Origin of the sequence: Stenotrophomonas maltophilia R551-3, assembly GCF_000020665.1 — a bacterium.
Lineage (GTDB): Bacteria > Pseudomonadota > Gammaproteobacteria > Xanthomonadales > Xanthomonadaceae > Stenotrophomonas > Stenotrophomonas maltophilia_L.
Genome location: NC_011071.1, coordinates 475,645 through 530,980 on the forward strand (window position 1 = coordinate 475,645; position 55,336 = coordinate 530,980).

Here is a 55,336-nt window from a genome sequence, read left to right on the forward strand (position 1 = left end):
GGAATTCCCGGATTCGGCCGCGCACACGGCGATGCAGCGGCTGTGGCACCCATTGTGGGGTGATCGCCGCCAGGAGCTAGTGGTGATTGGTGTGCACATGGACGAGCGCGCGGTGCGTGCGGAGCTGGATGCGTGCCTTCTCAACGACCAGGAGCTGCGTGCGGGGCCATTGTTGTGGCACCAGTTGCCGCAGGCGTTCCCTGTGTGGAAGCGTTGACGGTGCATTGATGATCCATGGGTTGCCGGCCAGCGGCCGGCACTACCCCTGGTTGATACGTCATGCGTGGATGGATGCATGGCGGAGTCGAGCATGGCTCGACTCTACAGACTGTCGCGCCATTGCCAGCTGTTGGCGGTGACCTGCAATACCTGCGTCGGCCGCAATGCCTGCAGCAGATGCAGGTCGTGGCTGACCATCATCAAGGCACCCGGCCATGCCGCCAGCAGTTCCTCCAGTGCCTGCAATGCGCTTAGGTCCAGTGCATTGCCGGGCTCGTCCAGCAGCAACAGCTGCGGCGCGGGATCGGCGTAGAGCACGCTTGCCAACGCCCCCTTCACCCGTTCGCCATCGCTGAGGCTGCTGGCGGGGCGCTGGATGCGCTGTGCGTCCAGACCCAGTAGTGCGAGCCGAGTGCGCAGTTCGCCCGGGTCCGCCCCCGGATTGGCGGCCTGTACGCTATCGAGGATGCTGTGCTCGCCGGACAATCCCAGCAGTTGCTGGTCAAGCAGCGCCAGTGGCGCGTGGCGTTGCACAGTGCCATCGCGCGCTCGCAGCTGGCCGGCCAGCACACGCAGCAGGGTGGATTTGCCACTGCCGTTGTCACCGACCACGGCGATGCGCTGGCCGCGACGGATCTCCAGCTGCAACGGGGCACTGCAGCCATGCGGCAGCACCAAGGCCTCGGCCTGCAGCAGGCGCGTGCTGCCACGTTCCCCCGCACCGGCAAACAGCGCCAGTTCCGGCGCGGTGTGAACCGCGGATATCGCTGCACGCAGCTGCTCTGCACTGGCCTGCAGGCGTTCTGACTGCACCTGCTGCGCGCGACCAAGGCTGGCTTCGGCACGCTGCTTCTGGCGGCCGAGCAGGATCGGTGCCTGGTTGGCCTGCTTTGCTTCGCGATTGCCACGTGCCTGACGTTGCTGCTGGCGTTCGTTCTGCTCGCGCGCGCTGCGTTGCTGCTGTCGGTGCTGGGCGCGCGCATGGTCGAGCTGGGCGGCGGCGGCTTCGCGTTCGGCGGCGCGCACTTCGGCATAGTGCTGCCACGCGCCGCCATAGCGATGCAGGCCACGCGCATCAAGTTCGACAATCTGCTGCATGCGGCCCAGCAGTTCGCGATCATGGCTGATTGCCAGCAGGCCGCCGCGCCATTGCTGCAACTGCTTGTACAGCTGCTGGCGATGACGCGCATCAAGGTGATTGCTGGGTTCGTCCAGGATCAACCAGTCGGCGCCGCTGGCCCACGCGCCGGACAGCGCCACCTGCATCGCCTGGCCGCCACTGAGGCGTGCGGCAGGCTGGGCGTGATCGAGATCGTCGGGCAGTCCTAGCGCCTGCCATTGCTGCTGCAGGCGTTCGCGCAGGTCCCAGCGCTCGCCTACGCAGGTGAAGTCGGCCTCATCGACGCTGCCGGCTTCGATGCGTGCCAGCGCGGACAGCGCTTCACCCACACCGGCCAACTCGCCCACGGTGCCGGCTGGTGGATAGCCCGGTGTGGGCAACAGGAACACGCGGTCACTGCCACGCACCTGGCCACTGTCGGGCGACAGCCGCCCGGCCAGCAGGCGTGCGAGCACGCTTTTGCCGGTGCCATTGGCACCGACCAGGCCGGTGGCGACCGGTTCGAAGGAAAACGACAGATCGGAAAACAGCACTCGGCCGTCGGCCAATCGATACGACACGCGATCGAGCGTGAGGGAATGCGGGGTCATGCGACCTCCATGGATGCCGGGTTCTCCCCTGCGCGCAGGGGCGGGAAGAGTCAGGCCGTCTAGTGGGAAGACGGCGGCATCAATGGCGCATTGGTCGCGAGCCTCTGGGAGGAATGAGGGGAGATTATACCGCCCGCAGGGCGTGCGAATTTTAGAGTCGAGCTTGCTCGACTGCTTTTGAGGAGCAGTCGAGCAAGCTCGACTCTACGTGGCACGGCCATCGAGCGCGGATCTACCGGCCTACGGCACGGTTTCCAGGCGTGCGCTGACAAAGTCGATGAACACCCGAAGCTTCGGAAGCACGTGGCGGCCCGAGGGCCACAGCAGGTGGAAGATGCCGCAGGAGTGCACGTGTTCGTCCAGCACGGTCAGCAGCCGGCCATCGGCCAGCGCATCGCGTACCGAGTGCACTGGCACGAAGGCCAGTCCAATATCGCGCAGTGCCAGCGCCACGCGTGCTTCGATGGTGTTGGCCACCATGTGCACGGGTAGTTCCTGCGGTGCTTCATTGCCGGGCCACTGGATCGGCCACAGCTCCAGCTTGCCGGTGCTGGGGAAGCGGTAGTGCAGCAGGGTGTGCTGCAGCAGATCGGCCGGCGCACGCGGAACGCCGCGGCGCTGCAGGTACGCCGGCGAGGCGACGATGCGGCGCGGGAACACGCCCAGGCGTCGGGCGTTCATGCGTGAGTCGCTGGGTTCGCCGACGCGTAGCACAGCGTCGAAGCCTTCCTCGATGACATCGACCAGCCGGTCGCTGAAATCCAGGTCCAGACGGATGTCCGGGTAGGCGGCCATGAACTCGGCCATCAGCGGCAGAGTGAGATCACCCACCAGCGGCAGGCCGATGCGCAGCGTGCCGCTCGGTGCGGCATGCGGCTGCGCCAGCTCGGTGCGCGCGGCATCGCGCTCGTCGAGGATGCGCCGGCAGCGTGCCAGGAACAGCTGGCCCTCGGCGGTGAGGGTGATGCTGCGCGTGCTGCGGTGGAACAGGCGCACGCCGAGTGCGTGCTCCAACCGTGCAACGCACTTGCCGGCGGCCGAGGCCGAGATGCCCTGCAGGCGCCCCGTCTCGACGAAGCTGCGGGTGTCGGCGGCATGCACGAAGGTCTGCAGGTTGGCGAGGTTGTCCAGGACTGACATGGGCGTGTGGGTAATGAAAGCGGCAGGGTAGGTGGCGGCGATCGCGGAGGCAGGCGCCGCCACCGCAACACTGTGGTGCGGGACGATGCGGCGACCGTTGCGGCCTTGCAGTTCCGGCCATCATGCCGATTGCGGACTGCACGGTCCATGATGCCCGGAGCGGCAACCGGCTTTTTGCACGGTGACATGCTGCCTAACGTGGCGGCCTCTCCCCACGGATCACCGCGATGAACGCCGCCCTTTCCCTTGACCCCGCGCCGGCCCTGCCGTCGGTACAGCGGTTGCTGCAGCAGGTCCACCCGCAACGCCTGGTCGGCGCGGTGGTGCTGGTGCGCGAGCACGGCGTGCTGCGTCATGCCAGCGCCACCGGCCTGGCCGATCGTGAATCGGGCGCCGCGATGCAGCGTGACCAGTTGTTCCGGCTGGCATCGGTCAGCAAGCCGCTGCTGACCACGGTGATCCTGCGTCTGGTGGCCGATAGCGTGCTGGACCTGGATGCGCCGGTACAGCGCTGGTTACCGGACTTCCGCCCGGCGCTGGCCGATGGCAGTACGCCGCCGATCAGCCTGCGCCAACTGCTCAGCCATAGCAGCGGGCTGGGTTACCGCTTCCTCGAAGCCGATGCGGATGGCCCGTACGCCCGGGCCGGCGTCAGCGATGGCATGGATGCGAATCCGCTGACATTGGCCGACAACGTGCATCGCGTCGCGCAGGCGCCGCTGCTGTTCGAGCCGGGGAGCCAATGGTTGTACTCGTTGGGCGTGGATGTGGCCGGTGCCGTGGCCGAAGCCGCGACCGGTGAAACGCTGCAGGCACTGTTCGAGCGCTTGCTGGCCGCACGCTTGGGCCTGCGCGACACCGCATTCGCGACCACCGATGCTGCACGGCTGGCCACGCCGTATGTGAGTGACACGCCGCAGCCGCATCGCCTGCAGGAAGGCGAAGTGGTCGCACCGTTCGAGGGTACGGTCGGCATCGAATACAGCCTCGCCCGTGCTACCGATGCCAGCCGTTTCCCTTCGGCCGGTGCTGGACTGATTGGCAGCGCCGACGAGGTGATGGCGGTGCTGGAAGCACTGCGCGACGTACAGGCCTCGAATCTGTTGCCGCCCGCGCTGGTGGCCGAGATGGCCACTCCGCAGGTGGGCGAGCAGGGGCCGCCGGAGCCGGCCGGCTGGGGCTTCGGGCTGGGCTTTGCGGTGCTGCGCGATGCCGCCGCCAGTGGCACGCCACAAAGCGAAGGCAGCTGGCGCTGGGGCGGTGCCTATGGCCACAGCTGGTTCGTTGATCCCGCGCGCGGGCTGAGCGTGGTGGCGCTGACCAACACCCTGTACGAAGGCATGGATGGCGCCTTCGTCGATGAACTGCGTGACGCCGTCTATGCTGATCTGGAGGCTGCGCGATGAGCGGTCATGCCATTGATGCGGCGAGTCCCGCCGGCGAAGCCACACGCCTGCCGTGGGCCGGCCTGCTGGCGCTTGCGGGTGGCGGCTTCATCACCCTGCTGACCGAGACCCTGCCGGCCGGTGTGCTGCGACCGATGGGCGAGAGCCTGGGTGTGAGTGATGCGGGGGTGGGCCAGCTGGTCAGCGTGTATGCACTGGGTTCGGTGATGGCCGCACTGCCGATGACCGCGCTGACCCAGCGCCTGCCGCGGCGCCCCTTGTTGCTGGCCGCCATTGCCGGCTTCGTGGTGGTCAACACGCTGACCGCCGTGAGCAGCAGCTATCCGCTGATCCTTGCCGCGCGCTTCCTTGCTGGCGTCTGTGGTGGCCTGCTGTGGTCGCTGGTGGCCGGCTACGCCGCACGCATGGTGGTGCCGTCACTGCAGGGCCGCGCGATTGCAGTGGCGATGGTCGGTTCACCGCTGGCGCTGTCGCTGGGCGTACCGGCGGGCACGCTGCTGGGCCAACAGATCGGCTGGCGCTGGGCGTTCGTGTTGATGAGCGTACTGGGTGTCGGGCTGCTGGCGTACGCGCGCTGGACACTGCCGGCGTTGCCCGCCGCCGGTGCCGGCCAGCGCACGTCATTGGGCACGGTGTGGCGCATGCCCGGTGTACGCAGCGCGTTGCTGGTGATGGTGCTGTACGTGCTGGCGCACAACGTGCTGTACACCTACATCGAACCGCTGGCGGTGGACGCCGGAGCCGGCCCATGGCTGGACCGCCTGCTGCTGGCCTTCGGTGTGGCTGCCATCGTCGGTATCGGCATTGCCGGTTGGGGCGTGGATCGCCACTTGCGTGCGCTGGTGTGGGCGGCGGTGATCGGCTTCCTGCTGCCGGTGCTGGCCCTGCTGCTGTGGCCGGGACAGGCAACGGCGCTGCTGCTGGCGACGATCCTGTGGGGCGTGGCGTTCGGCGCCGTGCCAACCCTGTTCCAGACCGCACTGGCACGTCGCGCGGGTGCTGCCGCGGATCTGGCGCAGTCGATGCTGGTGACCGGCTGGAACCTGGCGATTGCCGGCGGTGGCGTCGCCGGTGGCGTGCTGTTGCAGGCCAGCGGCCCGAGCCAGCTGGGCTGGCTGCCGTTGCTGTTGCTGGCGGTGAGCGCGGCGTGGCTGCTGGCACGGCCGAAGGCCTGGGCGTAGGCGCAGACCAGACGTTACCGAGGTGCCGGCCAGCGGCCGGCACTACCGTGGTCCACGTCATCCACGCATGGCGTGGATCCACCGAGCGCAGCGACCCGCGTTTGCTTTTGCTCTCTTCTGTTGATTCCGTGGTGGGACGCCACCGCAATGTGTCCGTGGCCGGGTGGGTGGGCTGCGCAGGGGCGTGAGCCGCATGGATGCGGCGACCGAGCTTACATGGACGTACTTGCAGCGCCCCCTGCGCAGCCCACCCACCCGGCCCACCCCGACGGTTCCGCCGAGTGCGACCCACCACGAGGGGCTCCGCCGTTGGCCGTCCTACTCGATCCCCTCACGCTCGATCGGCACGCTCCGCGGGTTCTGCATGTGCTCCCGCGCCGCGCCATAGCGCTGCTGCCGTTTCTGATGAAACACCACGAACTCATCGCGGGGCAGCGGCCGCGAGAACAGCCAACCCTGCGCGAACTCGACCTTCCGGGTATGCAGATACGCCAGCTGTGCCTCGGTCTCCACGCCCTCGGCGACCACCCACAGGCCCAGCTCCTTGGCCATGTCGATGATGTGCGGCGTGACCGGGCTGGTGGCGCTCTCGGTGCCGATCGCATCGATGAACGACTTGTCGATCTTCAGTGCATCCAGTGGCAGCTGCTCCAGGTACTGCAGGCTGGAAAAGCCCACGCCGAAGTCATCGATCGCCACGCTGTGGCCGGCCCGGCGAGCCTGCGCCAGCATCGTGCGTGCGCGGTCCAGGTCGAGGAAGCCGTGCTCGGTCGCTTCCATCCAGATCTGCTGCGGCAGGATGCCGCTGCCGGCCATGTGCTTGGCGATCAACTTCAATGCACGACCACTGCTGATGTCCTCGGCGGCGAGATTGATCGCGATGTGCGCGCTGCGGTCGGCCACCAGCAGCTCGCGCATGTCGCGCACCACGTTCTCGATCACCAGGTCGGTGATCGCGCCGATCATGCCGGTCTCTTCGGCCAGGGGAATGAACAGGTCGGGGCGGACCTGGGTGCCATCCTGACGCTGCCAGCGAATCAATGCTTCGGCGCCGACGCAGATGCCGGTATCCAGTTCGATGATCGGCTGGTAGTGCAGGTACAGCTCGCGGCGGCGGATCGCCGTGGCCAGTTCGCCGCGCAGCGACAGCCGGCGGCGCGACAGCCAGATCACCAGGCCGGCACCCACGGCAGCCATCAGCAACCCGAGCGGTACGTACAGCCATGCCTGCTGGCGGAAGGTGGCGGCCAGTGCCGTGCGTGGCGTGGTGGCGATCGCCAGCCATTCGCCATTGCGGGCGGTGGCGTAGAGGGTGTTGTGGTCCAGCCCTTCGCCCGGGTTGCGCAGCAGGGTCTCCAGCAGCGCCGGATCCATGCCGTCCTGCTTGGCCAGCAGGCGGCCGTCCGGGCTGGCCAGGGCCAGGCGCACGTTGGGGTCTGCGATGACATCGACGAAACGGCGCGGGTCGACCAGTACGTCGTAGGCGCCGTACAGGATCGACAGCACCTGGCGGCGGCCGCTGGCTTCGGGGCGCACGTCCACCGCGATGCCGGCCCCTTCGCTGGTCACATGGTCGGCCTTGGGCTGCTTCACATCGGCCAGGAACGGGCCCCACGACGTGCACCGCAGCGTGCCGCCTTCGAAATAGCCCATCTGGTCGATCGACGGCGTGGTCATCACCAGGGTCTGCATGCGCTGGATATGGTCCGGGCTGCACGGCACATGGGCGCCCGCCTCCGCCGACTTCAGCGCGGCCAGCGCGTCATGGTAGGACTGGTCGGAACGGCGCAGCGCGCGGCCGGCGATGTCGCGCAGGCGCTGCTGCTCGACACTGACCGCACGGTCCCAGGTGGCATAGGCCATCACCGCGATCGGCACCGCTGCGGCCAGCAGCGCCAGCGCGGTGCCACCAATGATGATGCGCAGGCGGCTCATGGCTGGAGCTCCGGCGGGGCAGGCAGGTCAGGGCGCATGGTCGGGGCCGGTCCTTGGGCAGGTGCGGCTATCTGAGCATGGCGCCGGGCCGGGCGGAATGGGACGAATCCGGTATTCGGTCACAATGTGATGAAAGCGACCGCGATTGACGTGATCGGGCCGTCCGGCGCTGGCGCTCCGGGCCGGGGAGGACTAACGTCGAACGCTTCGCCCGCCTCAGTGCACGCCCATGACCGAGCCCGCAACGCCCCCCGAGCACCTGCGCCGCAGCCTGTCCAACCGCCACCTGCAGCTGATCGCCATCGGCGGTGCCATCGGCACCGGCCTGTTCATGGGCTCGGGCAAGACCATCAGCCTGGCCGGTCCGTCCATCGTCTTCGTCTACCTGATCATCGGTGCGATGTTGTTCTTCGTGATGCGCGCGATGGGCGAGCTGCTGCTGTCCAACCTGCAGTACAAATCCTTCATCGACTTTTCCACCGACCTGCTTGGTCCCTGGGCCGGCTTCTTCTGTGGATGGACGTACTGGTTCTGCTGGATCGTCACCGCCATCGCCGATGTGATCGCCATCGCCGCCTATGCGCAGTTCTGGTTCCCGGGGCTGGATGCCTGGATACCGGCACTGGCCTGCGTGATGCTGTTGCTGGCGCTGAACCTGGTGACGGTGAAGCTGTTCGGTGAGATGGAATTCTGGTTCGCGCTGATCAAGATCGTGGCGATCTGTGCGCTGATCATCACCGGTGCGGGCCTGGTGGCGTGGGGCTTCACTTCGCCCAGCGGCCATACCGCCGCGCTGTCCAACCTGTGGAATGACGGCGGCATGTTCCCGATGGGCCTGGTCGGCTTCTTCGCCGGTTTCCAGATCGCGGTGTTCGCCTTCGTCGGCATCGAGCTGGTCGGCACCACCGCCGCCGAGACCGCCAACCCCGAGCGCAACCTGCCCAAGGCGATCAACTCGATCCCGGTGCGCATCATCATCTTCTACGTGCTGGCGCTGATCGCGATCATGGCCGTCACCCCGTGGCGCCAGGTGGTGCCGGACAAGAGCCCGTTCGTGCAACTGTTCGTGCTGGCCGGTATCCCCGCCGCGGCCAGCCTGATCAACTTCGTGGTGCTGACCTCGGCCACCTCCTCGGCCAACAGCGGCATCTTCTCCACCAGCCGCATGCTGTACGGCCTGGCCGAAGAGGGCCACGCGCCGCGCGGGTTGTCGAAGCTCTCGCGCGCCGCAGTGCCGGCACGCGGCCTGCTGTTCTCCTGCCTGTGCCTGCTCGGCGGCACGCTGCTGATCTACCTGATCCCCAACCTGGTGACCGCCTTCACCCTGGTCACCACGCTGGCGACGGTGCTCTTCATCTTCGTCTGGTCGCTGATCCTGGTGGCCTACATGGTCTACCGCCGCCGCTACCCGGAGCGCCACGCCGCCTCGATCTTCAAGATGCCCGGTGGCGTTGCCATGTGCTGGGCGTGCCTGGTGTTCTTCGCAGGCGTGCTGGTTCTCCTGAGCCTGCAGGCCGATACCCGCCAAGCCCTGATCGCCAGCCCGGCGTGGTTCGTGCTGCTGGGCGTGGGGTACTGGGTGCGACGCAGGACCGCGAAGTGATCCAACGTCTTCGTTCCATCGATTGATCCATCGTCTCCAGACGTGTCATCCACGCATGGCGTGGATCTGCTATCAGCCGCAGGGAACTATCGAAGGCGGGGTGGGTCCGCTGGCGGGAGTGTCCGCGGCATGGATGCCGCGGCCAAGCCCCCAGGGATGGGTTTACGGCGTCTCCCGCCAGTGGACCCACCCCGCCTCCCCGCAGGAGATCGGCCTTTGCCGTTGCGTGTGATCTGGCCTCTGCAGGTGCAGGGCGCAGCCCTGCCAAATCCCCCATTCACTTGGTGTTAGCGGGCGCGGCCGGATCATCCGGCCGCCATGTCCCGCCACCCCCTCCTGCTCGCGCTGTTGCTGCTGCCCAGCCTGTGGCCCGGGCTGGCCGCCGCGCGCACGGTCTACCGCTGCGTGCAGGGCAATACTGTCAGCCTGGCCACCGCTCCCGAACCCGGCTCGCGCTGCACGCCGAAGGAGATCGACGACAACGCCGTCCAGGCCCCGAATCTGTGGGGCAACATGGGCGTGTTCAGTGGCGTGCTGTACGAACGCGAGCAGGACGGCGCGCTGGTCTATTCCACCCGCAACCTGCCCGGATCGCGGGTATTCCTGAAGTTCACCGTGGCCACGCCACCGGGTGAGCCCGCGCACGAAGGCCTGGGCAAGGTCGGCAAGCCGCAGCTGGCGCAGCATGCCAAGCAGTTCAAGGCCGCGGCCAAGGCCACCGGCGTGGATGACGCATGGTTGCGCGCGATCGCCCACGCCGAAAGCAATTTCGACGCGCTGGCGGTCTCGACCAAGGGCGCACAGGGCGTGATGCAGCTGATGCCGGATACCGCGCAGGAGTACGGGGTGAGCGATCCGTTCTCGCCGCAGCAGTCCATCGATGGCGGCGCCCGCTACATGCGCGCGCTGCTGCGCCGCTACAACGGTGATCGGCCACTGGCCGCCGCCGCCTACAACGCCGGCATCGGAGCGGTCACCCGTTACAAGGGCGTGCCGCCCTATGCCGAGACCCTGGCCTACGTGGACAAGGTGATGGCCCTGTATGCGCGCTACCGCGAAGCGATGGGCATCCGTACCGAAGTGCCCGCGCGATAGGCTGGCGGTGCTGGATGTGTCGTGTAGAGCCGAGCGCATGCTCGGCTCATGGTGCCGGCAGCCGAGCATGGGCTCGGCTCTACAGGGGGCCTGCTCAGCGTGAGGTCGCGCTGCCGACCAGTTCGTAGCGTTCGATGCGGCCAACGCGGGTGACTTCTGCCTGCACGTCGGCGCGCTGCTTCAGCGCACGCCAGGCCGCATCGATCTTCACGTCACCGGGCAGCGACGGATAGGTACGCATGTCCTGCAGGGAGGCCAGTGTCTCGCCTCGCTCGACGGGGGAGCGCAGTTGCTCGATCAGCACGGCGGCCGCGCCATCGAGATTGCCCTCGTCCAGCAGCATTTCGCGATGGAACAGGCGGGCGTCGTCGCCCTCGGCGAGGATCGCCGCGCGAGCAGCGTCCATGGCCTTGGCATCGCCACGTTCGCGCGCGGCGGCAAACTGCAGCAACGCCTGTGCTGCCTTGCCGTAGCCGCCGAGGCCCTGCATGTCATTCACCGCTGCGGTGGCGTCCTGCAGGCGGCCCAGCGAACTGAGCACGAAGCCGACGTTGAACTGGTGCTCGGCGCCATCCGGGCCCAGCGCACCGATGCGCGCAGCCAGCTTGGCGGTGGCCAGCGCATCGTCGGTGCGCCCCAACCGACGCAGCGCGGTGAGCCGGCTGTTGAGCAGCCACGCGACCCATTCGGCTTCGGCCGCCGACGGGGATTCGCCTTCGGCCGCTGCGCGGGCCATGCCATCGGTCAGGGCCAGGACTTCCTCGTTGCGGTCGAGCATCAGCAGCGTATTGCTGAACTCGGCCATGCGCGCGTCCAGGGCGCGGTCGAGCAGGCCAGACACACGCAGCTCATCGAGATGCTTCTGTGCGGCCTGCACCGGATCGAAGCGTGCATCGCCGCGGTCGACATAGCGATCAAAGCGCTTGTCACTGCGCAGGCGGATGATTTCGGCCGGGCCATTGATGCGTGCCAGCGTGGTCGGGATGTCGTCGCCGCGGCCGTTGTCGGCCTGCAGCGTGGCCAACGCCAGCCACAGCCCGGTCGGCTCCACGCCACCGCCCTTCCAGCCGTTGTCGAACAGCGCCTGCAGCAGTTCCATGCGTCGTTGTGGCTGGTCGCGCAGGCGGTACTGCAGGTAGTTGATCGGCTGGCGCTCGATCGGCAGCGGGCCCTCGGCGTGCTTCAGCGCCTGCACCAGGTACCGGGTAGCCGGAGCCGGCTGGTTTTCGGAAAGTTCCAGCGACACCAGGGTCAGCAGGATCTGTGCATCGTCCGGCAACGACTCCTGCGCCCGCTGCAGATAGCGCCGGGCCTGCGCCGGCTTCTTCTGCATCAATGCGGTCCAGCCCGCCACCTGCGCGGCGCGACCGCGATGCTCGGCATCGAAATCGTCCAGCAGCGGATCTTCCATCAGCTGTTCCATGGCGATCAACGCGCCCAGCGTGTTACCGCTGCGTGACTGCTGGATCGCTTCGTCCCAACGGGTGGCATAGGCCGTATGCACCGCGTCGCTGGTGACGGACGGCTTCTGTGGTGCCACCGCGATGGAGGCGGAGGCGGGGCTGCCCGCCAGTGCGGCCAGCAGCAGGGCAGTGAGGGGGAGAACGCGGGGCATGGAGATTCTCCATCCGTGGGAAGAGCATTGAACCTGCTGCAGCCAGCGAGGACAAGCGCGATGGATGGAACTCTGGCGATCAGGAGTACGTTTGGCCATGGCGGATCGCGCGCGCAGCGTCTATCGTCGGTGCCTCTTCAGATTGCAGGCAGAGGCAACGCAGCACGATGGCACGGTGGCAATGGATGGCGGCAGGGGTCGCGTTGGCAACGGCGGTGGCATTGGCCGCGACCTGGTGGGATTCACCGCTGCAGACCTTGGCTGAACCGGCAGGCCCGGCGCCCACGCCACTGGCCTGGACCGCGCAGATCGAGATGCTGGCCGGCGACGGTCATCCCGGTGACCGCGATGGTGCGTCCGCGCAGGCCCGCTTCGCCGATCCCTATGCGTTGCTGCGCAGTGCCGATGGCAGCATCTACTTCACCGATGCCGGCGACAACAACCGCATCCGCCGCCGCCAGCCGGATGGCCGCATCGAGACCGTGGCCGGGCAGGGCGAGGGGCGCATCGATGGCCCGGCGCTGCAGGCCAGCTTCAATACGCCGTCGGGCATCGCCGCCGATGCGCAGGGCAACCTGTACGTGGCCGACACCGGCAACCATGCCATCCGCCGCATCGGCACCGATGGCCAGGTGACCACGCTGGCCGGTGGCGAGCAGGGGTACGCCGATGGACCGGCCGCGCAAGCGCGCTTCGATGCACCGATGGGCATCGCGGTGGACGCGCAGGGCCAGGTCTATGTGGCCGACACCTTCAACGACCGCATCCGGGTGATCGGCACCGACGGCAACGTGCGTACCCTGGCCGGCGGCGAGCGCCCGGGGCTGGCCGATGGCCTGGGCGTCGCGGCGCGCTTCGATACGCCGGTGGCGCTGGCCTTCGATGCCCATGGCGCGCTGCTGGTGGCCGACCTGTTCAACAATGCGGTGCGTCGGGTCGGTGCCGACGGCATGGTCAGCACGCTGCTGGGCGATGGCGGCGTGATCAATGGGCCGTTGTCGCTGGCCACCACGCACGACGGCGTGCTGTACGTGGGTGACCTTGATGGCCGCATCGTGCAGGTAACACCGCAGGGCCACCAGATCGCGCTGGTGGGCAACGGCCGCCTGCCACGCCTGGCCCGCCCCAGTGGTCTGGCGATGGATGCCGATGGCAGCGTGCTGGTCGCCGATTCCGCCAGCTATCGCCTGCACCGCCTGCGCCCGCTGCCGGTGGGTGATTTGCCGGCACCGGCGCTGGTCGGGCCCGCTGCCGATGCAGCGTTGCCGGACACCGGTGGGCGCTGGCCGTTGGCACCCCAGGACGGCTGGCATGAAGTGGTGGGCACGCTGGGCGAGGTGCGCGGCAACTTCAAGGGCGAGAGCCGCCACCACCTGCACGGTGGTTTCGATGTGCGCGGCGATGTCGGCCAGACCGTGTTGGCGATCGCCGATGGCAAGATCAGCAGCCCGGTAGCGGCGTGGAGCCTGGGTGGGCAGGCCGAGGGCCTGGCAGTGGACCGCCTCAAGTACATCCACATGCGGGTCGGCCGCACCCCGCGTGACCAGCCGTTCGATGCGCGCTGGCAGGCGCTGTACGACGAGCAGGGCAAGCTGGAGCGGATGCGCGTGCGTCGCGGCACGCGCATCCACGTTGGCGATCGCCTGGGCAGCATCAACAACCAGGCGCACGTGCACCTGGCGGTGGGCACCGGCGGCTTCGAAACCAACGCCGTGGCGCTGGGTTTCCATAACTACGCCGACCACTTCGCACCGCGCATCACCGATGTGGCGCTGCTGGACGACAACGACCAGCCGCTGGCGGCGGGCAGCGACGGCGTGGTGATGCTGGCGCGGCAGGGACGTGGCGTGCAGATCGTGGTCGAGGCCTGGGACCAGGTCGACAACAACCTGCCGCGGCGCCGGCTGGGCATGTACCAGGTGGGCTACCAGATCCTCGATGCTGGGGGACAGCCGCTGCAGGGTTACGAGCAGCCGCGCTGGAACATCGTGTTCAACCGCATGCCGCCGCAGATGGAAGCGGTGCGCGTGGCCTACGCACCGGACAGCGGTATCACGGTGCATGGCAGTGCGGTGACCCGGTTCCGTTACCTGGCCACCAACACCGTGCGTGATGGCCTGATGGAAACCGGGCGCTGGCAGCCGGCGGCGCTGCCGCCGGGCGAGTACATCGTGCGCGCCAGCGTGCGCGACTACAGCGGTAACGAAGGCGTGGGCCCGCGCGAGATCAGGGTACGGCTGCTGCCATAGCCGCAGCCGGGGCGCCGCAGCGTTCGCGCTCGGCGTCCATGTCTTCCAGCGGCCGCACCTCGATGCTGCCGAAGCGCGCCCATGGGAAGTCGCGGGCGATGCGCATGGCTTCGTCGCGGTCGCGGGCGACGATCAGGTTGAAGCCGGCCAGCAGTTCGCGGGTTTCTGCGAACGGGCCATCCAGTACGCGGCTGTGGCCATCGCGCACGCGCAGGGTCTGCGCGGTGTCGACCGGCTGCAGTTTCTGCGCGGCCAATAGCGTGCCCTCGGCCTGCAGCTTGTCGGCGTGGGCGAGGCAATCGCGCATCAGCGCGTTGAATTCCTCGGTGGGCAGCGCCTGCAGCAAGGCAGGCTCGATGTAGATCAGAAGCAGGTACTGCTGCATGGGACGGTCCAGGCGGGGGCGGGGTGTCCATGATGGCGCAGGTTTGCCTGCCGGCATGCTGCAGCGCGAAAAGCCGCCTGCGGCGGGCGATCGGCGAACGGCGGAGCCCCTCCGTGGTGGGGTTGGGTTGGTCGCTGAAAGCTGGGTTTCAGAGGGGGGGGCGGGCGGGTGGGATTGGCGGGGACGCCGTGAATCCGTCCCTGGAGGCTTAGCCGCGCCATCCATGGCGCGGATACCCCGCCAATCCCACCCGCCCGACCCCTGACAGATTCCGGTCGCCGAACCACCACGGGAAATCAACAACAAGAGCGAAAGCGGGTCGCTTCGCTCGCAAAGCCGAGGCCGCCAGCCAACCGCCGTTGCTTTTGCTTTTGCTTTTGCTTTTGCTTTTTTTCTTGATCTTCCCGTGGTGGAACGGAGACAGGAACTTGTCCAAGGCCGGGTGGGTAGGCGGGGCGGGGGTGTCCGCGGCATGGATGCCGCGGCCAAGCCCCCAGGGACGGGTTTACGGCGTCCCCCGACCCGCCTACCCACCCGGCCAAACCCATGAACCCGAGCTTTTCAGCGACCAACCCAACCCCACCACGGAGGGGCTCCGCCGTTCGCCGACTCCCGCCGAAGGCGCGCTTTCCACGGAAGAAATAATTTTCAAAAGACGTGTCGATTCCCAGCCCCCTGGTTCGTTGTACCCAGTGAAGGGCACGCACCACGCGTCCCCACGGGAGACCGCAATGAAAGTGATGGTGATCGTGAAGGCCAACGCCGACTCCGAAGCCGGCCGCATGCCCAGCGAACAGGAATTGTCCGACATGGGCGCCTTCAACGAACAGCTCGTGGCCGCCGGCATCATGCTGGCCGGTGAAGGCCTGCATGCCACCCAGCGCGGACGTCGCATTCATTTCGGCGGCGGCGCGCCGAAGGTCGAGGCCGGTCCGTTTGGCCCCGCCAGCGAACAGATCGCCGGCTTCTGGCTGTGGGACGTGCGTTCGCTGGACGAGGCCGTTGAATGGGCCAGCCGCGCGCCGTTCAACACAGGCGGCACGCTGGAGCTGCGCCCGCTGATCTCCGCCGAAGACTTCGGTGAAGCCTTCACCCCGGAATTACAGCAGCAGGAACAGCGTCTGCGTGCACAGTTGGAAGGTTGACCCGGTTCATTTCCCCCGCCGGGCATGGACCGGCGCTACCACCCTGGAAACCCACGACGGAGTATTGCCATGAAATTGATTCCCTTCCTCGGCTTCAGCGGCCAGGCCCATGAGGCGATGGCGTTCTATGCAAAGGCACTCGGTGGCCAGGTCACCTCGGAAATGAAATACCGCGACATGCCGCCCTCCGATGGCTCGCCGGGCTGCAACGAGATGCCGCCGGAAACCCTGGACCACGTCGCGCACAGCCAGCTGGAAATCGGTAGCGCCATCGTGATGGCGGCCGACGGTCCCGGCGGTGGCGAGGGTGGCTCGACCACCATCAATGTCGACGTCGACAGCATCGAAGAAGCCGAACGCGTGTTCGCCGCGCTGGCCGACGGTGGCCAGGTGCAGATGCCGATCGCCGAAACGTTCTGGGCGCACCGCTGGGGCATGTTGATCGACCGCTACGGCAAGCCGTGGATGGTCAACTGCATGAAGCAGCCCTGATCCCTCTTCTTTTCATCCACAAGGAGCTTCACCGATGAATGCACCGCAACCGCAGATGATCTTCGTCAATCTTCCGGTGAAGGACCTGGAGAAATCCAAGGCCTTCTTCACCGCGCTGGGCTACAGCTTCAATCCAACTTACACCAACGATGACGCGGCAGGCATGGTCATCAGCGAGAGCATCTACGTGATGCTGCTGACCCAACCTTTTTTCCAGCAGTTCACCAACAAGCCGATTGCCGATGCGCACACCCACACGGAAGTGATCAACGCACTCTCGGCACCCAGTCGCAAGGCAGTTGACGAGTTGGTGGACAAGGCACTGGCCGCCGGCGGCAGCGAACCGCAGCCGCCGCGCGACCTGGGCTTCATGTACCAGCGCGGCTTCCAGGATCTGGATGGCCATCTCTGGGAAATCGCACACATGGACGGCGAGCCGGGCTGACGGCCGCCGCAGGGAGAATCCTCATGGCTTACGTGGATGCTTACGTGCTGCCGTGCCCCCAGGACAAGGTGGCGGCCTACCGCGGCCTTGCCCGCAAGGCCGGTGCGGTGTGGAAGGACCATGGCGCGCTGCAGTACATGGAATGCGTGGCTGACGATGTGGAACCGGGAAAGAGCACGTCGTTTCCGCGTGCGGTCAAGGCAAAACCGGGCGAAACGGTGATCGTCGCCTTCGTGGTGTTCCGTTCGCGCGCGGCGCGCGACCGTATCAACGCGAAAGTGATGGCGGACCCACGGCTGGCGTCGCTGGGCCCGAAGGACATGCCGTTCGACACCAAACGCATGTTCTGGGGCGGCTTCAAGCCGATAGTTGAAGCGTGAGCTGCGGCGCTTGTGCGGGCCGGGCGTGCGTGCTGTGATCGGCGCATGCTCGAGCCCGCACTGACGCAGCGTCTGGAAACCCTCTGGCGGATGGAGTCGCCGGTGTTGATCGCGCGCCTGGCGCGGCTGCTCGGGGGCGATGTCGGCCGCGCCGAGGAGCTGGCCCAGGACACCTGGCTGGCCGCGCTGGAGCGCTGGCCGGAGCAGGGCATCCCGGACAACCCCGGAGCCTGGCTGATGACCACTGCGCGCAACCGTGCCATTGATGTGCTGCGCCAGCACCAGCGGGTGGCGCAGCAGCATGCGCAGTGGGGCGAGGAACTGCATCCGGCGCCGCTGCCGGCGCCCGATGACAGTCAAGCGCTGGAAGATGATCTGGGTGACGACCTGCTGCGGCTGATGTTCGTGGCCTGCCATCCGGTGCTGCCGGCCGATGCACGGGTGGCATTGACCCTGCGCCTGCTGGGTGGCCTGACCACTGTCGAGATCGCGCGCGCCTTCCTGCAGCCCGAGCCGACCATCGCCCAGCGCATCGTGCGCGCCAAGCGCACCTTGGCGCAGAAGCAGGTGCCCTACGAGGTCCCGCGTGCTGACGCGATGCCCGAGCGGCTTGGTTCGGTGCTGGAAGCGATCTACCTGGTGTTCAACGAAGGCTATGCGGCCAGTGCCGGTGACGACTGGATGCGCCCGGCACTGTGCGAGGAGGCGCTGCGGCTCGCGCGCATCCTGGCGCACCGGCTGCCGGTGCCGCCGGTGCTGGGCCTGCTGGCGCTGATGGAGCTGCAGGCCTCGCGTGCCGCGGCACGGACCGATGCGCAGGGCGTGCCGGTACTGCTGGACCAGCAGAACCGCGCGCGCTGGGACTGGCTGCAGATTGAACGCGGGCAGCAGGTGCTGGCGCGCGCGCTGGCCGCCGGTGGCGCTGATGATCCCTATGTACTGCAGGCGCGTATCGCAGCGTGCCATGCAGCGGCGCGCCGCCCCGAGGATACCGACTGGCCGCGCATCGCAGCGCTCTATACGCAGCTGCTGCAGGTGCAGCCCTCGCCGGTTGTTGCATTGAACCGGGTCGTGGCGGTGCTGCGCAGTGACGGTGCCTTCGCGGCGTGGGCGCAGCTGCAGCCGTTGCTGGTGGACGCGCGACTGCGTGAGTACGCGCCGCTGCAGGTGGTGCGCGGGGAGTTACTACAGGCGCTGGGGCGCGACCTGGACGCACGTCACGCTTTTGCGGAAGCCGCCAGACTCAGCCAGAACCAGGCAGAGCGGGGCCTGCTGCGGCAACGGGCCGGCCTGCCTCCCACGGAGTGACCTCGACGAAGGCAGCACTTGTCGGCGGGCCCGCGAGCCGTTATGTTTCGCGCCCAGCGGACGCGTCAGCGTCCACTTTCCATGCGTATTGACCGAGGAGCGGTTGGATGTATTCAAGGACGAAGAGCGCATCGCGCGCTTTTGCGCGCCTGCTTGCCTGTGCCCTGTGCCTGGCCGTATGGCCGATGGCCGGGCAGGCGGCAGACAAATCACAGCAGGCCTATTGGGCCGGTTTTGCCTATACCGCTGATGCCGCTGCCGTGCAGGCGACCACGCCGCATGCGCACGCCGTGCTGGAAAAGCGTGGCTTGATCCCGCTCAACCAGACCCTGGGGCAGGGGCTCAAGCGTCGCCCGCCGGCCAATCTGGAACTGATCGACCAGCCGGTGGCGATGCTCGACGGCACCACCAGTGCGACAGTGCTGGCCGCGGCACTGGACCGCGAACTGGTCTCGGTCGAGCCGATCGGCGACCAGTACAAGGTGCTGGTGGAAGTGGCGCTGCAGGCGCTGTTCTTCGATTTCCGCGAGCGCCAGGTGATCGCGTCCTATCCGCTTACCCTGCAGCGCATCGACGTGCAGGATTACCGGCCGGACAACGACGATATCGACGCGATCGTCGCCGATCTCCTGTATGGCAGCGCCGATACCAGCCTGTCGCAGGTGCTGGCTGCCAGCCTCGCCCAGGCCAGGCTGCCCGATGCCGCCGTGCGTCGCCTGCAGGTCGGAGGCGTAACTCTGTCCGACGCGGTCCGCGCCAAGCTGCCCGACCCGAAGTGGGAAGCCCCGCTGCGCGCCACGCTGGCCCATGAGCTGTCCAAGACGCTGTCGTCCAATACCGGCGTCGGCCTGCTGCCGCCGGCCTCGGGCCAGGCGATCGGTGGTGCGATGGCGGCGCGCTTTGCCGACGGCAAGGTCTACCAGCTGAAGATTCCCGAGCCGGACTACGTCATCAACCTGCAGGTGGATGCGCTGAAGAACGGCGTGATCGAAGAAACCCCGGCGATGAAGACGATGCTGTTCGGCGCGTTCTTCACCGCCAAGGTGACCGAGCCGTTCTCCGGCAAGGTCTATTTCGAACAGCCGCTGCGCAAGGGTGCCACCAAGGTGGTGCCGGTCACGCAGTGGCAGGTCGACCAGTGGTCGGCCAGCTACGAAACCCTGCTGGCCGGCTTCGACGCCTTCGCCGGCGCCGCCGCCAAGCGCGCCGATTCGCGCGGCTGGCTGGACGAACAGAAGCCGGGCGGCCGCCCGTTGCAGCAGCAGACCCAAGCCCTCCAGGAGTTGATCAAGTCATGTCGTTGATGCGTACCATCCTGCTCATCCTCATCGCGCTGGTGGTGGCCTCGCCGGTCGCCGCGCAGACCGCCAGTTCGCGCGGTACCGGTTCGGCCAGCTACGGCCTGCGCCTGAGCGCCGACACCCGCGCCCAGGCCCTGAACAAGGCCAAGGTCAATGCACTGGAGGCGTACATCGCTGAAACCGGTGCGGCCAAGCTGCGCCTGTTCGAAGCCCGCCGCGCCGAGTTCATCGGCGAGATCGACCGCTACGTGCTCAGTGCCGTGCAGCTGTCGGACAACGAAGACAAGAAGGCCAAGACCTACAGCGTCACCGTCCGCGCAGAGATCAACACCACCCTGCTGCAGACCAAGCTGGATGCTGGCTCGGCCGTTGCTGGCGCCACTGCTGCGCAGCGCTCGCTGCTGACCTTCCTGTTCATGGCGCGCTCGCAGGACACCGTGCAGTCGTTCCAGGACAAGGAATACCGCCGCGTCGACGCCAGCAGCAGCTACAGCGAGAACACCCGTGAAGGCGACAGCTTCCGCGGTAACTCGGTCAGCACCAACGGCAGCATCAACCAGAACGGTTCGATGTCGGTCACCAGCGGTGGCAGCACCACCCAGCGCAGCGACAACATCAGCTGGAAGGTGGCCAACGCCGCCGAAGTGAACACCGCGATGACCGGTGCCTTCAGCGCCGCCGGCTACGAAGTGGTTGAAGCCGAATACGTGGAAGGCGAGTCGCGCGGCCTGCTCAGCATCGAGCGTATCCGCAAGGACTTCAGCACCGGCAACGACCTGGCCCCGGCCACCCTGCGTGATACCGCCAACGGCATCCGTGCGGCCAACATCCCGTACATCGCCGTCGGCACCCTCGACGTCGGCATGCGCGACCGCGATCCGGCCAGCGGCAACACCCGCGTGTTCGTCACCGTCACCGGCAAGGTGCTGGACGTGACCGGTCGTTTCCCGCGCACCGTGTCGTCGGTGGGCCCGGTGCAGTTCTCCGGTACCGGCCCGAATGAAACCGTGGCCCGCACCAATGCCCTGCAGCTGGCCGCCGAGAAGGCTGCCCAGCAGATGATCAACGAACTGAACGTCAAGGCGGTTCGTTGACGTTACCGCTGCGCTCGCCGGGCATGGCCCGGCGCTTCCGGCTCTGGTGGGTGCCGCGCTTGCTCGGCACTGACCCGCTGCCATACCCGATCTTGCGCGCCGCATCGCGGCCGTCTCTCCCAAAGGACTCTCACATGATCCGCAATACTGCTCTTGTCGTGGCCATCGCGGCCGCCACCCTGTCGATGCCGGCCCACGCCCAGTTCGGCAAGCTGAAGGACCTGGCTGGCGCCGCTACCGGCACCTCCAGCAGCAGCGCCTCCAGCGCCGCCGCTCCGGACGAAGCCGCGCAGGAAGCGCTGGTGCGTCGTTTCGTCAGCTCGCAGTCGCACTCTCTGCAGGCCCAGACCTCGTTCGCCCGCGCCTTCGGCCTGGCCGAGCAGGTGCAGCTGCTGGAAGCCGAGCGCCAGGCGCTGTCGTCCGGTTCGGTCAGCGTCGATGCCATGAAGAAGTCGGTGTCGGTCAGCGAAGCCGCCCAGGCGGCCATCAACGAGCGCCAGGCCGCACAGCCGGAACTGAACGCTGAATCCAAGCAGCACTACGCCGAAGGCCTGGTCTCGCTGCTGTCCTCGGCTGCCGAAGCGCAGAAGCTGGGCGGCGAAGCCAGCAGCTTCACCGCCGGCATGAAGAACCTGGGCGCGACCCAGCTGGCCACCGTCGGCCGCAAGCTGGCTGCCGGTGCGTGGGTGGCCAAGGAATCGCCGGGCTTCATCAAGGGCCTGTACGGTTCGACCAAGTCGGCCGTGACCTTTGCCAAGAAGAGCAAGGTGAAGGTGCCGTCCAACGCCGATTCGATGCTCGACTCGCTCTGATCCGAGGCGAATCTCCATGCGTATGACAACCCGTTTGATCGGCCTGGGCCTGGCCGCCGCGCTGCTTGCAGCCTGTGGCAAGCAGGACACCCCGGCTGCCGCGCCCACACCCGCCAAGGACAAGGCAACCAGTGCACTGGCCAGCAATGCGCCAGTGGAAGCAGCGCCCCTGCGTGGCACGCCGGATTTCGGCGGCACCACCCAGGTCGCGCGTGAAGCCGACGGTATCGGCAGCACCCCGGAACTGGCGGTGCTGGCGGCATTGCAGTCGGCGGTGGCGCAGGTCAACGGCGTACGCGTGGCCAGCCAGATGCAGAGCCTGCGTGCAGGCCTGCATGTGGATGTGGATGGCGAACACGTCGGCGATATCCGCGCCGACGCGTTCACCCAGCAGATGATCGCCGGCTCGCAGGGCGCGGTGCTGGGCTATGAAATCCTGTCGCAGGATGAAGTGCGTCAGCTTGACGAGGAAACCGTCGCCCGCGTGCGTGCCAGCGATGAAGGCTGGAGCTTCAAGGGCTCGGCCTCGGCCAGTGCCTCCGGCGAAGCATCGGCCAAGAGCGGTTCGGCCTCGGCCAGCGTCAGGGAAAGCTACGACGAGAAGGTCAACGTCGATGCCAAGCGTGGCGCAAGCTCGTTCGATTCCGATGTGACCCATCGCAGCATGCGCAGCTACTGGAAGGTGCGCGTGCGCGCGCAGATCGCCCAGTACCGCGCACCAGACGAGCAAGGCAAGCCGAAGATCGTGGTTGCCCTGCCGCGCACCAAGGCCGGCAGCTACGCCGTCGGCGACGGCCGCGTGGATGCCGATGAAGTGGCCGATGCGATCCGCGCACGCCTGTCCGACACGCTGACCCAGACCCAGCGCTTCATCGTGCTGGACCGCGAATTCGGCGACGAACTGCAGGCCGAGATCGACCACATCAACAGTGGCAACGTGCGCCTGCAGGACACCGCACGCGTGGGCCAGCAGCTGGCTACCGACCTGATCCTGATCCCGACCATCGAACGCTTCGAGTACCCGCGCAGCGTGCGCAACCTGCGCATGTCCGACCGCCAGGTGACCTCGTACTCCGGTGGCGGCCGCATCACCCTGCGCCTGATCAACGCCACCACCGGCCAGGTGGTGATGTCCGACAGCTTCGACCACCAGCTGGCCTCGACCGGCCCGAGCACCCTGCCGCGCGTGGTCAATGGCCGCAACATGGCCGCGGCGATGATGGAATCGCTGTCCGGCCAGATCGGCACCACCATCGTCACCACGCTGTTCCCGGTGTCGGTGGTTTCGGTGGACGGAGACCAGGTGGTGCTGAGCCAGGGCGGTGACACCGTGCAGGCCGGCCAGCGCTGGCAGGCCGTGCGCCTGGGCGAAGAACTGAAGGACCCGCAGACCGGTCGCTCGCTGGGCCGCAGCGAACACCCGTGCTGCACCATCCGCATCGACCGCGTGGCCGCACAGACCTCTTACGGCACCATCGAAGACGGCGTCGACGCCATGCGCGGCGGCTTCCGTCCGGGCCAGATTGAACTGCGCCAGAAGCTGGGCAGCAAGCCGGCTGCCGCCGCTGCAGGCAGCGCGACTGCCTCGGCCGCACCCGCCGCCGCCGCGCGCCCAGCGGCCAAGCCGAAGCCCAAGCCCGCTGCCGCCCCGGCCGAAGACCCGAACTGGTAACACGCCAAGGCAGCACACAGATGGGGTCAGAGCCCTTTCCCACCGGGAAAGGGCTCTGACCCTTTCTTGTTTCCGTCCGTGTCGACCAAGGTCGACACCTACCAACAGCGGTGTGTCGACCAAGGTCGACACCCACCAACAGCAGCGGGAACCTGTCGAAGGCGGGGTGGGTCCGGTTGCGGGGGCGTGAGCCGCATGGATGCGGCGACCGAGCTTACATGGACGTACTTGCAGCGGCCCCCGCAACCGGACCCACCCCGCCATCCCACGGAATGCCGCTGTTGCTTCAGCTGTTGCTGTTGCCCTGGCTTCGGCAGGTGCAGGGCGCAGCCCTGCCGAATCCCATTACACTCCAGAAGGATTTCCCTGCTGGAGAGAGCGATGAAACGAGCAGTACTGGGCGTGCTGGCCCTGTCAGTGTCGAGCGCACTGATGGCGGCCACCCCGAAATTCGATGGCGCGCGGATCTCCGCCGACGTCAAGGAACTGGCCTCCGACGCCTACGAAGGCCGCTCCCCGGCCACCGCCGGCGAAGAGAAGACCGTCACCTATCTCAGCAAGCAGTTTGCCGACGCCGGCCTGCAGCCGGGCGGCGACCTCAAGGACGGCAAGCGCCTGTGGACCCAGGCCGTGCCGCTGCGCAAGGGCGACATCGTCGGCGCACCGCAGCTGGCGCTGCACCAGGGCGGGAAGACCGTCAGCCTCGAACAGGGCAAGCAGATTGCCGTGCGCGCCGCCATGAACGGCGCCAGCAACGTCGACATCAGCAAGGCCCCGCTGGTGTTCCTCGGCTACGGCGTCAAGGCACCGGAGCGCAACTGGGACGACTTCAAGGGCGTGGACCTGAAGGGCAAGATCGCCGTCGTGCTGATCAACGACCCGGATTTTGAAACCGGCCAGGGCGACTTCGACGGCAAGGGCATGACCTACTACGGCCGTTGGACTTACAAGTACGAAGAGGGCGCACGCCAGGGCGCGCTGGGTGTGCTGATCGTTCACGAGACCGCACCGGCCTCCTATGGCTGGGCCACCGTCGCCGGCTCCAACACCAACACCATGTTCGATGTGGTGCGTGACAACCCGGCCGAGAGCCATCCGCTGCTGGAAGGCTGGATCCAGCGCGACCTGGCCGTGGAGCTGTTCCGTTCGGCCGGGCAGGATTTCGAAGCGCTGAAGAAGAAGGCGCAGCAGCGTGACTTCACCCCGGTGCCGCTGACCGGTGCCAGCCTGGATGCGAAGTACGCGGTGAAGACCGAAGTGATCACCTCGCACAACGTGGCCGCGCGCCTGGAAGGCAGCAGCCACCCGGACGAGACTGTCATCTACAGTGCGCACTGGGACCACATCGGCGTGGGCGAGCCCGACGCACGCGGCGACCGCATCTTCAACGGCGCGCTGGACAACGCCAGCGGCACCGCATCGCTGATCGAACTTGCCCGCGGTTTCGCCAAGCAGAAGCGCCCGCAGCGCTCGGTGCTGTTCCTGGCGGTGACCGCCGAAGAGAAGGGCCTGCTGGGTTCGGAGTACTACGCCACCCATCCGCTGTATCCGCTGGAAAAGACCGTAGCGATGATCAACATGGACGGTATGGCGCCGTTCGGCCCGTCGCGTGACTTCGGCATCTACGGTGCCGCGCGCTTCGAACTGCTGGACCAGCTGAAGGACGTGGCCAAGGGCTGGGATATCCGCTACACGCCGGACCCGAAGCCGGAAGCCGGCCTGTTCTTCCGCTCCGATCACTTCCCGTTCGCCAAGCGCGGCGTGCCGGCGCTGTCGTGGTCGGCTGGCCAGGATTGGGTGGACGGCGGCGTGGCGGCAGGCAAAAAGGCCTCGGAGGACTACACCGCCAAGCGTTACCACCAGCAGGGCGACGAATGGCAGCCGGACTGGGTGTTCGCCGGTGCCGCCCGCGACCTGGAAGTGCTGTACACGCTGGGCAACCAGCTGGCCAACTCGCGCAGCTGGCCGAACTGGAGCAAGGACGAGTCGTTCCGCGCCGTGCGTGACGCCAGCGCCGACCAGCGCAAATAAGGCAACGCGCCGGGCTTGCCCGGCGCCTCCCTGGTAGTGCCGGCCGCTGGCCGGCAACCCTGTGATGCATGCGGAGATAATGGGGAACCGGCCAGCGGCCGGCACTACCAGATGGGCTTCCATCCCCGCTTTCCGGCCCTTCGTCGCAGGCCGCTTGCTTGCCGGATGGGCCGCCCTATGCTCGGCTCACCCCCTTCCACCAAGGCGCCGCCGTGATCGCCAGCCTCTCCCTCATCCTCCGTCACCTGCTGGCCTGGGCCGCGGCACTGTTCGTGGCCGGCATGGTCTGGAGCGGCATTTTCAGCGGCATGAACGACGGCCCCGGCTGGGTGTTCGGGCTGCTGGTGATGTTCCTGATGATCTCGGCGCTGGGCAGTGCGGTAACCCATGTGCGCCGGGTCTGGCTGGTGGCCGGCCGCCTCGATGGCGCCACCCTGTCCGGGCGCCAGCGTCGGCAGATCGAACTGCCGATGGATGCCGGCCACGCCTTCGCGGTGGTCGAGGCGGCGGTGGGCGAGCTGCCGCGGGTGGAGGAGGTGGAAAGCTCGGCGGGCAGCCTGCAGGTGCGCGCCTATGTACGCCGTGTCGATCTCTGGAACGGCCGCCAGCCGTCGCGCTGGAACCTGCCGGCACGGCTGGCGATCAAGCGCAACAGCGTGCTGGCCACGGTCACGCCGGGGCAGGGCACCAGCACCGTCACCCTGCTGTTCGAACCGGACGCAGGATGGTGGGCCGACCTGTTGGCGCTGGACGAGGGCAGCAACTACGAGAATGCCGAAGCGGTCACCCGCGCGATCAGCCGCCGTGTTGCCGACCAGCGTCGCGACGAGCAGGCCGCCGCCGAACAGACCCAGGTCGAGAAGGAGCTGTCGGTGGCGCGGCTGAACCTGCTGCATGCGCAGGTCGAACCGCATTTCCTGTACAACTCGCTGGCCAACGCACAGGTGCTGACCCGCACCGATCCTGCGCGCGCAGAACAGATGCTCGGCCATCTGATCCAGTACCTGCGCAGTTCGCTGCCGCAGGTGGACGAATCGGTATCCACCCTGGGTGTAGAGCTGGAGCGCACCCGCGCCTACCTGGAGATCCTGCGTATCCGCATGGGCGCGCGGCTGGCGGTGGAAGTGCAGGTGCCGACCGAACTGCATGAGGTGAAGCTGCCGGCGATGGCGCTGCAGACGCTGGTGGAAAACGCGATCAAGCACGGCCTGGAACCCAAGCCCGGCGGCGGCACGATCTGGATCCTGGCGCGTGGTTTCGATGACCATGTGACGGTGACGGTGGCCGACGACGGCCTCGGCTTCGGCCAGGGCACCAGTGGCACCGGCATCGGCCTGAAGAACCTGCGCGAGCGCCTGCGCCTGACCTGCGGCGAGCAGGCCGGTGTGGCGATCGTTGCCAACTTCCCCAGCGGCGTGGCCGCGACCATGACCCTGCCGCAGTCGGCCAAGGAACGCAGCCATGCCGCTTGAAGCGCTGATCGCCGAAGACGAAGAACTGCTGCGGCAGTCACTGGTGGAGCAGCTGGGCCGGCTGTGGCCGGAACTGAAACTGGTGGCCGAGTGCGAGGACGGCGCCAGTGCGCTGGAGCAGCTGGCCGAGAAGCAGCCGGATATCGCCTTCCTCGACATCCGCATGCCTGGCATCAGCGGCATCGAGGTGGCACGTTCGCTGTCCGAACTGAGCCCGCGTACCCAGGTGGTGTTCGTCACCGCCTATGACCAGTACGCCATCGATGCGTTCGAGCAGGGCGCAATGGATTATCTGCTGAAGCCGGTGAGCGACGAGCGCCTGCTGGCCACGCGCGAGCGCATCCTGTCGCGGCTGCCATCGACGCGCCAGGACGACGCGGTGCTTGAACGCCTGCTGCAACGGCTGGGTCCATCGCAGGGCAGCGCCGACCACCCGCCGCTGGCCTGGATCACCGCCAGCAACGGTCGTGAGACGCAGCTGATCATGCTGGAGGACGTGGCCTACTTCCGCGCCGACAACAAGTACACCACGGTGGTCACCGCCGCCGGCGAAAGCCTGCTGCGCACGCCGCTGCGCGAGCTGCTGGAAGTGCTCGACCCGCAGCACTTCCGCCAGATCCATCGTTCGACCATCGTCAACATGAAGGCGGTGGCGGCGGTGAGCCGCGACGATACAGGGCGCGGTGTACTGCGCCTGCGCCAGCGTGCGGAAACACTGGTGGTCAGCCAGCCCTTCATGAGTCTGTTCCGCGGCATGTAGCCGCGCCGCATCTTCCGATATCCGGAGCTTTCCATGCGTTCCTTCCTGCTTATGGGCCTCGCTGCTTTGGCGCTTGCCGGTTGCCAGAAGTCCACCGAGACCGCAATTACCCGCACCAACGCCAATGGCGTGGATACGCTGTACAGCAAGCGCACCGTGGTGGATGGGGTGGCGCGCTTCGAGTGCATCGCCAGCCGTAGCGGCCAGTGCCACTACCTGGTCCTGGACCCGGCCTGCAGTCCCGATGCCGTCTGTGCGAAAGCGCCGATACGGTCGTTCGCGGTGGCAGTGGGAGAGACGCGGGAGTTCAGTGACCTGCCGAAGGGCTTCAACCAATGCGTCAGCGAGGAACGGAAAGAACAATGCCACCGTGAGTGATCACGGTGGCATTGTGGGTCCCCCCGCTTCCCCGAAGGGTCAGTAGGCTGGCTGCAGCGTCAGTTCGTGGTGGTGCTCGGTTTCACCCACGTGGTTGAGGCGTCCCACCAGTTCCGAATGCTGCTTCATGCGCCCGATCTCGGTCATGATGCGGATGTCCTCATGGCGCAGTTCACGCCGGGCGGTGACCGCCTGCTTGTAGTCCAGCACTTCCGGATAATGCTCGGCCAGGTCCAGCGCCTCGGCCACGTGCTCGACGCTGTCGGCCTTGGAACTGATTCGCGCGCGGCTGTTGAACGCCTTCATCCAGCGCTCGAAACCGGCGGTACGGTCGAACATGTTGGCCATGAACCAGATCACGAACAGGATCGATACCCATGAGCCGAACACGATCACCACGCGGGTGAAGGTGATATGGAAATCGTCACGCCACAGGTAGTTGGCAATCAGGCCGAGGATCAGCAGCGACGCCGCCTGCCAGCCCACGATCGAGGCGATCAGCCATTGGCACTTGGCCTGGGCGAGCACAGCCACTTCGTCGCGGATCTGCTGCTCGCTGAGGTTGCGCCAGTGCGCGACCTGTTTATCGAACGGGCTGCTGTAGAGCTCGTTGTCGCGAAGCAGAATTCCCAAACCCTTGAACAAAGCAATCATGGCTGGCTCCTTGTGGAACGTGCGTCGATCAGCGTTGGACGGTGTGGCAGGTTCAGTTCTAGCACTTCCAGCGAGCCGTGCAATGGGGCCAAGGCCAAGCGGCGCAAGGCTTCTGTCTGAATGAGTGAATGTTGCTGCATTGCAGCATCGCGGCTGCAGCCTGCGACAAGATGTCGCAGGGTGAAACGTGCTGCGGCCGCACATGAAACCGTGGCTGAGTGCGGAGACTCGCCGTTGGCGTCGTGATCGCCCAGAATCGGGGCCGACCGCGCAGCGCGTGGCCGTTCTTCCGCCTTCCCTGGACCTGTGATGCCGGCTCTGCTGCAGCGACTCTCCCGCCCCGTGACGGCGCCGATCCGGCGCTGGGTCCTGGAGGCCTTCCCGCGTGGCCAGAGCGGCATCGATTACGACCACCCGCTGGGTGACCCGGGCTGGTTCGGCCCCGACAGCGTCACTTGGCGGCTGCACGCCGAATTCCCGTCGATGCTGGCCGGCGGCCTGTGCGCACTGATGCTGCAGACCCTGCACCCGCGGGCGTTGGCCGGGGTCTACGACCACTCCAATTTCCGCCAGGACCTGGTGGGCCGCCTGCGCCGCACCACGGCCTTTGTGGCCGGCACCAGCTATGCGCCCGCCGGCGAGGTCGAGATGCTGGTGGCCAAGGTGCGCCGCATCCATGCGCAGATCCGTGGCCAGACCGCGCAGGGTGAGCACTATGCGGCGGACGATCCGCAGCTGCTGACCTGGGTGCACGTGACCGAGGCGTTTGGCTTCCTGCAAGGCTTCCGCCGATACGGGCGCGAGGTGCCGGCGCACATCGCCGATCGTTACTACGACGAGTACCGCTGCGTGGCCGAGGCATTGGGTGCGGTGGATGTGCCGCGCAGCGAAGCGGAAGTGGCGGCGTACTTCTGCGCGCGGCAGCCGGAGCTGCGCGTGGACGAGCGCTCGCGCGAGGTGCTGGAGGTGTTGTCCGGTGTGCGCCTGCCGGTACCGGTGCCAGGCCTGTCGCGCGAAGTATTCCTGGGGGCCGGTGCCGCGCTGCTGCCGGACTGGGCCGAAGGCATGCTCGAACGCAATGGTCGCCAGCGGGCGCAGGCGGCCGCGTCGGCGAAATTGATGCGGGGCATGGCGCCGCTGTTCCGCCGCGCGCTGCCCGATGGCCTGGCCAGCCGCGCCTGCACGCGCGTGGGCGTGCCGGTGGATGTACTGCGCGAGTGGCCCACCGTTCCCAGGTAGGTGCCAACCTTGGTTGGCACGCGTTGCGCGCGGTGCGGCAGAAGAGCCAACCAAGGTTGGCATCTACCAGAGCGGATTCCGTAGTAGATCCTCGCCATGCGTGGATGGGCCTTACTCCGTCGACTTCAACCCACGCAACAGCATCTCCAGCGCCGCCGTCGCCTGCCGCAGGCGCGCGTCGCCCTGCTCGCCGTCGGCGATCCAGAACGCGGCCTCGGCCAGGCTGCCGTAGATCAGCGACGCCAGCGCCTGCGCATCCACCGGCGCCACCGCACCCTGGGTGATCAGCTGCTCGATCAGGCGCTGCATCGAGTTCACGCAGTGCCGCTGCGATTCCGGTGAGGCGCCACCCAGCACCGCGCGCGCATCGCGCAGCACGATGCGCTGGATCTCCGGCTCAAGCGCCATCTCAAGATAGGCGCGGCAACGTTGCACGAAGCCCTCCCATGCATCGTCGGCGGTATCACTGATCGCCTGCAGGCGCAGGTCGGTCTCGGCATCGAGCTGGGCGACGACAGCCGCCAGCAGACCCTTCTTGTCGCCGAAGTGGTGGTACAGCGCGCCGCGGGTCAGCCCGGCCTGGGCGGTCAGGTCGTCCATCGAGGTGGCGGCATAGCCATGCTCGCTGAACACCCGGCGGGCGGTGGCCAGCAGGGTGGCGCGGGTTTCTTCCATCTCGGCGCGGGTGCGACGAACCATCCGGAGCTCCTTACATACACAGTGCATGATTATTTACATACGACGCGTATGAATGTAGTCTCATATTCATACGCACTGTATGTATTGTCGTGGCGCTTCCCGCGCCAGGCAAGTCGCTGCCCTGGAGAATGCGATGGCCACCCCTTACCGCGACCTGTTCGCCGCCCCCGGCACCGCCGGCCTTGCCCTGGCCGGGCTGCTGGCCCGCCTGCCACTGCCGATGACCGGCATCGGCATCATCACCCTGCTGTCGCAGCTGCGCGGCAGCTACGCACTGGCCGGTACGGTGTCGGCCACCTTCGTGCTGACCTACGCGCTGCTGTCGCCACAGGTATCGCGCTGGGTCGACCGCCATGGGCAGGGCAGGGTGCTGCCGTGGGCCACCGCGCTGAGCGCCAGCGGCCTGGTGGTGTTGTTGGCCTGCACCGTGCTGCAGGCACCGGACTGGACCCTGTTCGCCGCGGCGATGCTGGCCGGCTGCATGCCCAGCGTGTCGGCGATGGTGCGCGCGCGCTGGACCGCGATCCATCGCGGTCGCCCGCAACTGCAGACCGCCTACTCGCTGGAGACGGTGTTCGACGAGGTCACCTTCATTGCCGGGCCACCGTTGTCCGTCGGGCTGTCGGTGGCGGTATGGCCGCAGGCCGGCGTGCTGGCTGCAGCCCTGCTGCTGGTGATCGGACTGACCGCACTGGTGCTGCAGCGTGGCACCGAGCCGCCGTTGCAACCGGTTGACAGCGCCACACCACGCCGCTCCCTGCTGCGGCAACCGGAGATCCGCCTGCTGGCGCTGCTCATGCTGGCGATGGGAGTGATCGTCGGCACGGTCGACATCACCAGCGTGGCCTTCGCCGAACAGCGTGGCCAGCCCCTCGCAGCGAGCGTGGTGCTGTCGGCCTATGCGCTGGGCAGCTGCGCGGCTGGCCTGCTGTTCGGTGCGCTGAAGCTGCAGGTGCCGTTGCCGCGCCTGTTGCTGCTGGGCGCAGCGGCCACCGCGCTGACCACGTTGCCGTTGCTGTGGGTCGGCAACCTGCCTGCACTGGCCGTTGCCGTGCTGCTGGCCGGGGTGTTCTTCGCGCCGACGATGATCGTGGCGATGTCGCTGGTCGAACAGTACGTGCCCGAATCGCGCCTGACCGAAGGCATGACCTGGTTGCTGGCCGGATTGAACATCGGCGTGGCGCTGGGCGCGGCGCTGTCCGGGCAGAGTGTCGATGCGGGGGGCGTGCGCAGCGGCTTTGTTGTTGCGCTGGTGGCAGGCAGTGGCGCGCTGCTGTTCGCCGTGCTCGCGCAACGTGCACTGCGCCCGTCTGCCTCGACAACATCCCCTGAAGGAATCGTCCCGTGAGCGCTTCATCGCCTGCGCACGCCGCGCCTGTGCCTCGTCATCTGTGGTGGGCGGTTTCCGCCGTCGGCCTCGCCACGTTCTCGGTGGTCACCACCGAAATGCTGCCGGTGGGCCTGCTGACGCCGATCGCCGAAAGCCTCGGCGCCTCCACCGGCACCGCCGGCCTGATGATCTCGCTGCCGGCCCTGCTGGCAGCAGTGTTCGCACCGCTGGTGGTGATCGCAGCCGGTGGCATCGATCGCCGTCGCATCCTGTGCGCGCTGCTTGCGCTTCTGCTGGTCGCCAACCTCGCTTCGGCGCTGGCACCGGGCATCGGCTGGCTGTTGGCCGCACGGGTGCTGGTGGGGTTCTGCATGGGCGGCATCTGGGCCATCGCCGGCGGTCTGGCCGCGCGCCTGGTGCCGGCTGACCGCATCGGCCTGGCTACTTCGATCATCTTCGGCGGCGTGGCCGCAGCGTCGGTGCTGGGTATTCCGTTGGGCGCGCTGATCGGGGATGCATTGGGTTGGCGCAGCGCCTTTGCGGCGATGGCGTTGTTCAGTGCGGCGGTGATGCTGCTGCATCTGCGGGTGATTCCCGCGTTGCCTGTAAGTACATCGGTGCGGCCAGCGCAGTTCGTGCAGCTGCTCGGCCATCGCGGTCTGCAGCGCGGCCTGTGCTTGACCCTGCTGCTGGTGGCCGGGCACTTCATCGCCTTCACCTACGTGCGGCCGCTGCTTACGACGGTGTCGGGCGTGGAGGCGTCGTTGATCGGTGCACTGCTGTTTGCCTACGGCCTGGCTGGCATCGCGAGCAACTTCATTGCCGGGCCGCTGGCAGCACGCCATCCGCGCGGTACGTTGCTGGCGATTGCGTCCGGCCTGCTGCTGACGCCGCTGTTGCTGCTGTGGGTGGGCAGTACGCCGACCGGCGGCATCGCGGTGCTGCTGTTGTGGGGCCTGGCCTATGGTGGTGTGTCAGTGGGCCTGATGAGCTGGATGATGAAGGCGGTGCCGCATGCCCTGGAGATCGCCACCGCGTTGTACGTGGGCGTGTTCAACATCGGCATCGCAGCGGGCGCGTGGGGCGGGGGTCGTCTGCTGGATGGCGTCGGGTTGCACGCCATCCTGTGGGCTGCGGTGGTGTTGGCTGCGAGCGCTCTGCTGATGGTTGCCACCACCCGCAGGTAGATCCACGCCATGCGTGGATTCCCACCCCTGCCGACCAAGGTTGGCACCCACCAAAGCGAGGGATGCGCCAACCAGGGTTGGCAGCTAACGGGAAATGGAACGGGCGCCGCAAGGCGCCCGTTCCGGTTACATCACCACACCTTGACTCGCTTGTCCGGGGCCAGGTACAGCTTCTGGCCTTCCTTCACTTCGAACGCCGGGTACCAGGCGTCGATGTTGCGCACGGTCAGTGCGCGGAACTGGCCCGGTGCATGCACATCGGTCAGCAGCGAGTTGCGCAGCGCCTGCTCGCGGCTCTTGCTGCGCCACGCCTGGGCAAAGCCGAGGAAGAAGCGCTGGTCGGGTGTGAAGCCTTCCAGAGTCTGCGCCGGCTTGCCCTGCAGCGACAGCTGGTAGGCGTCATAAGCAGTGCCCAGACCGGCCACGTCGGCAATGTTCTCGCCCAGGCTCAGCTTGCCGTTCACGTGCACGCCGGGGAACGGCTCATAGCTGCTGAACTGCGCGGCCAGCGCATCACCGGCGGCGTTGAACTGCTTGAGGTCCTCGGCGGTCCACCAGTTGTGCAGCTTGCCGGTCTCATCGAACAGCGCACCGGCATTGTCGAAGCCATGGCTGATCTCGTGGCCGATCACCGCGCCGATTGCACCGTAGTTCACCGCATCGTCGGCCGCACCGTCGAAGAACGGCGGCTGCAGGATCGCGGCCGGGAACACCAGGCGGTTCTCCAGCGGTACGTTCATCGCGTTGATGGTCTGCGGCAGCATCGCCCACTCGCTGTGGTCGACCGGCTTGCCCAGCTTGGCGATGTTGCGCTGGTACTCGAACAGTTCGGCGCGCTGCGCATTGCCCAGCGCATCATCGCGGCGGATCTCCAGGCCGCTGTAATCACGCCACTTTTCCGGGTAACCCATGCCCACGGTCAGGCCGGCGACCTTGGCCTTGGCGCTGGCCTTGGTCTGCGGTGACATCCAGGCCAGCGCATCGATGCGCTTGGCGAAGGCAGCGATGATGTTCTTCGCCATCTCGTCGGCGCGTTCCTTGGTCTTCGCGTCGAAGTGCTTCTCGACGTAGCGCTTGCCGATCGCTTCGCCCACTGCGTGGTTGGCGTCATCCACTGCGCGCTTCCAGCGGTCGCTCTGCTGCGGGGTGCCGCTCAGCGCGGTGCCATGGAAGGCGAAGCGGGCATCGGCGAACTTCTTCGGCAGGTACGCCGCGGCACGGTCCAGCGCGTGGAAGGCCAGGTAGTCCTTCCAGGCGTCCAGCGGCTCGGTGGCGACCAGCTTGGACAGCCCGGCCACGGCCTTGGGCTGCCACACGATGAAGTCCTGCTGCTTGCCCAGCGCCGCTGCATCGAGGAAGGCGTTCCAGTCCATGCCCGGTGCCTTGGCATTGAAGTCGGCCTGGGTCCAGGGGTTGGCACCCTTGGTCACGTCGTTGGTTTCTTCCTGGGTGGCGTGTGCCTGCGCGATCTTGGTCTCCAGCGCGAGGATGCGCTGCGCCTTGCCGGCCGGGTCGGCAACGCCGGCCAGCTGCAGCATCTGCGCGATGTAGGCCTGGTACTGCTTGCGCAGTTCGGCCATGCGGCCACCCCCCAGGTAGAAATCGCGGTCGGGCATGCCCAGCCCGCCCTGCACCAGGTACGGCGCGGTGCGGTCCGGCTGCAGCATGTCCACCGACACCCACAGGCCGAACAGGCGGTCGGTGTAGAAGTTGGTGGCGTTGAGCAGGTCGACATCGGCGCGCATGTCGCCGCCGAGCGTGCGCGCCAGGCCGGCCTTGTCTGCGATGGCTTCGATCGCCTTCAGCTGCGGTTGCACCGGCGCGAGGCCGTGCTGCTCGATGCCGGCTTCATCCATGAAGGCGGCGTAGTAGTCGCCGATCAGCTTGTCGTCACCGTTGGCCTGGGCGTTGCCGGCAGCGCCTTCGAGGATGGCGCGGGTATCGGCCAGGGTCTTTTCGGCGATGACGTTGAAGCTGCCGAAGCGCGAGCGGTCGGCGGGGATCTCGGTGTTCTTGACCCAGGTGCCGTTGGCGAAGCCGAAGAAGTCGTCGCCGGCGGCAATGCTGCGGTCCATGCCGCTGGCATCGAAGCCGAAGCTGCCCAGCATCGGCTTGGCCGCTGCGGGTGCGGCATCGGCCGGCGCGGCGGTGCCGGCGGCCGGTTCGGCCGGGCGGTCGCAGGCGGCCAGGGACAGGCTGGCAACGATGGCCAGTGCCAGGGTGGGACGGCGCAGCTTGGACATGGACTTCTCTTGCAGCGGAAAACCCCAAGTCTAATCCGCCCCGGCCCGGCTGGCCGTTCCGTTGCACCGCAGCGCCTGTGCAGGATCTGGCTGAACGCGCGGATGCGATCTTCACGGCGCCAGCCGCGTGGTGCATGCTGGCCGCTGGAACCCTGCGCGGACACGGGGAGGTGGCCATGCGGGGCGGTGCCAGGCGTCAAGAATGGCGTCCGCCGGCCGTTGAGGTCGGGGACGTGGAGGATTCGTTCGCGCATGAAGCCAGCCGACTGCACAAGGAAGACCGACCGATGCCCGCGCTGAAGCGGGCGTTGGCTCGGCCGTTGCGCGCCATTACCTGGGGCGGCGTGCTGCTGGGCGTGTTGCTGGTGGCTGGCTTGACCACCATGCTGGCCAACGACCACCACCGCCGGCTGGAGGCTGCGCAGCGCCAGAGCCGCGCGCTGGCGGTGGGCAGCGAGCGCCTGCTGGCGCTGGAACTGCGCAACCTGGAACGGGCGATGTCCGGTATCGCCGCCGACGCGGCCGAACTGTTCCGCCGCGTGCCGGTACAGGCGCCGGCACTGCTGGATGCCGCCATCGGCGGCGTGCTGAGCCGCCATGCCGAGCTGCACAGCATCGTGGTGCTGGACCGCCACGGCCGCGCGATCACCGCCGGCAAAGGCGATCTGAACCTGCCGCTGTGGACCGACCCGCAGCGGCGCGGGCAGGGCAGCGCGCTGTACATCGGTCCGCCGCAGCAGGCCGGCGACGATGGATGGGTGGTGCCGCTGGCGCTGTCGATGGCCGACGATCGCTGGCTGCTGGCGCGGCTGCGCTGCGGCGAACTGCAGCGCATCATCGGCGGGCTGGATGTGGGCCCGAACGGACTGGTCTCGATCAGCGATGCCGAGGGTTACATGCTGGCGCGGGTGCCGGATCCGCATGGCACGGTCGGCCGTCGCTTCGACCTGCCTCGGCGTGACCTGCTCGGCAAGCAGGCGGTGGTCGAGCTGGGCAGCGTGCCGGGCGCGGTCGATGGCGTGCCACGGATCATCACCGTCAGCACGCTCGAGCGCAGCCCGCTGGCGGTGCAGGTCGGGTTGGCCGATGAGGACGTGCTGGCGCCCTGGTGGCCGTACCTGCAGGCGTCAGTGGCGATCGTGCTGGCTTACATCGGGGTGCTGCTGGTACTGCTGTACGCGGTGCGCCGCAGCACCCGCCGCCAGCAGTCGATGGCGGAGGAACTGAAGACCGGCCACGCCGAACTGCGGCTGGCGCACCAGGTGGGCCGTGTCTGCACCTGGTATGTGGACGAGGATGCGGCACTGCTGCGCTGGTCGCCGCTGGCCCGAGAGATTTTCGGGGTGCAGACCGATGCGCTGCCGGTGGCTGATTTCTTTGCGCGCGTGCACCGTGATGACGCCGCGCGCCTGCAGCACGCCTTCGACCAGGCGTTTGCCGGTAGTGCGGTGCTCGACCAGGTGTTCCGGCTGGTGCTGCCCGGTGGCGAGGTGCGCTGGGTCGGTGCGCGTGGCCAGCGGGTGGAGGTGGCTGACAGTGAGCGGCGCATGATCGGTGCACTGACCGACCTGAGCGAGCGCTACCAGGCGCGTGAGCAGATGGGCGAAGCGGAGCGTCGCTTCCGCCTGCTGTTCGACCGCAACCCGGCGCCGTTCTGGGTGTTCGATCCAGACACGCTGCGCTTCATCGAGGTCAACGACGCCGCTGTGCGCCAGTATGGCTACAGCCGCGAGGAATTCCTGGCGATGAGCATCCTCGACATCCGCCCGCGCGAAGGCTGGGACGAGGTGAAGGGCGCGATCGCCAAGGCCCGCGTCGGCGAGCTGCAGGACGCCACCGTGCGCCTGCACCGGCGCAAGGATGGCAGCGTGTTCGAAGTACGCGCACACCTGTCCCGGCTCGACTTCGATGGACAACCGGCGTGCCTGGTGCTGGCCGAGGATGTCAGTGAACGGCTGGCTTACGAGCGCGACCTGGCCTACCAGGCGCGGCACAACCCGGCCACCGGCCTGCTCAACGTGCGCGCGCTGACCGAACAGCTGGACGAGCACGATGCCGGCTACACCATTGCGTTCGTGCAGCTGCGCGGCCTGCAGCTGGTGGCCGATACGCTGGGACGCGAGATCGGCGATGCGGTGCTGCAGTCGATGGCCACCCGGCTGGGCGGGCTGGGCGCACGCTGCGGCACGCTGGCCTTCCAGCCGGCAGAGGATTTCGTGTTCGCCATCGGCGCCGGGCAGGATGTCCAGCGCGTGCTGGACGACCTGTTGCAGATCGTGTCGGCGCCGATGCGCGGCAAGGATTCGCTGCACCAGTTCGAGCCGCGTATCGGCGTGGCAACGCACGTGGCCGGTGACGGGCACAGCGCTGAGCAGGTGATCGGCATGGCGGCACAGGCCGCGCATGCAGCGCGCGCCGAGGGCAATGTGGTGGTCTGGTTCGACGCGTCGGTGACCACGCGGCTGGCCGACCGCCTGCGCCTGGCCGGGCGCATCCATGCCGCCATCGACAACGAGTTCCAGCTGTACTTCCAGCCGATCCGGCACGCCGGCGATGGCAGCCCGGCAGCGCTGGAGGCGCTGCTGCGCTGGCCGCAGGCGGACGGTAGTTTCATTCCGCCCAACGAGTTCATCCCGTTGTGCGAAGACACCGGACTGATCCTGGCGCTGGGGCGCTGGGTGATCCGCGCGGCGGCGAAGGCGCAGCGGCGGCTGGTCGATGCCGGTTGGGGCGAGCTTCCGATCGCGGTCAACGTGTCGGCGGTGCAGTTCTTCAACAGTGACCTGGTAACCGAGTTCACGCGCGCGCAGCAGGACTTCGGCCTGGCCCGCGGCGCGCTGCACGTGGAGCTGACCGAGAGCAGCCTGATGCGCAAGCCGGCGCAGGCGATGCAGACCATGCAGCGCCTGCACGAGCAGGGCATCAGCGTGTCGCTGGATGATTTCGGTACCGGCTACTCGAGCATGTCCTACCTGCAGCACCTGCCGCTGGACATCCTGAAGATCGACCGCAGCTTCGTTGCCGACGTGGAAACCAACCCACGCAATGCCTCGATCTGCCGCGCGCTGCTGTCGCTGGGCCACAGCATGGGGCTGACCATCATCGCCGAGGGCGTGGAAACGCCGGGGCAGCTGGACTGGCTGGCCGCGCACGGCTGTGACCAGGTACAGGGCTATCTGCTGGGCCGGCCGGCGCCGCTGGAGCAGATCATCGACGCGCTGGATGAGGTTCCGGCCTAGGCCGCGCTTCGCGCTCGCCGGGCATGGCCCGGCGCTACCGTGTCACGTGGGCGCGCTTCTGGTAGCGCCGGGCCATGCCCGGCGGACGCACCCTTACACCCCGGTTTCCACCAGATGGTCGATGAAGCTGCGTACCTTTGGCGCCAGGTGGCTGCGGCTGGTGTAGACCGCGAAGATGCCGATCGGCGAGGCCTCCCATTCGGGCAGGATGCGCACCAGGCGACCATCAGCCAGCGCGTCTTCCAGCAGGAAATCCGGTTGCAGGATCACGCCCATGCCGGCGATTGCTGCTTCGCGCAGCACGTCGCCGTTGTTGGCGTGCAGCAGGCTGCTTACCGCCACCTTCACTTCGCCACCGGGCCCCTGCAGCGGCCAATGGTCGCCGGCGGACCAGTAGCTGTAGCTCAGGCATGCATGTGCCTGCAGCTCCTGCGGGGTCTTCGGCGCACCGCGCGCGGCCAGGTAGGAAGGTGCGGCGCACAGGCTCACCCGCGATTCGCCGAGGCGGCGCGCGATCAAGGTGGGACTGGGCTCGCGGGTGATGCGGATCGCCACGTCGTAGCCCTCTTCGACCATGTCCACCAGGCGGTCGGACAGGGCCAGGTCCAGTTCCACCTGTGGAAAGCGCTCGCGGTAGCTGGCCAGTAGTGGCCCGAGGCGGGCGATGCCCCAGCTGACCGGCGCGTTGATCCGCAGCGTGCCCGAGGGCTCCAGCGCCTGCGCACCGATGCTGGCCTCCAGCGCGTCGAACTCGGCCAGCAGGCGCACGCACTGGGCGTAGTAGGCGGCACCGGCACTGGTCGGGCTGACCCGGCGCGTGGTGCGGTGGAGCAGGCGCGTGGCCAGGCGCTTCTCCAGCGCGGCGACGTGGCGGGTGACGCCGGCGGTGGACAGGTCCAGGGCCTGCGCGGCAGCACTGAAGCCGTTGCGCTCGACCACTGCCACGAACACGCGCATCGCCTCGAGGGTGTCCATTGTTGCGCCTTTTGAAATAAATACGGTCGAAAGATCGTATTTATCGATTCGTGAAGGCGCAATAACCTGTATCCACTCCCTTCAAGGTGTTTTCCCCATGCACACCACGACTGCTCCTGTTTCGCCGCTGGCCCCGTATGGCGCCACCCTGCTGCGCCTGGCCCTGGGCGTGCTGTTCCTGGTCCATGCGCTGACCAAGTTGCTGGTGTTCACCCCGGCCGGTACCGCCGCGTTCTTCGAATCGCTGGGCCTGCCCGGCGTGCTCGGTTACCTCACCATCGGCGTCGAGCTGGTGATCACCGCCGCATTGCTGCTGGGCATCTACGCACGCTGGGTGGGCCTGATCGGCGTGCCGCTGCTGCTGGGCACCATCGTCACCGTGCATGGCGCCAATGGCTTCAGTTTCGCCAACGCTGGCGGCGGCTGGGAATACCCGGCGTTCTGGGCGCTGGCGCTGGTGGTGCTGTTCCTGGTCGGCGACGGCAAGTGGACCCTGCGTTCGCGCTGATCGCCGCCTGATCCTGCAACTGGAGAATTCCATGTCCCGCCTGCCTTCGCTGTACATCTCCCACGGTTCGCCGATGACTGCCCTGCATCCGGGCCAGGTCGGCGTGCGCCTGGCCGAGCTGGCGCGCGACCTGCCGGCGCCACGTGCCATCGTGATGGCCTCGGCGCACTGGCTGGGCCGGCAGCCGCTGGTCGGCGCGCACCCGCAGCCGCCGACCATCCATGACTTCGGCGGCTTCCCGCGCGCGCTGTTCGAACTGCAGTACCCGGCGCCGGGTGATCCGGCGCTGGCCGAAGAGGTGGCCGGCCGTATCGCCGCCGCTGGCCTGCCGGTGGCGCTCGATCCGCAACGTGGCCTCGACCACGGCGCGTGGGTGCCGCTGCGGTTGCTGCGCCCGCAGGCCGACATCCCGGTGGTGCCGGTGTCGATCCAGCCGCTGCTTGGCCCCGAGCACCAGTTCGCGCTGGGCCGCGCGCTGGCACCGCTGCGCGAGCAGGGCGTGCTGCTGGTCGGCTCGGGCAGCATCACCCACAACCTGCACGACTGGGGGGACTACCAGGACGGCAAGGAAGCGCCGTACGTGCGGCCCTTCATTGAGTGGGTGGAGCAGCGCCTGGCCGCCAATGACCGCCAGGCCCTGTTGGATTACCGCCGGCAGGCGCCATTCGCCGAACGCGCGCACCCGACCGACGAGCACCTGCTGCCGCTGTTCTTCGCGATGGGCGCGGCCGGCGAGGGCGGCTTCGGTGCACGCCGCATCGACGCTGGTATCGATGCCGGCTTCCTCGCCATGGATCTGTACCGCTTCGACGGGGCATGAGCCGGGGCTGACGCGCGGCGGCCGTGGTCGCCGCGGTCGTGGCCGCGTGTGGTAATTTTTTCCGGGTTTCCGGCGCTGGCCCCCGTGCCTCCCCGCGCGCCGCTTCCTGGAAGAAGCATGCATACCATCGAAGTCGTCCTGGCGATGCTGGTGGCCGTTGTCGCCAGCGGCTACCTGGTTCGCGTCCTGCCGTTCTCATTGCCGCTGCCGCTGGTGCAGATCGGCCTGGGTGCGGTGATCGCCGGGGTGTTCAACCGCGGGCACGCGTTGGAGCCGGAAGTGTTCTTCCTGCTGTTCCTGCCGCCGCTGCTGTTCCTCGACGGCTGGCGCATCCCCAAGCAGGGCCTGTTCCGCGATAAAGGCGCGATCCTCGAACTGGCGTTCGGCCTGGTGGTGTTCACCGTGATCGGTGCCGGCCTGCTGATCCACTGGATGATTCCGGTGATGCCGCTGGCAGTGTGCTTCGCGCTGGCGGCGATCGTGTCGCCGACCGACCCGGTGGCGGTCGGGGCGATCGCCTCCAAGGCGCCGATTCCCAAGCGCCTGATGCACATCCTGGAAGGTGAGTCGCTGCTCAACGATGCGTCCGGCCTGGTCTGCTTCCGCTTCGCGGTGGCGGCGGTGATGACCGGTACCTTCTCGCTGGCCACGGCCTCGCTGACCTTCCTGTGGGTGGCGGTGGCCGGCCTGGCGGTGGGCGTGGCGGTCACCCTCGGTGTTTCCACCTTCCAGCGCTGGCTGTGGCGCCGCTTCGGCGAGGAGCCGGGTGCGGCGATGCTGGTCAACCTGCTGATTCCGTTCGCGGCCTACCTGCTGGCCGAAGAGATCAATGCCTCGGGCATCCTGGCTGCGGTCGCGGCCGGCATCTCGATGAGCTACGTGGAAATGACCGGCCGCGTCTCCGGCAGCATGCGCGTGCAGCGTGCCGGGGTCTGGAACATGCTGCAGTTCAGCTTCAACGGCATCATGTTCGTGCTGCTGGGCGAGCAGCTGCCGGGCATTGTCGAACGTGCCACCACCACCATGAACGAGAGCGGCCACCAGAGCGCGTGGTGGTTGCTGGTCTACGTGCTGGTGATCAATGCCACGTTGATCACGCTGCGCCTGCTGTGGGTATGGCTGTCGCTGCGCTGGAACCTGCTGCGCGCGCGGCGTCGCGGGCTGGAGCGTGGCGAGGCGCCGAACTGGCGCATCGTGGTGGCCACCTCGGTGGCCGGTGTGCGCGGTGCGATCACCCTGGCCGGCGTGCTGACGCTGCCGTTGTTCCTGCCTGATGGCAGTCCGTTCCCGGCGCGCGACCTGGTGATCTTCCTGGCCGCGGCGGTGATCCTGTTCTCGCTGGTCGGCGCCAGCGTGGCGCTGCCGCAGTTGCTGAAGGGCCTGCAGCTGCCGGCCGATTCGGGTGAACGCAAGGAAGAAGACCTGGCACGCAGGCTGTCATCGAAGGCCGCGCTGGCGGGGGTGGAGCGCATGCGCCAGCAGATGGTGATGAACCAGAACACCGAGAACGTGCAGTTGTACAACGACGCCGCCTCGCGGGTGAGCCTGCTGTACCAGCGGCACCTGGAGAAGGACAGCGACGGGCCCGACGTGGACCCGGAGAAGGTGCAGCGCATGGAACTGGGCTATCGCCAGCTGCGCAGCGCCGGCCTCAATGCCGAGCGCGAGGAACTGTTCCGGCTGACCCGGCGCGGGGTGATCTCCGACGAGATCTCGCGGCGCCTGATCCGCAACCTGGACCTGCTGGAATCGCGCAAGCGCGAATGACCCGGCCCCGGTAGCGCCGGGCCATGCCCGGCGGTCCCAGGTGGGTGCGGACCGTAGTCCGCACGCCTTATTCCGGCTTCGTTTCCAGGAAATATGCCTCGACCTTGCCCTTGACCTTGATCGTCATCGGGTTGCCACGGCGGTCGCGGGCCTTGCCGGCCTGCACGCGGATCCAGCCTTCGCTGACCGAATATTCTTCGACGTTGTCGCGCTCGACGTCGTTGAAACGCACGCCGACGCCGCGCTCCAGCGCCTGCGCATCATGGAAGGGGCTGGCCGGGTTGATCGCCAGGTGGTCGGGAGGGGTATCGCTCATCGCTTCATTCAGGGTGACGGCCACCAAGGCCGGCTTCAGCGCTACAGGATAAACCGTAGAATGCCCGCCTGCCCCAAGGAGTGCCCGCCATGCCCGACAACAGCGATTATTTCGACTTCGAAGAAGACGTCCAGGATTTCGACGAGGCCGATTTCGAGGCGCGTGTCTGGAACCTGCTGGTGCTGATCAATCCGGGTGATGACGAGCAGGCCCTGCAGCAGTTCAACCGCTGGCGCGAGCAGCTGGCCGAGCAGGGGCAGCCGCTGGAGGCTGACAGCGACTGGCTGCCGGCCCTGTTCACGGCCATCGCCTGGCAGTCGGGCTTCGAGGTGGAGCGCGACGACCTGGATTCGCTGCAGTCGGCGGTCAATGAGCTGTCGGCGCGCTTCAACGTACAGCTGGACTGGGGCGGCGACCTGGATGACGAGGACTTCGCCGAGGAGCTGGATGGTGTGCAGCTGATGTCCACCGCTTTTGATCGCCTGCGCGAACACAACTACACGCTGTGGAGCGTGGATGCCGGCAGCGATGGCTTCACCGGCGTGATGGCACTGACCCGCGATGACGACGCGATGCTGGCGCTGTGCTCGCTGCTGAACGTGGAAATCCGCCTGGGCAGCGACCCGTTCTGAGAGTGATCGGTAGCGCCGGGTCATGCCCGGCGGCTTCTCACCGCACTGCGCGCTCGCCGGGCATGGCCCGGCGCTACCCATCTACGGCCGGTACTGCGCCCTGGCGGTGGCGATCACGGCTTTTACCAGCGCGCGGTCGGTATGCCGGGAAATCGCCCGGGCACCCAGCGCGATTGCCTGCGCACGCAGGTCTGCAGTGACATCGTAATGCGCGCCGCTGGCCTTGTTCTGGAAGGCCCGCGGTGCAATGCCGAGCTGCGCCGCCATGGCGTGCAGCTCGGTCAAGGTGTCGGCCATCAGGTGCGCCCAGCGCTGACCGCGCCAGGGATGCACCGCGTCATCGACGTAGACCGACACCGCCGTGGCCGGATCAGGCCTGCGGCTTGCCGTCGGCGTCGGCGGCCGGGGTGGCCTCGGCGTCGGCAGCGCCTTCGGCGCCGGTGGTCTCTGCAGCAGCGTCATCGGCAGCTGCTTCGCCTTCAGCGGCTGCGTCTTCGGCCTGCTCGCTGGCGAACTCGGCTACCAGCTTGTCCAGGTACTCCTCGGCGGTCTGGCCGGCTTCAGCGGCCAGGGTGTCCAGCAGCTTCTGCATCAGCTCGGAGTACTCCAGGGTGACCGTGCGGCCTTCGGCTTCCTGCATGTTCGACAGGTGCTTGAGCATGGCCAGCATCGGCACCGGGTTGTCGGCGTTGCCCATGGTCTGGCCACCGATGGCCAGCAGCCACTCACGGCCCTGCAGGCCGATGGCGGCCACGGCCTGGCCGTCTTCGCTGAGCAGCACGGCATGGTTCTGCACCTGCTCGCGCGCGTTCAGACGGAGGAACGGACGCTTGGCCTGCTGCTTCTTGCGCTTGTCGCGCTTGGCCTTGGAGTTCTGGGACATGGGGTGGAATCACCTGAAAAGGAAAGACCGCCATTGTAGCGGGTGCTGCAGGGCGCGCTCGCCGGGCATGGCCCGGCGCTACCCGGGTTCATCGTCATCCGGTAGCGCCGGGCCATGCCCGGCGGCGGGCTTCAGGGGGTCACGGCCGAGGTTGCGGCCTCACCCTGCGCCGCCTGCACATCCGGGTCGGCGGTGGTGGCCGACAGCCCCACCTGCGGGCCGGCACCGGCCAGTGCGGCCTGTTCGGCGGCCTGGGTCATCACCACGATGCTGATGCGGCGGTTGATCGGGTTCTGCGGGTCGGCCTTGTCGAACAGCACCGACGAGGACAGGCCGACCACGCGGGTGATCTTGCTGTCTTCCAGGCCGCCATCGATCAGCGCACGTCGTGCGGCGTTGGCGCGGTCGGCACTCAGTTCCCAGTTGCCGTAGCCGCGCGCGGCCGAATAGGCGGTGATGTCGGTGTGGCCGGTCAGGCTGATCCGGTTCGGCACGTGGTTCAGGTATTCGGCCAGCTCGTGCAGGATCTGCTGGGTGTACGGCTTCAGCGTGGCGCTGCCGAGGTCGAACATCGGCCGGTTCTGCTTGTCCACGATCTGGATGCGAAGGCCTTCCGGGGTCAGGTCCAGCAGCAGCTGGTCCTTGAACGGTTCCAGTGCCTGGCTCCGGCTGATCGCTTCCTGCAGTTCCTTCATCAGCGCTTCCAGCTGCTGCTTGTCGCGCTGCTGCTGGTCCACCGGCTGCGGCACGGCTTCCTTCTGGTTCTGGAAGGGATCGTTGCTGCTGCCCCGCGAGATGTCGGTGGCACCACCCAGCTTGATCATCGAGGTGCTGGCGCCACCCGGGCCGGCCATGCCCGGTGCGGGGGTGGCACTGGAACCGACCAAGGGGCTGGGGTTGCGGAAGTATTCGGAAATAGCTGCCCGTTCCGGCTTGCTGGTGCTGGCCATCAGCCACAGCACCAGGAAGAAGGCCATCATCGCGGTCACGAAGTCGGCGTAGGCGACCTTCCACGAACCGCCATGGTGGGCGGCGTGGCCGGCCTTCCTGACCCGGCGGACGATGACGGTGGGCTTGGTTTCGGCCATGGCTTACTTGACCGTCTTCAGGTGCTGCTCGAAATCGGAGAAGGCCGGGCGCACGTTCGACGGCAGCGTCTTGCGGGCGAATTCCAGCGCGATCTTCGGGTTGTAGCCACGCAGGCAGGCCAGCAGCGCGGTTTTCACCGACTCGTAGATGCGGCTGTCCTGCTCGGCGCGGGCTTCCATCGCCGAGGCCATCGGGCCGACGAAGCCATAGCCCAGCAGGATGCCGAGGAAGGTGCCGACCAGTGCGCCGGCCACGTGGCCGCCGACCTCGACGATGTCGCCGCCGATCGAGCCCATGGTGATGACGATGCCCAGCACCGCCGCGACGATGCCGAAACCGGGAAGTCCGTCGGCGACCTTGGTCAGCACCTGCGACGGCGCCATCGCCTCGGCGTGGTGCTTTTCCAGCTCCAGTTCCAGCAGCGGCTCCAGCTCGTGCGGCTCGATGTTGCTGCCGATCATCAGGCGCAGGCAATCGGTGATGAAGTCGATCAGGTGATGGTCGGCCTGCACCTTCGGGTAGTTGCCGAACAGCGCGCTTTCAGCCGGGCGCTCGACATGGTCTTCCAGCGCCATGAAGCCCTCGCGGCGGGCCTTGTTGAGCAGTTCGTACACCAGGCTGAGGACGTCGATGTAGTCCTGCTGCTTGTAGCGCGGGCCCTTGAACACGCCGACCATGGCCTGCAGGGTCTGCTTGACCGTCTTGGCCGGGGTGCCGACCAGGAACGCGCCCAGTGCGGCACCGCCGATGATGACCAGTTCGTAGGGCTGCCAGAGGGCACCCAGGCGTCCGTGGGCCCCGAGGTAGCCCCCGAGCACGCTGATGATGACGACCAGGAATCCAACGATGATGAGCATGGGGCGACGCAGGGAGGGGGGATATCTCCTTGTCGGCCCGTCGCCCGGATTTCTGAAGAGGGAATTCTGTGAAATCGGTCAGCGGGGTGTTTCAGCCCGCCACGCCGCTTTCCGCGCCGCCACGCTGCAATGGGTCGGGCCAGGGCTCGCCGTTGCCGGTGAACGAAAGTGAGACGGAGTTCAGGCAGTGGCGCTCGTAGGTCGGCGGCGGGCCGTCCGGGAACACATGGCCCAGATGGCTGCCGCAGCGCGCGCAGGTGATCTCGGTGCGGACCATGCCGTGGCTGGTATCGCGGATCTCGCGCACGTGCGCCGGGTCGAACGGCGCGAAGAAGCTGGGCCAGCCGGTGCCGGAATCGAACTTGGTGCTGGAGCGGAACAGCGGCAGCGCACACAGCCGGCAGCAGTAGACGCCCTCGCGCTTGTTGTCGAGGAACACACCGCAGAAGGGCGCTTCGGTGCCGTGCTGCAGCAGCACGCGGCGCTCCTCACTGCTGAGACCGGCAACCAGCGCTTCGGTCTGGGTGGTGGTCGGGGGCGTCAGGTCGAAGGCGGTCATGGCGGCGCTCCGTGGGGTCGATGGCCTGGGGATGCCGACAAACGTGGGGCTGCCGGCGCGACCTTGCAAGTGTGATGGCCGTTCATGGGCGGCACACAGGCGCAGGCGCAAGGTGAATGCGATCCATGCCGGAGCGTGTCATGAAACCGACCCTTTCCCTGCTGCTGGCCCTGCTGCCCACGCTGGCGCTGGCCCAGGTGCCGACCGGTAATCCGACCGCCACCCGCAGCACCACCACCGTAGCCCCCCAGCCGGTGGTGCCGCCCGTGCAGCCAGCGCGGCCGCAGCCACAGGTACTGCCTTCGCCGCAGCCGGCACAGCCGATCAAGTCCACCGGTCCGGCCCAGATTGCGCCGGTTCCGGCGCCGAAGCCGTCCAGCAAGGTCTACGACCGCAACGGCCGCATCATCCCGGGGGTGCGCCCGGCTGGCCCCAACCGCGTGTTCGATTCGCGCACCGGCCGCTATTACGACAGCGTGCCCAGTGGTGACGGTCAGCAGATCCGGTAGCGCCGGGCCATGCCCGGCGGCCGGGCAGTACGGTGCCAACCCGGGTTGGCCGCTACCTGGCCTGAACGCACGAAAACAACATCCTGCCGATCACTGCTTTTTCGCCTGCGATTAACCGTTCCGGGACCACCGTGGCCCTGCGTCGGCACTCCGCCGCCGCGTGTCCTTCGTCCACTGGATCGCGATCATGAAAAACCAGCAGAACCGTCATCCCGGCAAGGAACCGCAGGGCCGTAACCCGCAGCAACAACAGCAACAGCAGCAGATGGACCCGCAGCAGCCGCACAAGGGCGGAAAGCAGCAGGAGCAGCGCTCGCAGAAGCACCCGCAGCAGCGTTGACTGTTGCCATGACCGGGGTCAGAGCCCGCTGCGCGGGATCCGACCCCTTGCCGAATCCTGACCGGGGTCGGATCCCGCACCGCGGGCTCTGACCCCAACCGCAGCCGCAGCCGCGGCTCAATCCGGAATCGGCAGGCTCAGCGTCTCCTTCACCTCTTCCATCACGATGTAGCTCTTCGACTCACGTACGTGCGGCAGTGTCAGCAGCGTGCTGCCGAGCAGCTTGCGGTAGGACGCCATCTCGCTGATCCGCGCCTTCAGCAGGTAATCGAAGTCGCCCGATACCAGATGGCACTCCAGCACGTTGGGCAGCTTCAGGGCCGCGCGCCGGAACTCCTCGAAGATGTCGCCGGACTTGTAGGCCAGGCTGATCTCTACGAACACCAGCAGGCTGGCTTTCACCGCCGCCGGGTCCAGGTGAGCGTGATAACCGGTGATCACTGCTTCGCGTTCGAGCCGACGCACCCGTTCGGTGCACGGGGTGGTCGACAGCCCGACCCGTTCCCCCAGTTCGGTGAAGGAGATACGGCCCTCGGCCTGCAGGATGCGCAGGATCTTGCGGTCTATCTTGTCCAGTTCACGGGTACGTGTGGCCATGGCCGTCAACCTTGGGGAATGAATTGCAGGAGAACATCCTGCCGGTTGATCGCAAATCAGGCAAATCAACTGGTATTGGCTGTCTATACTTCCCCAATTATGGTCCCGGCACGCTCCAGTGCAGGGAATGATCGGGTTGGAGAAGTCCCATGCGAGTCCTAGTCCTCGGCAGCGGCGTGATCGGCACCACCAGTGCCTGGTACCTGCGACAGGCCGGGTTTGAAGTCACGGTCATCGACCGTCAGCCCGGCCCGGCGCTGGAAACCAGCTTCGCCAATGCCGGCCAGCTGTCGTTCGGCTACACCTCGCCGTGGGCCGCCCCGGGCGTGCCGAAGAAGGCGATCGGCTGGCTGTTCGAAAAGCACGCGCCGCTGGCGATCAAGCCGGGCATGGACCTGGCCCAGTACCGCTGGCTGTGGCAGATGCTGCGCAACTGCACCCACGAGCGCTACGCGATCAACAAGGCGCGCATGGTGCGCATGTCCGAGTACAGCCGCGACTGCCTCAATGAGCTGCGCGCGCAGATCGGCATCGAATTCGAAGGCCGCGACCTGGGCACCACCCAGTTGTTCCGCACCCAGCAGCAGCTGGACGCCTCGGCGCAGGACATCGAGATCCTGGCCCAGTACGGCGTGCCGTACGAGGTACTGGACCGCGCCGGCATCATCCAGGCCGAACCGGCCCTGGCCCACGTCGACGGCCTGGTCGGCGCGCTGCGCCTGCCGCGTGACCAGACCGGTGACTGCCAGCTGTTCACCCGCCGCCTGGCGCAGATGTGCGTGGACGCCGGCGTCGAGTTCCGCTTCGACCAGGACATCACCGGCCTGGTCTCCGATGGCGAGCGCATCACCGGCGTGCACGTCAACGGCACCCTGGAAACCGCTGACCGCTTCGTGGTCGCGCTCGGCAGTTACTCGCCGGCGCTGGTCGCACCGCTGGGCATGCGCCTGCCGGTGTACCCGCTGAAGGGTTACTCGCTGACCCTGCCGATCACCGATCCGGCGATGGCACCGACCTCGACCATCCTCGATGAGAGCTACAAGGTGGCGGTCACCCGTTTCGACGACCGCATCCGCGTCGGTGGCATGGCCGAAGTGGCCGGCTTCGACCTGTCGCTGTCGCAGCGCCGCCGCGAGACCCTGGAACTGGTGGTCAGCGACCTGTACCCGAAGGGCGGTGACCTGTCGCGCGCGCAGTTCTGGACCGGCCTGCGCCCGGCCACGCCGGATGGCACGCCGGTGATCGGCGCCACGCCGTTCCGCAACCTGTACCTCAACACCGGCCACGGCACGCTGGGCTGGACCATGGCGTGCGGCTCGGGCCGCTACCTGGCCGACCTGATGAGCGCGCGCCAGCCGCAGATCAGCACCGAAGGCCTGGATGTTTTCCGCTATGGTCAGTACGGTCACGCCCCGCAACATGAGAACCGCACATGCGTCCTGCCCGCGCGCTGATTGATCTGGGCGCCCTGCGCAGCAACTACCGCCTCGCCCGCGAACTGGGCGGTGGCAAGGCCCTGGCGATCATCAAGGCCGATGCCTACGGCCATGGCGCCGTGCGCTGTGCGCAGGCGCTGGAAGGCGAGGCCGATGGTTTCGGCGTGGCCACCATCGAAGAGGCGCTGGAACTGCGCCAGGCTGGCATCGGTGCGCCGATCCTGCTGCTGGAAGGCATCTTCGAAGCCAGTGACATGGCGCTGGTGGCCGAGCACGATTTCTGGTTCGCCGTCGGTTCACCGTGGCAGCTGGAGGCGCTGGCCGCCTTCGACAGCCCGCGTCCGTTGACGGTGTGGCTGAAGCTGGACAGCGGCATGCATCGCCTCGGCCTGGACGTGGACAGCTTCCGCGCCGCGCATGCGCGCCTGTCGGCGTTGCCGCAGGTCGAACGCGTCGTGCTGATGACCCATCTGGCACGTGCCGATGAGCTGGACAGCGAACGCACCCACGAGCAGGCGGCGACGTTCGCCCGTGCCATCGACGGCCTTGAAGGCGAGACCAGCGTGTGCAATTCGCCGGCGCTGCTGGGCTGGCCGGATGTGCGCAGCGACTGGGTGCGCCCGGGCCTGATGCTCTACGGCGCCAATCCGTTGCCGGACAACACCGATCTCACCGCGCGCCTGCGCCCGGTGATGACCATGCAGTCCAAGGTGATTGCCGAGCGCTGGATCGAGTCGGGGGAGCCGGTGGGCTATGGCGCCCGCTTCGTTTCCAAGGCACGCACCCGCGTCGGCGTGGTCGCGCTGGGGTATGCCGATGGCTATCCGCAGTTCGCGCCGAACGGCACCCCGGTGCTGATCGATGGCCAGCCCGGCGCGCTGATCGGCCGCGTATCGATGGACATGCTGACCGTGGACCTGACTGCGCATCCGCAGGCGGGCGTTGGCAGCGTGGTGGAGCTGTGGGGCAATGCGCCGACGCTGTCCGAGCTGGCGCCGCGCTGTGGCGTGAGTGCGTACCAGCTGCCGTGTGGCGTCAAGCGCGTGGCCAGGGTGTACATGTAGAGCCGAGCCCATGCTCGGCGCTGTGAATGCGTGTCGACCAAGGTCGACACCTACCGATGGGCCTAACAGGCAGCGGTCGCCTGGTACGGGTCGCCGTGGGGCCTACCGCGCCGCGGTGGCCTGGCTGGTCAGCTGCCGCTTCACCCAGTCATCGATCAGGCGCTTCTCGTAGCGCAGCGGATCACTGTCGCTCTTCAGCCCCACGTTGTGCAGATAGCCGGTGTCGCTCAGGCGCGCATCGCCTTCGCTGATGATGCGGCCGCTGGCATCCTTCAGCGTGTACTGCAGGCTGATCCGCGGCGGGTAGATGTCACGCATGATCCGGATGTCGCGCCCACGCGGGCCGTGCCACGGCTCGTAATCACCGGCGCGCTTGACGTCGACCAGGGTCACATCGAGGGTCTGACCGGGCTGCAGCGGCTTGGCTGCCGTGGTCTGCAGGTAGCGCGCCAGCTGCTGCACCCAGTCGCCGCGCTCGGCTTCGAAGCGGTTGCTGCTCTGGCGGATCTCGGTGAACTTGGCCGGATCATCCCATTTCACGTTGACCGGGCCATCGGCCTGCAGGGTGCGTGGTGCCTGCGCATCGGTCACGGTGCGCGGGGCCGCATTTGCGCCACCCGCCACCAGGGCGCCTGCCAGCAGGGCAATCGCGAGTGAGCGTTTCATGACGGTCTCCTGCGTCCCGCCGATGGGGACGATGTTGATCACAGATCGAGTGTGATCCTGCTTCCAGGCAACGGCAATGGCCGATTGCGTCATGCGCAAGAGTGGTTGCCGCCAATTCATTGTCGTCAAGCATGACTGACGGCGCTTGACGCTGTGAATACGCCCTTTGGAAGATGCTGTGCCTCCAACCCGGCCTGTCCAAACGCCCTTGTCCACACTGCCGCCCCTAGTGGAGCGCCCACCGATGATGGTGCCGGCGCCCGAACCCGACCTGCATCATGGCGTGCTTGAGCGCATCAACGCAGGTTTCTGCGTGATCCAGGTGCTGTTCGATGGTGACCGCGCGGTGGACTACCGTTTCATCGAGGTCAACGATGCCTTCGAGCGGCATACCGGCCTGAAGGACGCACGCGGCCAGCGCATGAGCGCGCTGGAACCGCATCACGAAGAAGACTGGTTCCGCATCTACGGTGAAGTGGCCCGCAGCGGCCGGCCGGCGCAGTTCGAGATGGAAGCGCGGGCGCTGGGCCGCTCGTTCGCGGTCGACGCGGTGCGCGTGGGGCGCCCGGGTGAGGACAAGGTCGGCATCCTGTTCTTCGACATCACCGCGCGCAAGCAGATGGAAGTTGAGCTGGGCGAAAGCGAAGCGCGCTTCAGTGCGCTGGCCGATGGCTTGCCGATGCCGGTCTGGGTGCTCGACGAGCGCGGCCATGCGCGCTTCGTCAACAGCGCCTTCAGTGAGTTCTTCGGTGGCGACGAGACACGCGTTCCCGAGGACGTGTGGCGTGGGCTGGTGCATCCGGACGATGCCTCGGTGTTCGAGTACGAGCTGCAGGAGGCCTTGAAGGCGCAGCGCTCGATGCACGCGCTGGTGCGTGCGCGGCGTGCCGATGGCCAATGGCGCTGGCTGGAGATGAATGCACGTCCACGTTTTTCGCGGATGGGCCGCTTCATCGGCCTTGCCGGCAGCAGCCCGGACGTGACCGAGCGCCGCGAAATCGAACTGGCCCGCGAGGAGCTGCTGCAGTCCGAGCGTGCCGCGCGCAGTGCGGCCGAGAACATGGCGCGGCTGAAGGACGAATTCCTGGCCACGTTGTCGCATGAGCTGCGCACGCCGCTGACCACCATCCTGGGCTGGAGCGAACTGTTGCTGCAGCGCGTGGACAACACCAGCCCGCTGTACAAGGGCCTGGGCGTGATCGCCAACAGCGCTGGCGCGCAGAAGCGGCTGATCTCGGACATGCTCGATCTCAGCAGCATGCTGCTGGGCAAGGTGCAGCTGGAAGTGGAAGTGCTGGACCTGTGCGGCGTGCTGGGCGAAGCGATCGGTGCGCAGGAGCTGGTGGCCGAAGGCAAGGCGCTGGATGTGCACCTGCAGCTGCCCGACCGGCCCAGCCTGGTGCTGGGCGATGCCACCCGCCTGCAGCAGGTGTTCTGGAACCTGCTCTCCAACGCGATCAAGTTCACCCCGGCCGAGGGCCGCATCGACGTGGCCCTGCAGGCCGATGGCAATCACTGGGTGATCACCGTGCGCGATACCGGCGACGGCATCGCGCCTGAGTTCCTCAACCACCTGTTCAGCCGCTTCCGCCAGGCCGATGGCACCACCACCCGCCGCCATGGCGGCCTGGGCCTGGGTCTGGCGATCGTGCAGCAGCTGGTCGAGCTGCACGGCGGCACGGTCACCGCCGCCAGCGAAGGCCATGGCCACGGCGCCACCTTCACCGTGCGCCTGCCGCAGCACCTTCCGGATGCCGAGCGGCGGCCGCTGCGCGAAGTAATCAGCGGGCCGATCCTGGAGCCGGTGATCGTTGAACCGTATCCGCTGCGCGGCATGCACGTGCTGGCGGTGGAAGATCAGCCGGAAGTGCTGGAGTACCTGCGGCGCATGCTGGAAGAACAGGGCGCGAGCGTGTCCGCGGCAAGTTCGGCAGGCGAGGCATTGGCGCTGCTGGCCGACACCGGCCATCTGCAGTACCACGTGATGCTGACCGACATCGGCATGCCCGGCATGGACGGCTACGGCCTGGTGCGTACGTTGCGCGAGGACATGGGCGTGGACGCGCTGACCCTGCCAGCGGTGGCGGTGACAGCACTGGCGCGCGCTGACGATCGCCGTCGTGCGTTGGCGTCAGGCTTCCAGGAGCATGTGGCCAAGCCCTATTCGGTGGCGCAGCTGGTGTCAGCGGTACGCAAGGTGCAGGTGCCGCGCGCCGACAGCGCGCTGCACTGAGCATTCACGGCTGATCGGCGACCCTGCATGCAGGAGGTCGCCGATGTCCCGTATAGCTCCCCGTATCCATACCGATCCGGCGCAGATCGCGCGCCTGGAAGCCCTGCTGCCGCAGCTGGAAGGCGAAACGCAGGTGGAACTGACCCTGCAGGACGGTCGCCGGCTGCTCGGCACCATTGCAGTGAAGCCGACCGTGCAGCAGTACCGCAACGATGCCGGCGACGAAGGCAGCAACGGCCAGCTGCGCCTGGACGACTACGACACGCCGGTGCAGCAGCATCATGTGTGGCTGGATGAGATCGCCAGCATCCGCAGGTTGCCGCCAAAGGCACCTTGAGCCGATGTAGAGCCGAGCCCACGCTCGGCTGCCGCCCGTGCGGCTGCGCCGCCGCCCGAGCATGGGCTCGGGGGCTGCAGGGATGTCAATGCTCGAACAACGTCGGCGTCGCTTCGAACCTGCGCGCATAGGCGCGTTCTTCCGCCACCCTCGCCACCTCGTCGTCGGCCAGGTCCGGCGCGCCGTAGACCGCGTAGGCCACGCTGCCATCGGCGCCGTGGCCGACCTGGTGCAGGCGGTAGCGTGAGTGGCCGCCGCCGGTGTCTTCGGGGTAATGCACGGGCGGATGGCTGCCTTCCAGGTCCATTTCGCTGTTGTCGACCACGCCACCGACGAACAAGGCTCGCATGCAGGTTCTCCTGGGTTTCCGGGGGGAGCCTCTACCCTGAACGTTCCAATGTTTCTGGCAGATCAAGGCCCCGTTCGGGTTTCGCAAAGTGGCCGCCGGGGCCGGCCCGGCCAAGCCGGTACAATGGACGGCCCTCACGCTTTGAAGTAACCGCGCCGATGGCCTCCAGCGACGACGCCCCCCTGCAGACCCTGCTCCTGCCGTTCTCCCAAGGCGCCCTGCGCTGGCCGGAGGGCCCGGTGGCCTTCCTGCGTGCCCGCGATGGCTGGCCGCTGCGCGAAGTGGCCGGTGGCCGTGAAGTGCACTGCGAGCAGAGCTTCGCCCCGTTCGCGCAGCCGCTGCAGCAAGCCGCCGGCTGGACCGTCAGCGGTCAGCTGGATGATGAAGCCGGCAAGGGCCGCTATCCGCTGGTGCTGGTGCTGCCGCCGCGCCAGCGCGAGGAAGCCCGTGCGCTGTTCGCCCGCGCCCTGGCGCTGGTTGCCGAAGGCGGCCGCATCGTCGCCTGCCAGTCCAACAACGAAGGCGCGCGTTCCGGCGAGGGCGACCTCAAGCAGCTGACCGGCCTCGGCGGCAGCCTGACCAAGAACCACTGCCGGGCGTACTGGACCGCGCCGATGCAGGGCCAGCACGATGCCGACCTGGCCAAGCGCTGGTCCGCCCTGGACGCGGTCCGCCCGATTGTCGGTGGCCGCTTCCTCAGCCGGCCGGGCGTGTTCGCCTGGGACCGGATCGATCCGGCCTCGGCGCTGCTGGCCGAGCACCTGCCGGCCGACTTGGCCGGTCGCGCCGCCGACCTCGGTGCCGGCTACGGCTACCTGTCGCGCGAGCTGCTGGAACGCTGCCCGGAGATCACCGCGCTGGACCTGTACGAGGCCGAGCAGCGTGCGCTGGCGCTGGCCGAGCTGAACCTGTCGCCGCCGCCGCGCCCGCTGCCGCTGCGCTTCCTGTGGCGCGACGTCACCGCCGGCATCGAGCCGGAT

General features: G+C 67.6%; 53 protein-coding genes (2 of these 53 running past the window's edge). 34 read left to right on the forward strand and 19 right to left on the reverse strand.

Annotation, left to right across the window (positions count from 1 at the left end):
* Positions 1–217: the final stretch of a GTP-binding protein gene (locus SMAL_RS02060; protein ID WP_012509904.1), read on the forward strand. 1,109 nt of this gene lie to the left of the window's left edge; only the last 217 of its 1,326 coding nucleotides appear in the window; its start codon lies beyond the left edge, outside the window; the stop codon is at positions 215–217.
* Between the two features lie 104 nt (positions 218–321).
* Here SMAL_RS02060 and SMAL_RS02065 read toward each other — a convergent pair whose 3' ends face one another.
* Positions 322–1,929: an ABC-F family ATP-binding cassette domain-containing protein gene (locus tag SMAL_RS02065; RefSeq protein ID WP_012509905.1), complete on the reverse strand. Its 1,608-nt coding sequence runs from the start codon at positions 1,927–1,929 to the stop codon at positions 322–324.
* A 240-nt stretch (positions 1,930–2,169) separates the two neighbouring features.
* Positions 2,170–3,069 carry a LysR family transcriptional regulator gene (locus tag SMAL_RS02070; protein WP_012509906.1) on the reverse strand — a complete coding sequence of 300 codons (900 nt, stop codon included), beginning with the start codon at positions 3,067–3,069 and terminating at the stop codon, positions 2,170–2,172.
* Positions 3,070–3,296: 227 nt separating this feature from the next.
* Between SMAL_RS02070 and SMAL_RS02075 the strand changes: the two genes are divergently transcribed.
* Complete coding sequence (locus SMAL_RS02075) at positions 3,297–4,475, forward strand: serine hydrolase domain-containing protein (RefSeq protein ID WP_012509907.1); 1,179 nt, start codon at positions 3,297–3,299, stop codon at positions 4,473–4,475.
* Positions 4,472–5,656, forward strand: coding sequence for an MFS transporter (locus tag SMAL_RS02080; protein ID WP_012509908.1), 1,185 nt, complete (start codon positions 4,472–4,474; stop codon positions 5,654–5,656). Before SMAL_RS02075 ends, SMAL_RS02080 begins: the two co-directional genes overlap by 4 nt.
* Positions 5,657–5,974: 318 nt before the next feature.
* Here the strand turns inward: SMAL_RS02080 and SMAL_RS02085 are convergent, their stop codons facing one another.
* On the reverse strand, positions 5,975–7,591 hold the full coding sequence (locus SMAL_RS02085) for an EAL domain-containing protein (protein WP_004139826.1): 1,617 nt from the start codon (positions 7,589–7,591) through the stop codon (positions 5,975–5,977).
* A gap of 229 nt (positions 7,592–7,820) precedes the next feature.
* Here SMAL_RS02085 and cycA point away from each other — a divergent pair, with 229 nt between their 5' ends.
* On the forward strand, positions 7,821–9,194 hold the full coding sequence (gene cycA, locus SMAL_RS02090; protein WP_004139828.1) for a D-serine/D-alanine/glycine transporter: 1,374 nt from the start codon (positions 7,821–7,823) through the stop codon (positions 9,192–9,194).
* A gap of 318 nt (positions 9,195–9,512) precedes the next feature.
* Positions 9,513–10,289 carry a lytic transglycosylase domain-containing protein gene (locus SMAL_RS02095; RefSeq protein WP_012509909.1) on the forward strand — a complete coding sequence of 259 codons (777 nt, stop codon included), beginning with the start codon at positions 9,513–9,515 and terminating at the stop codon, positions 10,287–10,289.
* A gap of 94 nt (positions 10,290–10,383) precedes the next feature.
* Here the strand turns inward: SMAL_RS02095 and SMAL_RS02100 are convergent, their stop codons facing one another.
* The gene (locus SMAL_RS02100; RefSeq protein ID WP_012509910.1) at positions 10,384–11,904 is read right to left on the reverse strand and encodes a tetratricopeptide repeat protein; all 1,521 of its coding nucleotides are present in this window, start codon (positions 11,902–11,904) and stop codon (positions 10,384–10,386) included.
* 167 nt (positions 11,905–12,071) lie between these two features.
* On the opposite strand from SMAL_RS02100, the gene SMAL_RS02105 reads away from it, so the two are divergent.
* Entirely contained in the window at positions 12,072–14,153 is a 2,082-nt protein-coding gene (locus tag SMAL_RS02105; RefSeq protein ID WP_012509911.1) for an NHL repeat-containing protein, read from the forward strand.
* On the opposite strand, the gene SMAL_RS02110 is transcribed toward SMAL_RS02105, so the two are convergent.
* Both SMAL_RS02110 and SMAL_RS21010 read right to left on the reverse strand, forming a co-directional pair.
* Positions 14,131–14,538 (reverse strand): YciI family protein, encoded by a 408-nt coding sequence (locus SMAL_RS02110; RefSeq protein WP_004153945.1) that lies wholly within the window; start codon positions 14,536–14,538, stop codon positions 14,131–14,133. The two genes, SMAL_RS02105 and SMAL_RS02110, sit on opposite strands and share 23 nt — an antisense overlap.
* Before the next feature lie 208 nt (positions 14,539–14,746).
* Positions 14,747–14,974 (reverse strand): hypothetical protein, encoded by a 228-nt coding sequence (locus tag SMAL_RS21010; protein WP_157628457.1) that lies wholly within the window; start codon positions 14,972–14,974, stop codon positions 14,747–14,749.
* Between the two features lie 295 nt (positions 14,975–15,269).
* Between SMAL_RS21010 and SMAL_RS02115 the strand changes: the two genes are divergently transcribed.
* From SMAL_RS02115 to SMAL_RS02175, 13 genes are all read left to right on the forward strand, one after another.
* A complete protein-coding gene (locus SMAL_RS02115) occupies positions 15,270–15,683 on the forward strand; it encodes a YciI family protein (RefSeq protein WP_012509912.1) in 414 nt (137 codons plus the stop codon).
* 69 nt (positions 15,684–15,752) lie between these two features.
* Positions 15,753–16,175 carry a VOC family protein gene (locus tag SMAL_RS02120; protein WP_012509913.1) on the forward strand — a complete coding sequence of 141 codons (423 nt, stop codon included), beginning with the start codon at positions 15,753–15,755 and terminating at the stop codon, positions 16,173–16,175.
* Positions 16,176–16,209: 34 nt separating this feature from the next.
* Positions 16,210–16,620: a VOC family protein gene (locus SMAL_RS02125; RefSeq protein ID WP_004139958.1), complete on the forward strand. Its 411-nt coding sequence runs from the start codon at positions 16,210–16,212 to the stop codon at positions 16,618–16,620.
* Positions 16,621–16,643: 23 nt separating this feature from the next.
* A complete protein-coding gene (locus tag SMAL_RS02130) occupies positions 16,644–17,000 on the forward strand; it encodes a DUF1428 domain-containing protein (RefSeq protein WP_004139960.1) in 357 nt (118 codons plus the stop codon).
* Positions 17,001–17,045: 45 nt separating this feature from the next.
* Complete coding sequence (locus tag SMAL_RS02135; RefSeq protein ID WP_012509914.1) at positions 17,046–18,308, forward strand: RNA polymerase sigma factor; 1,263 nt, start codon at positions 17,046–17,048, stop codon at positions 18,306–18,308.
* A 107-nt stretch (positions 18,309–18,415) separates the two neighbouring features.
* Positions 18,416–19,612, forward strand: a complete 1,197-nt coding sequence (locus SMAL_RS02140; RefSeq protein ID WP_012509915.1) for a hypothetical protein — start codon at positions 18,416–18,418, stop codon at positions 19,610–19,612.
* Complete coding sequence (locus tag SMAL_RS02145; RefSeq protein WP_012509916.1) at positions 19,603–20,703, forward strand: hypothetical protein; 1,101 nt, start codon at positions 19,603–19,605, stop codon at positions 20,701–20,703. Before SMAL_RS02140 ends, SMAL_RS02145 begins: the two co-directional genes overlap by 10 nt.
* A gap of 134 nt (positions 20,704–20,837) precedes the next feature.
* Entirely contained in the window at positions 20,838–21,515 is a 678-nt protein-coding gene (locus tag SMAL_RS02150) for a hypothetical protein (protein ID WP_004140043.1), read from the forward strand.
* A gap of 16 nt (positions 21,516–21,531) precedes the next feature.
* A complete protein-coding gene (locus tag SMAL_RS02155) occupies positions 21,532–23,187 on the forward strand; it encodes a CsgG/HfaB family protein (protein WP_004140044.1) in 1,656 nt (551 codons plus the stop codon).
* A gap of 381 nt (positions 23,188–23,568) precedes the next feature.
* On the forward strand, positions 23,569–25,218 hold the full coding sequence (locus SMAL_RS02160; protein WP_012509917.1) for a M28 family metallopeptidase: 1,650 nt from the start codon (positions 23,569–23,571) through the stop codon (positions 25,216–25,218).
* 212 nt (positions 25,219–25,430) lie between these two features.
* Entirely contained in the window at positions 25,431–26,690 is a 1,260-nt protein-coding gene (locus SMAL_RS02165; protein WP_012509918.1) for a sensor histidine kinase, read from the forward strand.
* A complete protein-coding gene (locus SMAL_RS02170) occupies positions 26,680–27,450 on the forward strand; it encodes a LytR/AlgR family response regulator transcription factor (RefSeq protein WP_004140108.1) in 771 nt (256 codons plus the stop codon). Before SMAL_RS02165 ends, SMAL_RS02170 begins: the two co-directional genes overlap by 11 nt.
* 33 nt (positions 27,451–27,483) lie before the next feature.
* Positions 27,484–27,828: a hypothetical protein gene (locus SMAL_RS02175; protein ID WP_012509919.1), complete on the forward strand. Its 345-nt coding sequence runs from the start codon at positions 27,484–27,486 to the stop codon at positions 27,826–27,828.
* Positions 27,829–27,867: 39 nt separating this feature from the next.
* On the opposite strand, the gene SMAL_RS02180 is transcribed toward SMAL_RS02175, so the two are convergent.
* Positions 27,868–28,482 (reverse strand): hypothetical protein, encoded by a 615-nt coding sequence (locus SMAL_RS02180; RefSeq protein ID WP_012509920.1) that lies wholly within the window; start codon positions 28,480–28,482, stop codon positions 27,868–27,870.
* A gap of 309 nt (positions 28,483–28,791) precedes the next feature.
* Between SMAL_RS02180 and SMAL_RS02185 the strand changes: the two genes are divergently transcribed.
* A complete protein-coding gene (locus SMAL_RS02185) occupies positions 28,792–29,721 on the forward strand; it encodes an oxygenase MpaB family protein (protein ID WP_012509921.1) in 930 nt (309 codons plus the stop codon).
* Positions 29,722–29,832: 111 nt separating this feature from the next.
* Here SMAL_RS02185 and SMAL_RS02190 read toward each other — a convergent pair whose 3' ends face one another.
* The gene (locus tag SMAL_RS02190) at positions 29,833–30,420 is read right to left on the reverse strand and encodes a TetR/AcrR family transcriptional regulator (protein WP_012509922.1); all 588 of its coding nucleotides are present in this window, start codon (positions 30,418–30,420) and stop codon (positions 29,833–29,835) included.
* 133 nt (positions 30,421–30,553) lie between these two features.
* Here SMAL_RS02190 and SMAL_RS02195 point away from each other — a divergent pair, with 133 nt between their 5' ends.
* Positions 30,554–31,768: an MFS transporter gene (locus SMAL_RS02195; protein WP_012509923.1), complete on the forward strand. Its 1,215-nt coding sequence runs from the start codon at positions 30,554–30,556 to the stop codon at positions 31,766–31,768.
* Positions 31,765–32,937, forward strand: coding sequence for an MFS transporter (locus tag SMAL_RS02200; RefSeq protein WP_012509924.1), 1,173 nt, complete (start codon positions 31,765–31,767; stop codon positions 32,935–32,937). Before SMAL_RS02195 ends, SMAL_RS02200 begins: the two co-directional genes overlap by 4 nt.
* Before the next feature lie 131 nt (positions 32,938–33,068).
* On the opposite strand, the gene SMAL_RS02205 is transcribed toward SMAL_RS02200, so the two are convergent.
* Positions 33,069–35,180 (reverse strand): M13 family metallopeptidase, encoded by a 2,112-nt coding sequence (locus SMAL_RS02205; RefSeq protein WP_012509925.1) that lies wholly within the window; start codon positions 35,178–35,180, stop codon positions 33,069–33,071.
* A gap of 176 nt (positions 35,181–35,356) precedes the next feature.
* Here SMAL_RS02205 and SMAL_RS02210 point away from each other — a divergent pair, with 176 nt between their 5' ends.
* Positions 35,357–38,419 carry a bifunctional diguanylate cyclase/phosphodiesterase gene (locus SMAL_RS02210; RefSeq protein ID WP_012509926.1) on the forward strand — a complete coding sequence of 1,021 codons (3,063 nt, stop codon included), beginning with the start codon at positions 35,357–35,359 and terminating at the stop codon, positions 38,417–38,419.
* Between the two features lie 93 nt (positions 38,420–38,512).
* On the opposite strand, the gene SMAL_RS02215 is transcribed toward SMAL_RS02210, so the two are convergent.
* Positions 38,513–39,394: a LysR family transcriptional regulator gene (locus tag SMAL_RS02215; RefSeq protein WP_012509927.1), complete on the reverse strand. Its 882-nt coding sequence runs from the start codon at positions 39,392–39,394 to the stop codon at positions 38,513–38,515.
* Between the two features lie 97 nt (positions 39,395–39,491).
* Between SMAL_RS02215 and SMAL_RS02220 the strand changes: the two genes are divergently transcribed.
* The 3 genes from SMAL_RS02220 to SMAL_RS02230 all read left to right on the forward strand — a co-directional run bounded on the left by SMAL_RS02220 (position 39,492) and on the right by SMAL_RS02230 (position 42,489).
* The gene (locus SMAL_RS02220; protein WP_004140328.1) at positions 39,492–39,902 is read left to right on the forward strand and encodes a DoxX family protein; all 411 of its coding nucleotides are present in this window, start codon (positions 39,492–39,494) and stop codon (positions 39,900–39,902) included.
* 31 nt (positions 39,903–39,933) lie between these two features.
* Complete coding sequence (locus tag SMAL_RS02225) at positions 39,934–40,722, forward strand: dioxygenase family protein (RefSeq protein WP_012509928.1); 789 nt, start codon at positions 39,934–39,936, stop codon at positions 40,720–40,722.
* Between the two features lie 117 nt (positions 40,723–40,839).
* Complete coding sequence (locus SMAL_RS02230) at positions 40,840–42,489, forward strand: Na+/H+ antiporter (protein WP_012509929.1); 1,650 nt, start codon at positions 40,840–40,842, stop codon at positions 42,487–42,489.
* Between the two features lie 67 nt (positions 42,490–42,556).
* On the opposite strand, the gene SMAL_RS02235 is transcribed toward SMAL_RS02230, so the two are convergent.
* Complete coding sequence (locus SMAL_RS02235; RefSeq protein WP_012509930.1) at positions 42,557–42,805, reverse strand: DUF3297 family protein; 249 nt, start codon at positions 42,803–42,805, stop codon at positions 42,557–42,559.
* Positions 42,806–42,894: 89 nt separating this feature from the next.
* Here SMAL_RS02235 and SMAL_RS02240 point away from each other — a divergent pair, with 89 nt between their 5' ends.
* On the forward strand, positions 42,895–43,437 hold the full coding sequence (locus tag SMAL_RS02240; protein WP_012509931.1) for a DUF6630 family protein: 543 nt from the start codon (positions 42,895–42,897) through the stop codon (positions 43,435–43,437).
* An 81-nt stretch (positions 43,438–43,518) separates the two neighbouring features.
* Here SMAL_RS02240 and SMAL_RS02245 read toward each other — a convergent pair whose 3' ends face one another.
* The 5 genes from SMAL_RS02245 to msrB all read right to left on the reverse strand — a co-directional run bounded on the left by SMAL_RS02245 (position 43,519) and on the right by msrB (position 46,825).
* A complete protein-coding gene (locus SMAL_RS02245) occupies positions 43,519–43,794 on the reverse strand; it encodes a DUF4031 domain-containing protein (protein WP_012509932.1) in 276 nt (91 codons plus the stop codon).
* Positions 43,795–43,807: 13 nt separating this feature from the next.
* The gene (locus SMAL_RS02250) at positions 43,808–44,320 is read right to left on the reverse strand and encodes a hypothetical protein (RefSeq protein WP_004140466.1); all 513 of its coding nucleotides are present in this window, start codon (positions 44,318–44,320) and stop codon (positions 43,808–43,810) included.
* 131 nt (positions 44,321–44,451) lie between these two features.
* Positions 44,452–45,408: a flagellar motor protein MotB gene (gene motB / locus SMAL_RS02255; protein WP_012509933.1), complete on the reverse strand. Its 957-nt coding sequence runs from the start codon at positions 45,406–45,408 to the stop codon at positions 44,452–44,454.
* Between the two features lie 3 nt (positions 45,409–45,411).
* On the reverse strand, positions 45,412–46,266 hold the full coding sequence (motA, locus tag SMAL_RS02260) for a flagellar motor stator protein MotA (protein WP_012509934.1): 855 nt from the start codon (positions 46,264–46,266) through the stop codon (positions 45,412–45,414).
* A gap of 91 nt (positions 46,267–46,357) precedes the next feature.
* Positions 46,358–46,825, reverse strand: a complete 468-nt coding sequence (msrB, locus tag SMAL_RS02265; RefSeq protein WP_012509935.1) for a peptide-methionine (R)-S-oxide reductase MsrB — start codon at positions 46,823–46,825, stop codon at positions 46,358–46,360.
* A 140-nt stretch (positions 46,826–46,965) separates the two neighbouring features.
* Between msrB and SMAL_RS02270 the strand changes: the two genes are divergently transcribed.
* Together SMAL_RS02270 and SMAL_RS02275 are read left to right on the forward strand one after the other, a co-directional pair.
* Positions 46,966–47,334, forward strand: a complete 369-nt coding sequence (locus tag SMAL_RS02270; RefSeq protein ID WP_012509936.1) for a hypothetical protein — start codon at positions 46,966–46,968, stop codon at positions 47,332–47,334.
* A 187-nt stretch (positions 47,335–47,521) separates the two neighbouring features.
* Positions 47,522–47,674, forward strand: a complete 153-nt coding sequence (locus SMAL_RS02275) for a hypothetical protein (protein WP_005407918.1) — start codon at positions 47,522–47,524, stop codon at positions 47,672–47,674.
* A gap of 117 nt (positions 47,675–47,791) precedes the next feature.
* Here the strand turns inward: SMAL_RS02275 and SMAL_RS02280 are convergent, their stop codons facing one another.
* On the reverse strand, positions 47,792–48,271 hold the full coding sequence (locus tag SMAL_RS02280; protein WP_004140558.1) for an Lrp/AsnC ligand binding domain-containing protein: 480 nt from the start codon (positions 48,269–48,271) through the stop codon (positions 47,792–47,794).
* Positions 48,272–48,420: 149 nt separating this feature from the next.
* On the opposite strand from SMAL_RS02280, the gene SMAL_RS02285 reads away from it, so the two are divergent.
* Positions 48,421–49,725, forward strand: a complete 1,305-nt coding sequence (locus SMAL_RS02285) for a D-amino acid dehydrogenase (RefSeq protein WP_004140565.1) — start codon at positions 48,421–48,423, stop codon at positions 49,723–49,725.
* On the forward strand, positions 49,704–50,771 hold the full coding sequence (gene alr, locus SMAL_RS02290; RefSeq protein ID WP_004140567.1) for an alanine racemase: 1,068 nt from the start codon (positions 49,704–49,706) through the stop codon (positions 50,769–50,771). The genes SMAL_RS02285 and alr overlap by 22 nt, the downstream gene beginning before the upstream one ends.
* Before the next feature lie 102 nt (positions 50,772–50,873).
* On the opposite strand, the gene SMAL_RS02295 is transcribed toward alr, so the two are convergent.
* On the reverse strand, positions 50,874–51,437 hold the full coding sequence (locus SMAL_RS02295; RefSeq protein ID WP_012509937.1) for a DUF3016 domain-containing protein: 564 nt from the start codon (positions 51,435–51,437) through the stop codon (positions 50,874–50,876).
* A 244-nt stretch (positions 51,438–51,681) separates the two neighbouring features.
* Between SMAL_RS02295 and SMAL_RS02300 the strand changes: the two genes are divergently transcribed.
* Together SMAL_RS02300 and SMAL_RS02305 are read left to right on the forward strand one after the other, a co-directional pair.
* On the forward strand, positions 51,682–53,670 hold the full coding sequence (locus SMAL_RS02300) for a hybrid sensor histidine kinase/response regulator (RefSeq protein WP_004140574.1): 1,989 nt from the start codon (positions 51,682–51,684) through the stop codon (positions 53,668–53,670).
* A 43-nt stretch (positions 53,671–53,713) separates the two neighbouring features.
* The gene (locus tag SMAL_RS02305; protein WP_004140576.1) at positions 53,714–54,007 is read left to right on the forward strand and encodes a DUF3247 family protein; all 294 of its coding nucleotides are present in this window, start codon (positions 53,714–53,716) and stop codon (positions 54,005–54,007) included.
* Positions 54,008–54,092: 85 nt separating this feature from the next.
* Here the strand turns inward: SMAL_RS02305 and SMAL_RS02310 are convergent, their stop codons facing one another.
* Positions 54,093–54,356 (reverse strand): hypothetical protein, encoded by a 264-nt coding sequence (locus SMAL_RS02310; RefSeq protein ID WP_005407925.1) that lies wholly within the window; start codon positions 54,354–54,356, stop codon positions 54,093–54,095.
* 158 nt (positions 54,357–54,514) lie between these two features.
* On the opposite strand from SMAL_RS02310, the gene SMAL_RS02315 reads away from it, so the two are divergent.
* A protein-coding gene (locus SMAL_RS02315; RefSeq protein ID WP_012509938.1) for a class I SAM-dependent methyltransferase crosses the window boundary here: on the forward strand, positions 54,515–55,336 show its 5' portion. 249 nt of this gene lie beyond the right edge of the window; only the first 822 of its 1,071 coding nucleotides appear in the window; its start codon is at positions 54,515–54,517; its stop codon lies off the right edge, out of view.

Excerpts from the sequence above, each read along its gene's own strand:
- SMAL_RS02115 (WP_012509912.1), top strand. The coding sequence starts at position 15,270 with ATGAAAGTGATGGTGATCGTGAAGGCCAACGCCGACTCCGAAGCCGGC.
- SMAL_RS02170 (WP_004140108.1), top strand. The coding sequence starts at position 26,680 with ATGCCGCTTGAAGCGCTGATCGCCGAAGACGAAGAACTGCTGCGGCAG.
- SMAL_RS02305 (WP_004140576.1), top strand. The coding sequence starts at position 53,714 with ATGTCCCGTATAGCTCCCCGTATCCATACCGATCCGGCGCAGATCGCG.
- SMAL_RS02230 (WP_012509929.1), top strand. The coding sequence starts at position 40,840 with ATGCATACCATCGAAGTCGTCCTGGCGATGCTGGTGGCCGTTGTCGCC.
- SMAL_RS02295 (WP_012509937.1), bottom strand. The coding sequence starts at position 51,437 with ATGAAACGCTCACTCGCGATTGCCCTGCTGGCAGGCGCCCTGGTGGCG.
- SMAL_RS02185 (WP_012509921.1), top strand. The coding sequence starts at position 28,792 with ATGCCGGCTCTGCTGCAGCGACTCTCCCGCCCCGTGACGGCGCCGATC.
- SMAL_RS02235 (WP_012509930.1), bottom strand. The coding sequence starts at position 42,805 with ATGAGCGATACCCCTCCCGACCACCTGGCGATCAACCCGGCCAGCCCC.
- SMAL_RS02280 (WP_004140558.1), bottom strand. The coding sequence starts at position 48,271 with ATGGCCACACGTACCCGTGAACTGGACAAGATAGACCGCAAGATCCTG.
- SMAL_RS02095 (WP_012509909.1), top strand. The coding sequence starts at position 9,513 with ATGTCCCGCCACCCCCTCCTGCTCGCGCTGTTGCTGCTGCCCAGCCTG.
- SMAL_RS02210 (WP_012509926.1), top strand. The coding sequence starts at position 35,357 with ATGCGGGGCGGTGCCAGGCGTCAAGAATGGCGTCCGCCGGCCGTTGAG.
- SMAL_RS02085 (WP_004139826.1), bottom strand. The coding sequence starts at position 7,591 with ATGAGCCGCCTGCGCATCATCATTGGTGGCACCGCGCTGGCGCTGCTG.
- SMAL_RS02195 (WP_012509923.1), top strand. The coding sequence starts at position 30,554 with ATGGCCACCCCTTACCGCGACCTGTTCGCCGCCCCCGGCACCGCCGGC.
- msrB (WP_012509935.1), bottom strand. The coding sequence starts at position 46,825 with ATGACCGCCTTCGACCTGACGCCCCCGACCACCACCCAGACCGAAGCG.
- SMAL_RS02125 (WP_004139958.1), top strand. The coding sequence starts at position 16,210 with ATGAATGCACCGCAACCGCAGATGATCTTCGTCAATCTTCCGGTGAAG.
- SMAL_RS02300 (WP_004140574.1), top strand. The coding sequence starts at position 51,682 with ATGATGGTGCCGGCGCCCGAACCCGACCTGCATCATGGCGTGCTTGAG.
- SMAL_RS02190 (WP_012509922.1), bottom strand. The coding sequence starts at position 30,420 with ATGGTTCGTCGCACCCGCGCCGAGATGGAAGAAACCCGCGCCACCCTG.
- cycA (WP_004139828.1), top strand. The coding sequence starts at position 7,821 with ATGACCGAGCCCGCAACGCCCCCCGAGCACCTGCGCCGCAGCCTGTCC.
- SMAL_RS02180 (WP_012509920.1), bottom strand. The coding sequence starts at position 28,482 with ATGATTGCTTTGTTCAAGGGTTTGGGAATTCTGCTTCGCGACAACGAG.
- motB (WP_012509933.1), bottom strand. The coding sequence starts at position 45,408 with ATGGCCGAAACCAAGCCCACCGTCATCGTCCGCCGGGTCAGGAAGGCC.
- SMAL_RS02270 (WP_012509936.1), top strand. The coding sequence starts at position 46,966 with ATGAAACCGACCCTTTCCCTGCTGCTGGCCCTGCTGCCCACGCTGGCG.
- SMAL_RS02285 (WP_004140565.1), top strand. The coding sequence starts at position 48,421 with ATGCGAGTCCTAGTCCTCGGCAGCGGCGTGATCGGCACCACCAGTGCC.
- SMAL_RS02160 (WP_012509917.1), top strand. The coding sequence starts at position 23,569 with ATGAAACGAGCAGTACTGGGCGTGCTGGCCCTGTCAGTGTCGAGCGCA.
- SMAL_RS02310 (WP_005407925.1), bottom strand. The coding sequence starts at position 54,356 with ATGCGAGCCTTGTTCGTCGGTGGCGTGGTCGACAACAGCGAAATGGAC.
- SMAL_RS02240 (WP_012509931.1), top strand. The coding sequence starts at position 42,895 with ATGCCCGACAACAGCGATTATTTCGACTTCGAAGAAGACGTCCAGGAT.
- SMAL_RS02075 (WP_012509907.1), top strand. The coding sequence starts at position 3,297 with ATGAACGCCGCCCTTTCCCTTGACCCCGCGCCGGCCCTGCCGTCGGTA.
- SMAL_RS02130 (WP_004139960.1), top strand. The coding sequence starts at position 16,644 with ATGGCTTACGTGGATGCTTACGTGCTGCCGTGCCCCCAGGACAAGGTG.
- SMAL_RS02215 (WP_012509927.1), bottom strand. The coding sequence starts at position 39,394 with ATGGACACCCTCGAGGCGATGCGCGTGTTCGTGGCAGTGGTCGAGCGC.
- SMAL_RS02275 (WP_005407918.1), top strand. The coding sequence starts at position 47,522 with ATGAAAAACCAGCAGAACCGTCATCCCGGCAAGGAACCGCAGGGCCGT.
- SMAL_RS02225 (WP_012509928.1), top strand. The coding sequence starts at position 39,934 with ATGTCCCGCCTGCCTTCGCTGTACATCTCCCACGGTTCGCCGATGACT.
- SMAL_RS02175 (WP_012509919.1), top strand. The coding sequence starts at position 27,484 with ATGCGTTCCTTCCTGCTTATGGGCCTCGCTGCTTTGGCGCTTGCCGGT.
- SMAL_RS02080 (WP_012509908.1), top strand. The coding sequence starts at position 4,472 with ATGAGCGGTCATGCCATTGATGCGGCGAGTCCCGCCGGCGAAGCCACA.
- SMAL_RS02140 (WP_012509915.1), top strand. The coding sequence starts at position 18,416 with ATGTATTCAAGGACGAAGAGCGCATCGCGCGCTTTTGCGCGCCTGCTT.
- SMAL_RS02065 (WP_012509905.1), bottom strand. The coding sequence starts at position 1,929 with ATGACCCCGCATTCCCTCACGCTCGATCGCGTGTCGTATCGATTGGCC.
- SMAL_RS02110 (WP_004153945.1), bottom strand. The coding sequence starts at position 14,538 with ATGCAGCAGTACCTGCTTCTGATCTACATCGAGCCTGCCTTGCTGCAG.
- SMAL_RS02145 (WP_012509916.1), top strand. The coding sequence starts at position 19,603 with ATGTCGTTGATGCGTACCATCCTGCTCATCCTCATCGCGCTGGTGGTG.
- motA (WP_012509934.1), bottom strand. The coding sequence starts at position 46,266 with ATGCTCATCATCGTTGGATTCCTGGTCGTCATCATCAGCGTGCTCGGG.
- SMAL_RS02070 (WP_012509906.1), bottom strand. The coding sequence starts at position 3,069 with ATGTCAGTCCTGGACAACCTCGCCAACCTGCAGACCTTCGTGCATGCC.
- SMAL_RS02150 (WP_004140043.1), top strand. The coding sequence starts at position 20,838 with ATGATCCGCAATACTGCTCTTGTCGTGGCCATCGCGGCCGCCACCCTG.
- SMAL_RS02100 (WP_012509910.1), bottom strand. The coding sequence starts at position 11,904 with ATGCCCCGCGTTCTCCCCCTCACTGCCCTGCTGCTGGCCGCACTGGCG.
- SMAL_RS02220 (WP_004140328.1), top strand. The coding sequence starts at position 39,492 with ATGCACACCACGACTGCTCCTGTTTCGCCGCTGGCCCCGTATGGCGCC.
- SMAL_RS02250 (WP_004140466.1), bottom strand. The coding sequence starts at position 44,320 with ATGTCCCAGAACTCCAAGGCCAAGCGCGACAAGCGCAAGAAGCAGCAG.
- SMAL_RS02120 (WP_012509913.1), top strand. The coding sequence starts at position 15,753 with ATGAAATTGATTCCCTTCCTCGGCTTCAGCGGCCAGGCCCATGAGGCG.
- SMAL_RS02205 (WP_012509925.1), bottom strand. The coding sequence starts at position 35,180 with ATGTCCAAGCTGCGCCGTCCCACCCTGGCACTGGCCATCGTTGCCAGC.
- SMAL_RS02105 (WP_012509911.1), top strand. The coding sequence starts at position 12,072 with ATGGCACGGTGGCAATGGATGGCGGCAGGGGTCGCGTTGGCAACGGCG.
- alr (WP_004140567.1), top strand. The coding sequence starts at position 49,704 with ATGCGTCCTGCCCGCGCGCTGATTGATCTGGGCGCCCTGCGCAGCAAC.
- SMAL_RS02155 (WP_004140044.1), top strand. The coding sequence starts at position 21,532 with ATGCGTATGACAACCCGTTTGATCGGCCTGGGCCTGGCCGCCGCGCTG.
- SMAL_RS02135 (WP_012509914.1), top strand. The coding sequence starts at position 17,046 with ATGCTCGAGCCCGCACTGACGCAGCGTCTGGAAACCCTCTGGCGGATG.